This window comes from Rhodococcus sp. MEB032, assembly GCF_030208925.1.
Taxonomy (GTDB): domain Bacteria; phylum Actinomycetota; class Actinomycetes; order Mycobacteriales; family Mycobacteriaceae; genus Rhodococcus_F; species Rhodococcus_F qingshengii.
On sequence record NZ_JARVSY010000016.1, the window covers coordinates 55,646 to 113,316 of the forward strand.

The 57,671-nt window shown below is 63.7% G+C and carries 53 protein-coding genes and 1 riboswitch (2 of these 54 running past the window's edge); of the genes, 35 read left to right on the top strand and 18 right to left on the bottom strand.

Annotation, left to right across the window (positions count from 1 at the left end; all coding sequences use genetic code 11):
* From QRN54_RS18070 to QRN54_RS18080, 3 genes are all read left to right on the top strand, one after another.
* Nucleotides 1-667: the 3' portion of a glycerate kinase family protein gene (locus QRN54_RS18070; RefSeq protein WP_285182729.1), read on the top strand. It extends 401 nt beyond the left edge of the window; only the last 667 of its 1,068 coding nucleotides appear in the window; the start codon falls outside the window, past its left edge; it ends in the stop codon at nt 665-667.
* Nucleotides 668-817: 150 nt separating this feature from the next.
* Complete coding sequence (locus tag QRN54_RS18075; RefSeq protein WP_007730053.1) at nt 818-1,168, top strand: HesB/IscA family protein; 351 nt, start codon at nt 818-820, stop codon at nt 1,166-1,168.
* 196 nt (nt 1,169-1,364) lie between these two features.
* Complete coding sequence (locus tag QRN54_RS18080) at nt 1,365-2,342, top strand: carbohydrate kinase family protein (protein WP_003941700.1); 978 nt, start codon at nt 1,365-1,367, stop codon at nt 2,340-2,342.
* A 63-nt stretch (nt 2,343-2,405) separates the two neighbouring features.
* Here QRN54_RS18080 and asnB read toward each other — a convergent pair whose 3' ends face one another.
* Complete coding sequence (asnB, locus tag QRN54_RS18085; protein WP_003941790.1) at nt 2,406-4,331, bottom strand: asparagine synthase (glutamine-hydrolyzing); 1,926 nt, start codon at nt 4,329-4,331, stop codon at nt 2,406-2,408.
* Between the two features lie 319 nt (nt 4,332-4,650).
* Between asnB and ctaC the strand changes: the two genes are divergently transcribed.
* Together ctaC and QRN54_RS18095 are read left to right on the top strand one after the other, a co-directional pair.
* Nucleotides 4,651-5,715 carry an aa3-type cytochrome oxidase subunit II gene (gene ctaC, locus QRN54_RS18090; RefSeq protein ID WP_030537048.1) on the top strand — a complete coding sequence of 355 codons (1,065 nt, stop codon included), beginning with the start codon at nt 4,651-4,653 and terminating at the stop codon, nt 5,713-5,715.
* Nucleotides 5,716-5,754: 39 nt separating this feature from the next.
* Nucleotides 5,755-6,171, top strand: coding sequence for a cytochrome c oxidase subunit 4 (locus QRN54_RS18095; RefSeq protein ID WP_003941723.1), 417 nt, complete (start codon nt 5,755-5,757; stop codon nt 6,169-6,171).
* Nucleotides 6,172-6,280: 109 nt separating this feature from the next.
* Here QRN54_RS18095 and QRN54_RS18100 read toward each other — a convergent pair whose 3' ends face one another.
* Nucleotides 6,281-6,670, bottom strand: coding sequence for a DUF3224 domain-containing protein (locus QRN54_RS18100; RefSeq protein ID WP_030537047.1), 390 nt, complete (start codon nt 6,668-6,670; stop codon nt 6,281-6,283).
* 66 nt (nt 6,671-6,736) lie between these two features.
* Between QRN54_RS18100 and QRN54_RS18105 the strand changes: the two genes are divergently transcribed.
* Nucleotides 6,737-7,033 carry an antibiotic biosynthesis monooxygenase family protein gene (locus tag QRN54_RS18105; protein WP_285182730.1) on the top strand — a complete coding sequence of 99 codons (297 nt, stop codon included), beginning with the start codon at nt 6,737-6,739 and terminating at the stop codon, nt 7,031-7,033.
* A 150-nt stretch (nt 7,034-7,183) separates the two neighbouring features.
* On the opposite strand, the gene qcrB is transcribed toward QRN54_RS18105, so the two are convergent.
* From qcrB to ctaE, 4 genes are all read right to left on the bottom strand, one after another.
* Nucleotides 7,184-8,788 carry a cytochrome bc1 complex cytochrome b subunit gene (gene qcrB, locus QRN54_RS18110; RefSeq protein ID WP_007730057.1) on the bottom strand — a complete coding sequence of 535 codons (1,605 nt, stop codon included), beginning with the start codon at nt 8,786-8,788 and terminating at the stop codon, nt 7,184-7,186.
* Nucleotides 8,789-8,847: 59 nt separating this feature from the next.
* On the bottom strand, nt 8,848-9,990 hold the full coding sequence (gene qcrA / locus QRN54_RS18115) for a cytochrome bc1 complex Rieske iron-sulfur subunit (protein WP_007730058.1): 1,143 nt from the start codon (nt 9,988-9,990) through the stop codon (nt 8,848-8,850).
* A complete protein-coding gene (qcrC, locus tag QRN54_RS18120) occupies nt 9,987-10,838 on the bottom strand; it encodes a cytochrome bc1 complex diheme cytochrome c subunit (protein ID WP_003941682.1) in 852 nt (283 codons plus the stop codon). The genes qcrA and qcrC overlap by 4 nt, the downstream gene beginning before the upstream one ends.
* Before the next feature lie 64 nt (nt 10,839-10,902).
* Nucleotides 10,903-11,514 (bottom strand): aa3-type cytochrome oxidase subunit III, encoded by a 612-nt coding sequence (ctaE, locus tag QRN54_RS18125; protein ID WP_007730060.1) that lies wholly within the window; start codon nt 11,512-11,514, stop codon nt 10,903-10,905.
* A 127-nt stretch (nt 11,515-11,641) separates the two neighbouring features.
* Between ctaE and QRN54_RS18130 the strand changes: the two genes are divergently transcribed.
* Complete coding sequence (locus QRN54_RS18130) at nt 11,642-12,130, top strand: hypothetical protein (protein ID WP_064689205.1); 489 nt, start codon at nt 11,642-11,644, stop codon at nt 12,128-12,130.
* Nucleotides 12,131-12,269: 139 nt separating this feature from the next.
* Nucleotides 12,270-13,361, top strand: a complete 1,092-nt coding sequence (gene trpD / locus QRN54_RS18135; protein ID WP_003941751.1) for an anthranilate phosphoribosyltransferase — start codon at nt 12,270-12,272, stop codon at nt 13,359-13,361.
* 8 nt (nt 13,362-13,369) lie between these two features.
* Here trpD and QRN54_RS18140 read toward each other — a convergent pair whose 3' ends face one another.
* Nucleotides 13,370-13,645 (bottom strand): Lrp/AsnC family transcriptional regulator, encoded by a 276-nt coding sequence (locus QRN54_RS18140; RefSeq protein ID WP_003941677.1) that lies wholly within the window; start codon nt 13,643-13,645, stop codon nt 13,370-13,372.
* 78 nt (nt 13,646-13,723) lie between these two features.
* Nucleotides 13,724-15,484 carry a DEDD exonuclease domain-containing protein gene (locus QRN54_RS18145; protein ID WP_167349886.1) on the bottom strand — a complete coding sequence of 587 codons (1,761 nt, stop codon included), beginning with the start codon at nt 15,482-15,484 and terminating at the stop codon, nt 13,724-13,726.
* Between the two features lie 522 nt (nt 15,485-16,006).
* A riboswitch (cyclic di-AMP (ydaO/yuaA leader) is annotated at nt 16,007-16,185 on the top strand.
* A gap of 14 nt (nt 16,186-16,199) precedes the next feature.
* Between QRN54_RS18145 and QRN54_RS18150 the strand changes: the two genes are divergently transcribed.
* The 4 genes from QRN54_RS18150 (at nt 16,200) to QRN54_RS18165 (ending at nt 20,773) form a co-directional block, all read left to right on the top strand.
* Entirely contained in the window at nt 16,200-16,757 is a 558-nt protein-coding gene (locus tag QRN54_RS18150) for a C40 family peptidase (protein WP_003941754.1), read from the top strand.
* A 324-nt stretch (nt 16,758-17,081) separates the two neighbouring features.
* Nucleotides 17,082-18,134: a C40 family peptidase gene (locus tag QRN54_RS18155; RefSeq protein WP_003941704.1), complete on the top strand. Its 1,053-nt coding sequence runs from the start codon at nt 17,082-17,084 to the stop codon at nt 18,132-18,134.
* A gap of 74 nt (nt 18,135-18,208) precedes the next feature.
* Nucleotides 18,209-19,567, top strand: coding sequence for a peptidase MA family metallohydrolase (locus QRN54_RS18160; protein ID WP_285182731.1), 1,359 nt, complete (start codon nt 18,209-18,211; stop codon nt 19,565-19,567).
* 78 nt (nt 19,568-19,645) lie between these two features.
* A complete protein-coding gene (locus tag QRN54_RS18165; RefSeq protein WP_285182732.1) occupies nt 19,646-20,773 on the top strand; it encodes a glycosyltransferase family 4 protein in 1,128 nt (375 codons plus the stop codon).
* Between the two features lie 96 nt (nt 20,774-20,869).
* Here QRN54_RS18165 and QRN54_RS18170 read toward each other — a convergent pair whose 3' ends face one another.
* Nucleotides 20,870-22,681, bottom strand: a complete 1,812-nt coding sequence (locus tag QRN54_RS18170; RefSeq protein ID WP_047887999.1) for an AMP-dependent synthetase/ligase — start codon at nt 22,679-22,681, stop codon at nt 20,870-20,872.
* Between the two features lie 159 nt (nt 22,682-22,840).
* Here QRN54_RS18170 and QRN54_RS18175 point away from each other — a divergent pair, with 159 nt between their 5' ends.
* The 8 genes from QRN54_RS18175 to QRN54_RS18210 all read left to right on the top strand — a co-directional run bounded on the left by QRN54_RS18175 (nt 22,841) and on the right by QRN54_RS18210 (nt 29,471).
* Nucleotides 22,841-23,227 carry an SRPBCC family protein gene (locus tag QRN54_RS18175; protein WP_003941776.1) on the top strand — a complete coding sequence of 129 codons (387 nt, stop codon included), beginning with the start codon at nt 22,841-22,843 and terminating at the stop codon, nt 23,225-23,227.
* A gap of 63 nt (nt 23,228-23,290) precedes the next feature.
* Nucleotides 23,291-23,728, top strand: coding sequence for an SRPBCC family protein (locus QRN54_RS18180; RefSeq protein WP_003941701.1), 438 nt, complete (start codon nt 23,291-23,293; stop codon nt 23,726-23,728).
* Nucleotides 23,729-24,979, top strand: coding sequence for an ArsA family ATPase (locus tag QRN54_RS18185; protein ID WP_285182733.1), 1,251 nt, complete (start codon nt 23,729-23,731; stop codon nt 24,977-24,979).
* Nucleotides 24,976-25,371 carry a hypothetical protein gene (locus tag QRN54_RS18190; RefSeq protein ID WP_007730069.1) on the top strand — a complete coding sequence of 132 codons (396 nt, stop codon included), beginning with the start codon at nt 24,976-24,978 and terminating at the stop codon, nt 25,369-25,371. Before QRN54_RS18185 ends, QRN54_RS18190 begins: the two co-directional genes overlap by 4 nt.
* Before the next feature lie 124 nt (nt 25,372-25,495).
* Nucleotides 25,496-26,536: an ROK family protein gene (locus QRN54_RS18195; protein WP_020969875.1), complete on the top strand. Its 1,041-nt coding sequence runs from the start codon at nt 25,496-25,498 to the stop codon at nt 26,534-26,536.
* A 94-nt stretch (nt 26,537-26,630) separates the two neighbouring features.
* Complete coding sequence (locus tag QRN54_RS18200) at nt 26,631-27,437, top strand: lysophospholipid acyltransferase family protein (protein WP_047270098.1); 807 nt, start codon at nt 26,631-26,633, stop codon at nt 27,435-27,437.
* A 66-nt stretch (nt 27,438-27,503) separates the two neighbouring features.
* Nucleotides 27,504-27,995 carry a polyadenylate-specific 3'-exoribonuclease AS gene (locus tag QRN54_RS18205; RefSeq protein WP_003941683.1) on the top strand — a complete coding sequence of 164 codons (492 nt, stop codon included), beginning with the start codon at nt 27,504-27,506 and terminating at the stop codon, nt 27,993-27,995.
* 90 nt (nt 27,996-28,085) lie between these two features.
* Nucleotides 28,086-29,471, top strand: coding sequence for a class II 3-deoxy-7-phosphoheptulonate synthase (locus tag QRN54_RS18210; protein WP_007730070.1), 1,386 nt, complete (start codon nt 28,086-28,088; stop codon nt 29,469-29,471).
* A gap of 83 nt (nt 29,472-29,554) precedes the next feature.
* Here the strand turns inward: QRN54_RS18210 and QRN54_RS18215 are convergent, their stop codons facing one another.
* Together QRN54_RS18215 and pknB are read right to left on the bottom strand one after the other, a co-directional pair.
* Nucleotides 29,555-29,983: a protein-tyrosine phosphatase family protein gene (locus QRN54_RS18215; RefSeq protein WP_003941706.1), complete on the bottom strand. Its 429-nt coding sequence runs from the start codon at nt 29,981-29,983 to the stop codon at nt 29,555-29,557.
* Between the two features lie 27 nt (nt 29,984-30,010).
* Nucleotides 30,011-32,074, bottom strand: a complete 2,064-nt coding sequence (pknB, locus tag QRN54_RS18220; RefSeq protein ID WP_285182734.1) for a Stk1 family PASTA domain-containing Ser/Thr kinase — start codon at nt 32,072-32,074, stop codon at nt 30,011-30,013.
* Between the two features lie 334 nt (nt 32,075-32,408).
* Here pknB and QRN54_RS18225 point away from each other — a divergent pair, with 334 nt between their 5' ends.
* Nucleotides 32,409-32,777 (top strand): Rv2175c family DNA-binding protein, encoded by a 369-nt coding sequence (locus tag QRN54_RS18225; protein ID WP_020969869.1) that lies wholly within the window; start codon nt 32,409-32,411, stop codon nt 32,775-32,777.
* Nucleotides 32,778-32,797: 20 nt separating this feature from the next.
* On the opposite strand, the gene QRN54_RS18230 is transcribed toward QRN54_RS18225, so the two are convergent.
* From QRN54_RS18230 to QRN54_RS18245, 4 genes are all read right to left on the bottom strand, one after another.
* On the bottom strand, nt 32,798-33,742 hold the full coding sequence (locus QRN54_RS18230; RefSeq protein WP_285182735.1) for a phytoene/squalene synthase family protein: 945 nt from the start codon (nt 33,740-33,742) through the stop codon (nt 32,798-32,800).
* Between the two features lie 10 nt (nt 33,743-33,752).
* Nucleotides 33,753-35,330 (bottom strand): alpha-(1->6)-mannopyranosyltransferase A, encoded by a 1,578-nt coding sequence (locus tag QRN54_RS18235; protein ID WP_285182736.1) that lies wholly within the window; start codon nt 35,328-35,330, stop codon nt 33,753-33,755.
* 98 nt (nt 35,331-35,428) lie between these two features.
* On the bottom strand, nt 35,429-37,021 hold the full coding sequence (gene crtI / locus QRN54_RS18240; protein ID WP_285182737.1) for a phytoene desaturase family protein: 1,593 nt from the start codon (nt 37,019-37,021) through the stop codon (nt 35,429-35,431).
* Between the two features lie 2 nt (nt 37,022-37,023).
* The gene (locus QRN54_RS18245; RefSeq protein ID WP_285182738.1) at nt 37,024-38,163 is read right to left on the bottom strand and encodes a polyprenyl synthetase family protein; all 1,140 of its coding nucleotides are present in this window, start codon (nt 38,161-38,163) and stop codon (nt 37,024-37,026) included.
* A gap of 170 nt (nt 38,164-38,333) precedes the next feature.
* On the opposite strand from QRN54_RS18245, the gene QRN54_RS18250 reads away from it, so the two are divergent.
* A complete protein-coding gene (locus QRN54_RS18250; RefSeq protein ID WP_003941803.1) occupies nt 38,334-39,323 on the top strand; it encodes a methylenetetrahydrofolate reductase in 990 nt (329 codons plus the stop codon).
* A 49-nt stretch (nt 39,324-39,372) separates the two neighbouring features.
* Here QRN54_RS18250 and QRN54_RS18255 read toward each other — a convergent pair whose 3' ends face one another.
* The 3 genes from QRN54_RS18255 to QRN54_RS18265 all read right to left on the bottom strand — a co-directional run bounded on the left by QRN54_RS18255 (nt 39,373) and on the right by QRN54_RS18265 (nt 42,423).
* Nucleotides 39,373-40,152 carry an LppM family (lipo)protein gene (locus tag QRN54_RS18255; protein ID WP_285182739.1) on the bottom strand — a complete coding sequence of 260 codons (780 nt, stop codon included), beginning with the start codon at nt 40,150-40,152 and terminating at the stop codon, nt 39,373-39,375.
* Between the two features lie 70 nt (nt 40,153-40,222).
* On the bottom strand, nt 40,223-41,821 hold the full coding sequence (locus QRN54_RS18260) for a phytoene desaturase family protein (RefSeq protein ID WP_042452826.1): 1,599 nt from the start codon (nt 41,819-41,821) through the stop codon (nt 40,223-40,225).
* Entirely contained in the window at nt 41,818-42,423 is a 606-nt protein-coding gene (locus QRN54_RS18265; protein WP_003941672.1) for a GNAT family N-acetyltransferase, read from the bottom strand. The genes QRN54_RS18260 and QRN54_RS18265 overlap by 4 nt, the downstream gene beginning before the upstream one ends.
* 147 nt (nt 42,424-42,570) lie before the next feature.
* On the opposite strand from QRN54_RS18265, the gene QRN54_RS18270 reads away from it, so the two are divergent.
* The 13 genes from QRN54_RS18270 to murC form a co-directional block, all read left to right on the top strand.
* Nucleotides 42,571-43,122 carry an SAV_6107 family HEPN domain-containing protein gene (locus QRN54_RS18270; protein ID WP_228401065.1) on the top strand — a complete coding sequence of 184 codons (552 nt, stop codon included), beginning with the start codon at nt 42,571-42,573 and terminating at the stop codon, nt 43,120-43,122.
* A 237-nt stretch (nt 43,123-43,359) separates the two neighbouring features.
* The gene (locus QRN54_RS18275) at nt 43,360-43,806 is read left to right on the top strand and encodes an SCO2097 family morphological protein (RefSeq protein ID WP_003941660.1); all 447 of its coding nucleotides are present in this window, start codon (nt 43,360-43,362) and stop codon (nt 43,804-43,806) included.
* Between the two features lie 594 nt (nt 43,807-44,400).
* A complete protein-coding gene (mraZ, locus tag QRN54_RS18280; RefSeq protein ID WP_003941779.1) occupies nt 44,401-44,832 on the top strand; it encodes a division/cell wall cluster transcriptional repressor MraZ in 432 nt (143 codons plus the stop codon).
* Nucleotides 44,833-45,022: 190 nt separating this feature from the next.
* Nucleotides 45,023-46,036 (top strand): 16S rRNA (cytosine(1402)-N(4))-methyltransferase RsmH, encoded by a 1,014-nt coding sequence (rsmH, locus tag QRN54_RS18285; RefSeq protein ID WP_285182740.1) that lies wholly within the window; start codon nt 45,023-45,025, stop codon nt 46,034-46,036.
* Nucleotides 46,033-46,677: a cell division protein FtsL gene (gene ftsL, locus QRN54_RS18290; RefSeq protein ID WP_003941715.1), complete on the top strand. Its 645-nt coding sequence runs from the start codon at nt 46,033-46,035 to the stop codon at nt 46,675-46,677. The genes rsmH and ftsL overlap by 4 nt, the downstream gene beginning before the upstream one ends.
* Nucleotides 46,674-48,548 (top strand): peptidoglycan D,D-transpeptidase FtsI family protein, encoded by a 1,875-nt coding sequence (locus QRN54_RS18295; protein ID WP_003941764.1) that lies wholly within the window; start codon nt 46,674-46,676, stop codon nt 48,546-48,548. The genes ftsL and QRN54_RS18295 overlap by 4 nt, the downstream gene beginning before the upstream one ends.
* A 183-nt stretch (nt 48,549-48,731) precedes the next feature.
* On the top strand, nt 48,732-50,366 hold the full coding sequence (locus QRN54_RS18300) for a UDP-N-acetylmuramoyl-L-alanyl-D-glutamate--2,6-diaminopimelate ligase (protein ID WP_058039514.1): 1,635 nt from the start codon (nt 48,732-48,734) through the stop codon (nt 50,364-50,366).
* Nucleotides 50,363-51,922: a UDP-N-acetylmuramoyl-tripeptide--D-alanyl-D-alanine ligase gene (locus tag QRN54_RS18305; protein ID WP_285182741.1), complete on the top strand. Its 1,560-nt coding sequence runs from the start codon at nt 50,363-50,365 to the stop codon at nt 51,920-51,922. The genes QRN54_RS18300 and QRN54_RS18305 overlap by 4 nt, the downstream gene beginning before the upstream one ends.
* A complete protein-coding gene (mraY, locus tag QRN54_RS18310; protein ID WP_003941699.1) occupies nt 51,919-53,001 on the top strand; it encodes a phospho-N-acetylmuramoyl-pentapeptide-transferase in 1,083 nt (360 codons plus the stop codon). The genes QRN54_RS18305 and mraY overlap by 4 nt, the downstream gene beginning before the upstream one ends.
* A gap of 5 nt (nt 53,002-53,006) precedes the next feature.
* Entirely contained in the window at nt 53,007-54,530 is a 1,524-nt protein-coding gene (gene murD, locus QRN54_RS18315) for a UDP-N-acetylmuramoyl-L-alanine--D-glutamate ligase (protein ID WP_047270101.1), read from the top strand.
* Nucleotides 54,527-56,005, top strand: a complete 1,479-nt coding sequence (ftsW, locus tag QRN54_RS18320; protein WP_064075437.1) for a putative lipid II flippase FtsW — start codon at nt 54,527-54,529, stop codon at nt 56,003-56,005. Before murD ends, ftsW begins: the two co-directional genes overlap by 4 nt.
* Complete coding sequence (gene murG / locus QRN54_RS18325; protein WP_003941767.1) at nt 56,002-57,171, top strand: undecaprenyldiphospho-muramoylpentapeptide beta-N-acetylglucosaminyltransferase; 1,170 nt, start codon at nt 56,002-56,004, stop codon at nt 57,169-57,171. The genes ftsW and murG overlap by 4 nt, the downstream gene beginning before the upstream one ends.
* Nucleotides 57,168-57,671, top strand: partial view of a UDP-N-acetylmuramate--L-alanine ligase gene (gene murC, locus QRN54_RS18330; RefSeq protein WP_030537033.1) — the 5' portion only. It continues 1,005 nt past the right edge of the window; the window shows 504 of its 1,509 coding nt (coding positions 1-504); the start codon lies at nt 57,168-57,170; its stop codon lies off the right edge, out of view. Before murG ends, murC begins: the two co-directional genes overlap by 4 nt.

Below are 57,671 nucleotides of genomic sequence, written 5' to 3' on the forward strand. Positions count from 1 at the left end.
GAGTTGCTGCACCGACGGGGGACGTGGACTGGTGGAGGCGCTGGGCGGCCTGGAGGTTGCAGCGGCGGCTACGGCAGGCACTCAGTTGTTCGCCGCCACCGACGTCGAACACGTACTTCTCGGCGAGCACGGTGCGGCAGCGGTGTTCGGCCCGCAAAAGGGCGCCGACGCCGAAGCCGTCGCAGTCCTCGAAGCGAGCAACGCGAGATGGGCCGAACAGTTGGAGTCCGTCACCGGAAAACGAGTGTCGAATTTTCCGGGTGCCGGCGCCGCGGGTGGTATCGGTGCCGCGCTCTTTGCGCTCGGTGCACAGCGGCGATCCGGGGCCGACGTCGTCGCGGATCGCACCGGACAGGCCGCGCTACTGGCTTCCGCTGACCTGGTGATCACAGGCGAAGGCAAGTTCGACCACCAATCTCTGCGCGGCAAACTCGTCACAACGCTCGCTTCGGCGGGGGCAGCGCACGGCGTTCCGACGCTCGTCTTTGCCGGCCAGGTGACGCTCGACGAGGCGGACTATGCGTCGACCTCGATAGTCGCGGCGAAGTCGGTGACGGATTTCGCCGGGTCGGTGGAACGTGCGATGGAGGAAGCGTCGGCGTGTCTCGAGGGACTCGCCGAACACACGGCACGCGAGTGGAACATCTGGCGCGGCGTCCGGAGCTGAGGATCCACAAGCGTCGACGCGCCGTTGCCGTGTCGGGAAGACCGGATAGGATGAAGACGAATCGCACCCGGTAAAGGACTGGCGGGAATAAGTCGGCAGCGGCGTACCGTTGAAGCGTTCACGGGTTGGTACGAACATTAGGGAGAGCCCATGACTGTGCAGAACGAGACCGCCACCCACGGCGTCAAGATGACCGAGGCCGCGTCCGCCAAGGCGAAGGCACTCTTCGATCAGGAGGGTCGCGACGACCTCGCGCTGCGTATTGCAGTGCAGCCCGGCGGCTGTGCCGGACTGAAGTACCAGCTGTTCTTCGACGACCGCACGCTCGACGGTGACCTCACTGTCGACTTCAACGGCGTCAATCTGGTTGTCGACCGGATGAGCGCGCCGTACGTCGAAGGTGCGTCCATCGACTTCCTCGACACCATCGAGCAGCAGGGCTTCTCGATCGACAACCCCAATGCAACAGGCTCCTGCGCCTGCGGTGACTCGTTCAACTGAGTCTGTCGATCACAACTCAATTCACGAACAACTGACGCGGAACCGACATTCGGTTTCGCGTCAGTTGTTTGTGGTGACTCGTACGTAGACCGTTCCGATCCGACAGCTCGGACGCCGATGACGGCGCTACGGGCGGTAACGTGAACTTTTGCTCCTCTTTCATTCTTGTACTCACTTCGCTGAAAGGCCACGATCCGTGACTATTGCGGTAACCGGTTCCATCGCCACCGACCACTTGATGCGCTTCCCCGGCCGCTTCGCCGATCAGCTCCTCGCCGATCAGCTCGCCCACGTTTCGCTGAGTTTCCTGGTCGACGATCTCGTGATTCGCCGCGGTGGTGTCGGCGGCAACATCGCTTACGCCATGGGCGTGCTCGGTGGGTCCCCGCTACTCGTCGGCGCAGTCGGTGCCGACTTCGCCGAGTACCGCACGTGGCTCGAGGACAACGGCGTCGACTGCAGCGCGGTCCGTATCTCGGACAAGGCACATACGGCGCGTTTCGTGTGCACCACCGACGAGGACATGGCGCAGATCGCGTCGTTCTACCCCGGTGCGATGAGCGAGGCTCGCGAGATCGAACTCGCGGCAGTGGCCAAGACTGCAGGCGCAGTCGAGTTGGTGCTGATCGGCGCCAACGACCCCGAGGCCATGGTTCGCCATACCGACGAATGCCGTCTGCTCGGGATTCCGTTCGCAGCGGATCCGTCGCAGCAGCTTGCCCGCCTGTCCGGTGACGAGGCCAAGGCGCTCATTCACGGCGCGAAGTACTTGTTCACCAACGAGTACGAGTGGGGTCTTCTTCAGCAGAAGACTGGTCTGAGCGAGGAAGAGATCCGCGCGCAGGTCGGCATCCGTGTCACCACCCTCGGCTCCAAGGGTGTGGAAATTGTTGACGCCGAAGGCAATTGGGTGCGCGTCGACGTAGTGCCCGAGACCGGCAAGGTGGATCCGACGGGCGTTGGTGACGGCTTCCGCGCCGGGTTCCTGCTCGCACACGGCGCCGGTCTGAGCTTCGAGCGTGCTGCACAGTTGGGATCTTTGGTCGCTGTGTTGATTCTCGAGACCGTGGGAACGCAGGAGTGGGTGTTCAATCGCGACGAGGCACTCAAGCGCCTTACCGACGCATACGGCAGCGCGGCAGCGGACGAGATCGCGACGATCCTGCCGAAGTAGGGCTCCGCCCCGTGAGTGGTTGAGGAGTTCGGAGACTCCCTAACCGCTCACGGGGCCGAAGGCCTAGATATTGACCGGGTACACCGGTTCCTGGATCTGCGGCACGATGCGCTTCTCCACGAAGATTCCGTGCCAGACCATGAAGGTCAGGACGGTCCACAGGCGTCGGCTGTGGTCGGACACGCCCTCGCGGTGATCGTTGAGCATCTTCACGACGGCCTGCTTGTCGAAGATGTGGTCGGTTCCCGACTCTTCGATCTGCAGATGTGCCCAGTCGAAGAGTTCGGTGCCGCGCAGCCAGTGGCGCAGGGGAACCGGGAATCCGAGCTTCGCGCGGTGCAGAACATGGTGCGGCACAATGCCTTCCAGGGCCTGGCGCAGTGCGTACTTGGTCGTGTCCTTCGTGATCTTCTGATCGAGCGGTACGCGTGACGCGACGTCGAAGACCTCGGGATCGAGGAACGGCACACGCAGTTCCAGCGAGTTGGCCATCGTCATCTTGTCTGCCTTGACGAGGATGTCGCCGCGCAGCCAGGTGAACAGGTCGAGATGCTGCATCCGCGCAACCGGATCCCAGTCCCGTGACTGCGCGTAGATCGGCGCAGTGACGTCCTGGTGAGTCCACTCGGGGCGGAAATCGCGCAGGACGGCGCGGAGCTGAGCGTCGTTGAAGCTACGAGCATTTCCGTAGTAGCGCTCCTCGAGCGTCAAGGAACCGCGGTTGAGCAGACTCTTGCCGCGAGTGCCGTCCGGGATGCGTTCGGACAACTTGCCGGCAGCCCGACGCAGTCCCTTGGGGAGGTACTCGAAAGGCTTGAGCGACAACGGCTCACGGTAGATCGTGTAGCCGCCGAACAGCTCGTCGGCACCCTCGCCGGACAGCACGACCTTGACGTGCTTGCGCGCTTCCTTCGCGATGAACCACAGCGGAATCAATGCCGGATCGGCTACCGGGTCGTCGAGGTACCAGACGATCTCGGGAATGGCAGCGGCGAACTCGGCGGGGGAGACCACCTTGACGACGTGCTTCGCGCCGATCGCTGCGGCAGATTCTGCAGCGACGTCGACCTCGGAATAGCCCTCACGTTCGAAACCGGTCGTGAAGGTGATCAGGTTGGGGTTGTGGCGCATCGCCAGCGCCGCGATCGCCGTGGAGTCGATACCACCGGACAAGAACGAACCGACGGTGACGTCGGCGCGCATGTGCTTGGCGACCGAATCCTCGAGTGCCTCGGCGATTTCCTGGTAGCGCGCCTTCTCGGTGCCAGGTGCAAAAGGCTTGGCCGGGAACTTCGGCGTGAAATACCGCGTGAACGTGGGCTCCTCGCCCGGACGCACCCGGGCGAAGCTGCCCGACTCCAGGCGTCGGATCTGCTTGTGCAGTGTTTCCGGCTCCGGTACGTACTGCAGAACGGTGTAGTGCTCGATGGCACGCGGATCCAGCTCGGTACCGATGCCGATCAGATCGGTGAGTTCGAGCAGGCTCTTCTTCTCGCTGCCGAACGCGGTGCCGCCGGCGCCGGTCGCGATGAACAGCGGCTTGATCCCGAACGGATCGCGCGCGATGAACAGCTCGCGTGTGTCGGTGTCCCAGATCGCGAACGCGAACATTCCGCGCAGGCGCCGGACCGCGTCCTCACCCCAGTAGTGGAATGCAGCGACGATGGCCTCGGAGTCGCCCTCGGTGAAGAACTTGGCGTCGTGGTCCTTGACCAGTTCGGCGCGGATCTCCAAGTAGTTGTAGATCTCGCCGTTGAACGTGAGCGCATAACGCTCCGGGTTCTCCGGTGGGCCCCAACGCAGCGGCTGGTGGGAATGAGCGATGTCGATGATCGCCAGGCGGTTGAACCCGAAGACGAGGTGATCGTCGTTCCACGTCCCGTGTTCGTCCGGCCCGCGGTGACGAAGGCAATGCATCGCCTGGTCGACCCGCGAGACGGCGTCCTCGCTGGTTCCGCCAGATGTCAGTAGCCCGAGCAGTCCACACACAGCGTCCGGTTCCTCGATTCAGAATTTTTGTACAGAAGGCTCCCGGACACGAGTGTCGGGGAGAGGTCAACGAACTCTTGACGAAAGTATGCCGCAGATCGACGTCCCTGCCGATCGCAGCGGAACGAATCGACGTGATGTGCGTCGCCGAAACGACCTGAGCCGTTCCTGAGCAGCACCTGAGAGAGCTGTGTGACGTCCGCCGCGACACGGGCGAGGACCCGAGGATGGATAGCGCCCGGCTTTGGTCTACGCTGCGTAGTAATTGGGCCTTCCCTCCGGGCATGCCCTAGTTGAATTTTGTGGCGATCAGGAAGGCGTGAACGTGGCGCAAGGTCGGATCCTTCGGCGAGCGGGGCTGGCAGTATCTCTGGGCATTGCTGCCTTGCTGCTGTCGGGTTGCTCCATCGACAACGAAGTGCTTCGTTTCGGGTGGCCTTCGGGCATCACCCCGGAGGCGACGCGCATGCGTGAGCTGTGGACGTGGTCGGTTGTAGCCGCCCTCGTCATGGGTGTGCTGGTGTGGGGGCTGGTCTTCTGGGCCGTCATCTTCCACCGCAAGAAGAAGGACTCGCCGGAATTCCCGCGTCAGACGGCATACAACGTGCCGCTCGAACTCGGTTACACGGCAGTTCCCTTCGTCATCATCGCGGTTCTCTTCTACTTCACCGTCATCGTTCAGAACCATGTTCTGGACAAGACGGACAATCCTGACGTCGTCGTAGACGTCACGGCCTTCCAGTGGAACTGGAAGTTCGGCTACCGCTCCATCGAGTTCGGTGACGGCTCCGCCAAGTACAACGGAATCGACGTCGAGGCCGAAGAGGCTGCAAAGACCGAGGGTTCCACCGTGAACGAACACGGGGAAGAAGTCCCCGGCCCGATCCACGGCAACAGCACCGAGGACCTGAGCTACCTGCACTACGACAAGATCGAGACCGTCGGCTCCAGCCAGGAGATCCCGATCCTCGTTCTGCCCACCGGCAAGCGGATCCAGTTCGAACTTGCTTCCTCGGACGTCATCCACGCTTTCTGGGTGCCTGAGTTCCTGTTCAAGCGCGACGTTCTCCCGAACCCCAAGGAGAACCACTCGGACAACATCTTCCAGATCAGTGAGATCGAGAAGGAAGGCGCGTTCGTCGGGCGTTGTGCAGAAATGTGTGGCACGTTCCACGCGATGATGAACTTCGAGGTTCGTGCGGTTTCGCCCGAGGACTTCGCCAAGTACATCGAACTGCGCAAGGGTGACGCGGAGGGCAAGGGTGGTCTGACGACCGCTGAGGCTCTGCAGGCAATCGGTCAGTCGCCGGTGGCTACGTCGACCACGCCGTTCAACACCGACCGCGAGTACCGTCAGGCAACCGTCGCCACTGCAGGCAACTGAGCCGGCCAGCCTCTTCACTGAACAAGGACAAGTGCTGATATGAAGATCGAAGCCAAGCTCTTCGAGATCCTGACGATGTTCTTCATTCTCGTCGCGATCATCTACGGAGTGTTCACCGCTCTGTCACGCACAGGTATCGAGTGGGCCGGACTGACGGCCATCGTCCTGTCTGCAGGTCTGACGCTCATCGTGGGTACCTACTTCCGCTTCGTCGCCCGTCGTCTGGACACCCGTCCCGAGGACTACGACGACGCTGAAATCTCGGATGGTGCAGGAGAACTGGGCTTCTTCAGCCCGGGTAGCTTCTGGCCGATCCTGCTTGCCGCTGCTGCTGCACTCGCGGCAGTGTCGCTGGCGTACTTCCAGCCGTGGCTCATCGCAGTCGCAGTTGTCTGTGTGCTCGCCGCAGCCGCAGGCCTGGTGTTCGAGTACTACACCGGACCTGAGAAGCACTAGTTTCACCCGCACTCGAACAGAGGCGCCGCACCCACCCGGGTACGGCGCCTCTGTTGTCGTTTATGTACGTTTCGGTGGTAGGAGGGTGCCTGTCAACAACCGCTCTCTGTCAATCGTGGAGCGAGTATTCGAGGTCGTAGCGGTGCAGACCGTCGACGACCTCCAGCTCGAGAGTGCCTGCGATGCCCTTCAACTCGCCGGTTCCGGACCCCGGCACGATCTCGTACAGAAGCTTCTGCGTTCCGTCGATCATCTGACCGAACTGCTGCAGGGCGAACGATCCCACAGCTTCGTCGACCTGCCCCGTGACAAACTCCAAAGCGACGTAGCCCGCTGCACCGGCTGTCGGATCGCCCGCGGACAGCATCAGTCCGGACGACGTGCCTTCGACGCCGCCGATGAACGTCTTGTCGAACTCGAAGCGTCCGACGCGTCCGGAGAGCTCAGGATCGGCGGGGCGAAGATCGATCTCGAAGGTGCCGCGTGCATGGGATGTCATGGTCCGAGTATCTCACCAGGCGACAACGCCTCGAGGGGACTCCCGAGAACGTGCAACACTCCGTAGATGATTCTCGAACATGCCGTCCTGCAGGTCGATCCGTCGCAGTCAGCGCGTTTCGAGGCCGCATTCGACGTGGCCCGAACCATCATCTCCGAGGTTCCCGGATTCATCAGGCTGCGGCTCTCGCACTGCCTGGAATCACCGGAGCGATATCTCCTGCTGGTCGAGTGGGAAGACGTGGAGTCACACACCATCGGGTTCCGTCAGTCCACGGGATACGAGAAGTGGCGAGAACTTCTCCATCACTTCTACGAGCCGTTCCCGACGGTGGAGCACTATTCGAATGTGCTCGAGGTCTAGCAAAGCGTAGTGCCTGCTGTTGTCGACGCTCAGACGACGAACCGGGGGAGCGGTGCCCCACTTGGAGGTTGTCCATACTGAATCGCTCAGAGAACGAGTGAGGCCCCGAACCGGAATCCGGTTCGGGGCCTCACTGGTCAGCTGACGTTCTTAGTGGAGTTCTCCACTGGAACCATCGGACTTGCCGTTGGTTCGGTTCTGGTAGTCCAGAAGGATCTGAAGCTGCTCGTGCTCAGCTTCGTGATGAGCGGCTTCGAGAGCCTCGCTCTCCTCGACTGGGTCAGCGGTGATCAGGCTACCGCTACCGGGCTTGCCGGCGAGGCCGAGCTTGTTCATCTTCTTCGGGACAGCAGCACCCTGGTACTCGAGCGGGATCGGGTGTCCGTGCTCGTCGACGGGGCCGAGCGGCTGGTGGATCTCGATGTACTGGCCGTTCGGCATCCGCTTGATGATGCCGGTCTCGATGCCGTGTTCGAGGACTGCACGGTCACTGCGCTGCAGGCCGATGCAGAACCGGTACGTCACGAAGTACGCGATGGGCGGAAGGATGACCATGCCGATACGGCCGATCCACGTCATTGCGTTCAGCGAGATGTGCAGGTGGTACGCGATGATGTCGTTGATGCAGGAGATCGTGAGCACCAGGTAGAACGCGATGGACATCGCACCGATAGCGGTACGGACCGGCACGTCGCGCGGGCGCTGCAGGATGTTGTGGTGAGCGTCGTCTCCGGTGAGACGCTTCTCGATCCACGGGTACGCGATCAACAGTGCGAAGACGAGCCCCATGATCAGGGCGACGGCGAACACTGCAGGGATCGTGTACCGGTTGAACAGGTAGATCTCCCACGCCGGCCACAGTCGAGCAAGGCCGTCCGTCCACATCATGTAGATATCGGGCTGGGAACCTGCCGAGACCTGTGACGGGTTGTACGGACCGATGTTCCACACGGGGTTGATCTGGAACAGACCACCGAGCAGTGCGAGCACGCCGAAGGTCATGGCGAAGAACGCGCCACCCTTCATCGCGAAGACCGGGAGGATGCGGACGCCGACGACGTTCTGTTCCGTACGGCCGGGGCCGGGGAACTGCGTGTGCTTCTGGTACCAGACCAACGCGAGGTGGCCGGCGATCAGAGCCAGGATGATGCCCGGGAACAGCAGCACGTGAGCGACGTAGAGACGCGGGATGATGAGGTCGCCGGGGAAGTCGCCGTCGAAGATCAGCCAGTGCATCCAGGTACCGACGATCGGGATACTCATCGTGATACCACCGAAGGCGGCGCGGAGGCCGGTGCCCGAGAGCAGGTCGTCGGGGATGGTGTAACCGAAGAAGCCTTCGAACATCGCCAGGATGAGCAGCAGGCAGCCGATGACCCAGTTCGCTTCACGCGGGCGACGGAAGGCGCCGGTGAAGAAGATGCGAGCGAGGTGAACGATGATCGACGCCGCGAACATCAGTGCAGCCCAGTGGTGAATCTGGCGAACGAAGAGACCGCCGCGCACCTCGAAGGAGATGTTCAGGGTCGTCTCGTAGGCGCGAGACATCGTGACACCACGAAGCGGCTGGTATGCGCCCTGGTAGACGACGTGTGCCATCGACGGATCGAAGAACAGCGTCAGGAACACACCGGAGATCAGCAGGATCACGAAGCTGTAGAGCGCGATCTCGCCGAGCATGAAGGACCAGTGCGTCGGGAAGACCTTGTTGATCTGCCGGCGCATGCCTGCGGCGAGGTGGTAGCGGGAGTCCATAGCCTCCGCTTGTCCAGCCGCTGCCGCGCTGATCTTGGACGGTTTGGTTGTTGTTGTGGTCACGGTCGACGCTCCCAAAATGCCGGGCCGAGTGCTTCGATGAAGTCACCGTCGGCGACCAGGAAGCCCTCTTCGTTCACTGTAATAGGCAACTGCGGAAGTGCGCGAGCAGCGGGACCGAAGATCGGCTTGCCGTAGGTCAGTGCGTCGAACTGCGACTGGTGGCAGGGGCACAGAATACGGTTGCTCTGCTGTTCGTAGAGCGAGGTGGGGCAACCCAGGTGGGTGCAGATCTTCGAGTAGGCGAAGTAATCGCCGTAGTTGAAGCTTTCCTGGCCCTTACGCTTGGTGACACGCGCGGTGTCTTCCGTGCGAAGGCGGATGAGCATCACCGAGTTACGAATGCCGCGCAGTGCTGCGAGCAGAGCGTGCTCGTCGCCACGGTCGGACTCGCGGAACGGGAAGACCGTTTCCATCGAACCGGCATCGAGATCTTCCGGGCGAACGAGGACGATGTCCTCGGGACGGCCGGTGTCACGACGCAGGTAGATGGTCTCGCCCGGGTAGTTCGGGGTCCAGCCGGACACCCACAGAGGTGAGTCGTCGCCCTTGGCCCACGGGTTCTTGATGAGTCCGCCGAGGGGCATGACCATCATGACGCCGAGTGCGCCGCCGCCGAACATCAAGCTGCGCTTGATGGCCTTGCGGCGGGGGAGGGTGGACGTCTCGAGGGTGTCGCCGAGCTCGGCGACGATCGTGCGACGATCGACCTCGGTGGAACCACCGTCGTGGCGGTCCTGGATCGAGACCTCTTCGGGGATGAACTTCTTGGTGAACTGAACGGCACCGATGCCGACGCCGAGGATCGCCAGACCCATGGTCAACCCGATCAGCGGGGTGTACAGGCTGTACTTGCCGTAGTTCTCGTCACCGGCGCCTGCGTACTCCCAGGGCCAGAACAGGTAGATCGCGATGAACGCGATCGCCGAAACGCCGGCGAGGCCGAACCAGAAGGCGACGTTGCGCTCGGCGCGCTTTTCCGCCCTGGTGCCCTTTACCGACCAACGATCACGGCGGTAGACGACATCGACGCCATCGAGATTGGTACCCAGCTTGACCAGGTCGTCGCGTGACATCGCGTCGAGCTCTTCATCTGTGTACTTCTTAGGCGTATCGCCGCCATGCTGGCCAGCGTCGCTCATGACCTTGCTCCGATCCACAATGCTGCACCGACGACAGCGATGATTCCGACGGCCCACATGGCGAGACCCTCAGAGGCCGGACCGAGGCCACCGAGCCCGTACCCACCGGGGTCCTTCGACTCGCCCGACGACTTGACGTAGGCGATGATGTCCTTCTTCTCCTCGATCGTCAGCTGACGATCCGAGAACTTCGGCATGTTCTGGGGACCGGTAACCATGGCAGCGTAGATCTGCTGCTCGCTGGCCGGATCCAGGACCGGGGCGTACTTGCCCGAGGACAGTGCGCCACCGCGGCCGGTGAAGTTGTGGCACGACGCGCAGTTGAGCCGGAAGAGCTCACTGCCGCGTCCGACGTCGCCACCGCGCAGCGAGGACTGGGCGATTTCGCCGTTCTCGTCGCGGATGAGCGTCGGGCCGCCGCCGTTGGCCTGGATGAAAGCGCCGAGGGCGTCGGTCTGCGCAGCATCGAACTTGGGGTCCTTGCGTGCAGCCTGGGCCTCGTTGCGAGCTGCCGGCATACGACCAGAAGAGACCTGGAAGTACACGGCTGCTTCGCCGACGCCGATGAGGCTGGGACCGCGGTCCTGCACGCCCTGCAAGTTCGCGCCGTGGCACGTGATGCATGACGTGTCGTACAGCTGCTTGCCTTCACGAATCAGGGCTGCTGAATCGTCACTGGCGGTCGCAACCTGCGGAGCTGGTGTCAACGCCGAAGCGAGGAAACCTGCGCTGATCAATCCCATCATCAATACGAGCGCGCCAGTGACGCGCCGGCGGATTTTCCGCTGGCGACGCGACTTCGCGGCATTCGCTGAGTTATCGGATGCGGGAGGGGGGGATGAACTCATCTGTATCCCTTTGGTATGTCGGGACGGAACTGGACGTCAGGGGCTGCCTGGGGCGTACAGCTGATTAACGGATGAAATAAATCGTGGCAAACAGCGCGATCCACACGATGTCGACAAAGTGCCAGTAGTACGAAACAACGATCGCGGCGGTGGCCTGGGCGGGCGTGAACTTGCTGACCCGGGTACGTGCGATCAAGAAGACGAAGGCGATGAGACCGCCGATGACGTGCAGACCGTGGAAGCCGGTGGTCATGTAGAACACCGAGCCGTACACGCTGCTCGAAATCGTGGTGCCCTCGTGCACGAGGTGGTAGTACTCGTAACCCTGGCCGGCGACGAAGAACGCCCCCATGACCAAGGTGATGGTGTACCAGCGACGAAGTCCGAAGACGTCGCCACGCTCAGCCGCGAAGACACCCATCTGGCAGGTGAACGAAGATGCGATAAGCACCAAGGTCACCGGCACGGCCAGATAAAGGTTCAATTCGGTTGGCTCCGGCGGCCAATTTCCGTTCGCCTGAGCTCGTGCCACGAAGTACATGGCAAAGAGCCCTGCGAAGAACATGAGCTCACTTGACAACCACACGATGGTGCCAACGCTGACCATATTCGGCCGGTTCAGCGAGTGCACGCGTTGGGTGATTGCCGATCCTGAAGTCCCTACTGCGCTCGTCACAGACAGAAGTATGACGCTTCGTCGTAAGAGACGACCACTCGGGTCCACCATCGGCGCGTCGCTCGGCTCGAGTTCGCGGGATCGGGCGGCGAACGCGCTGGTGGCGTGGTCGGAATATGCTGGCGCGATGGCAGCTACACACAAGAGTAGACCGTGGTTCCTGAGAATTTTCGGCACGAAGATTCCGACACCGCTCGATGCAGGGCGGTCGGATCTGGTCGTCGTTGCCGAAGGCTTCGACGACGCCGAGGCGAGCTCGACGGCTCTCGAACGTGCCGCCTCCACCGAGCCGGAGTTCAGGGCGGAGTCCGAAGTGGTTCTGCGGCATCATCTCGACCTCCCGGAGGGCTCGGTAGCCGATGCCGAGAGCATCGTCGCCCAGGACGGATATGTGCGAGGCTCGAGTCGGCCCGAGGACGTGACTCCGACGGTCGAGAATTCGGTTCGCGTCGTCTTCGAGCGTGTCCAGGTGCTTGACGCACTGCATTGCTCCCAGGAGCGGTCACGAATGGCCGGTCTGGCGCAGCGACTCGGTGGTTCGGTCGCCGGGTGGGACGCGCTCCAGCCCCCGATACTTGCGGAGGCGCCGCCCAAACGCGGTCGCAGAAAGTCCTGAGCGGCCCTATTCGGTTTCCTCGTTACCTCACTGACTAGGCTGCGAGGGTCATCGGCAGCACAAAATGGCAGCGCGAAACGACAGCTCGAAACGACAGCTCGAAATCCAGCCCACTTGAACGACAGGGGACCAAGGCACTATGGCCGGCACCGACGCATCCAACGCCGTGAACGTCGATTCGAGTGCAGTGGTGCGGTCCTGGCCGATGATTCTCGGTTTGCTCACGGACGGCAGTGACTTGTCGGAAGCCGACAGTCGGTGGGCTATGGGCGAGATCATGTCGGACAACGCCACCTCCGCTCAGATCGCTGCTTTCGGGGTCGGTCTGAAGATGAAGGGAGAAACCCCCGCGGAGTTGGAAGGGCTCGCCGCCGCGATGCTCGAACACTCCAGGCGCGTGCCGGTCGATTCCGACGTCGTCGACATCGTCGGCACGGGTGGTGACCGCTCCAACACGGTGAACATCTCGACGATGGCCTCGATCGTGGTTGCCGCGTCCGGTGTGCGAGTTGTCAAGCACGGCAACCGCGCTGCTTCGTCCAAGAGCGGTGGCGCCGACGTGCTCGAGGCGCTCGGCGTTCGCATCAACCTCGGGCCGGAGCAGGTTGCGAGGTGCGTCGAAGAGGTCGGCATCGGCTTTTGTTTCGCGCCGGTCTTCCATCCCGCACTGCGCTTTGCGGCGGTCCCTCGCAAGGAAATCGGCATTCCGACGGCATTCAACGTGCTCGGTCCACTGACCAATCCGGCTCGTCCGCGTGCCGGGCTGATCGGGTGCGCATTTCCGAAACTGATCTCGGTCGTCGCGGGAGTCCTTGCGCAGCGCGGCAATTCGGCGTTGGTGGTACGGGGAGACGACGGACTGGACGAACTGACCACATCGACGACGTCGACGGTTCACATCGTCGGGGGTGGAAGTGTGCGAACTGTCACGCTGGATCCGCGTGACCTCGGAATCGACCGCGTTCCTCTCGAAGAGTTGCGTGGAGGCGACGCCGAAATCAACGCCACCGTCGCCAGAACGCTGCTTTCCGGGCAGAAGGGGCCGGTCCGGGACGCGGTCCTGCTGAACGCGGGAGCAGCCATCGCGGCATTCAACGGTGTCGGCGACGATCTCGAGAGTGCGATCTCTGCCGGGATGACTGCAGCCGCTGCCGCGATCGACAGCGGCGCGGGCGCTGAACTGCTTCACAAGTGGGCGGCGCTCACCGCCGAGCTGGCCGACCAAGCCTGATCGAGGGGCTATTCACCCAGCGAGAAACCGGCCTCGACGTCTGCGCTGGAGAATGACTGGAACGCAATGTGTGTGGCGGTTCGGAGAACGCCGGGCACCTTGTTGATTCCTCCGGTGACCACGTCGGCGATCTGGGCGTGGTCACGCACTTTCACGATGGCGATCAAATCGACGTCACCTGCGCACGAGTAGACCTCGGTCACTCCGGACAGGTCGGCGACGGCCTGCGCGGTTTCCGGGATCCGAGCGGACTCGGCGTGAATCATGACGATGGCGTTGATCATTTCTCTCCTCGATTTCCCTGCGGGTTGTGATGACCCGGCGGTTTCGATCGAGCTTAGGGGTGCCGCCCCGCCGTTACGTCATCGATGTTCGGATTCGGTTCCGGCTCGGGCGAGTCGGCACCAGGCTTCCCACTTGCCGGCGCCGCTCACAGGTTCGACGTATCCGGATGTCGCCGACACGATTCGGACACCGTCCGACGAGAGCCACCTTGCGATCAGTCCCAGTTCTTCGGGTGACGCGCCGCGGAACGGGGCGTCGTCCGGTAGGACGGTTTCGGCCGCCGCGGTGATGGCGTCGACGACGGGCATCGGGTGAGTCCCACGTCTGGCGAGCCCGGCGGACGCGAGACGCCCGGACCGGATCACCGACAGCTCCCAGCCGCCGTCTCCGGTGGGGCGGGCGAGAACGAGTTGTTCGATCGCCGCGACTGCGGCGAGTCGCTGAGTGCGCCGCACTGCGGTGGCGACTGCGACCGTTCGGTCACGCAGACGCGCAGCATTCTCGAACAACGCGTGTGCGGACAGCTCGTCGATCCGGGCCTGCATCTGTTGGAGGGGAGCGTCGTTGGTTCCTCGGAAGAATCCACGCACGGCCTCAGGGGCGGCCGCGTAGTCCTCTGCGTTGATTTCCGGGGTCCAGGAGGCTGGACACGCCCCCAGTTCGCGAGCGGGGCAGTCAGGGCCGTGAACGGCGCCGCGTCCGAGACGCTTGGTACACGTGCGCAGACGACTGAACTCTGCGACGGTGTCGGCGACGTCGACTGCGTCGGCGCGAGAGGTGAACGGGCCGATCGAATCGGCCGTGGGCGTGCGAACCACGGACAGTCTCGGAAACGCCTCGTCGGTGAGGGTGATCCACCAACCTCGCTTGGGAAACTTGGAGCGACGGTTGTACGGCGGCGCATGCGCGCTCAGCAGTCGTAGTTCACGCACCCCGGCCTCGAGAGCGTGCGCGCACTCGACATGGTCCACACGGGTGGCCAGCGCGACCATTTCCTTCATCCGGCCGCGGGTCTCCGAACCGGTGAAGTAGTTGCGGACGCGGCGTCGAAGGTCGGTAGCAGTTCCTATGTAGAGGGCTTCGTCGGAAGGACCGCGGAAAAGGTAGACACCGGGGCTTCGCGGCAGGTTTGCGGCGAAGGACCGTTTGGCCCGTTGATGCGAGGAAATGTTGGGCAGGTAGTCGACTAGTTCGCTGTAACTGTGGACACCCTGGTTTCCGACCCTGTCGATCAGTCCGTGGAGGACGTCGACGGTCGCACGCGCGTCGTCGAGAGCCCGGTGCGTCGGCTGGGTGGTCACTTGGAAGAGATGGGCGAGTGCGGAGAGCTTCACCGAAGGTGCTTCGTCGCGTGTGAGTACGCGCCGGGCGAGTTTGACGGTGCACAGGACACGGAACGCAGGCCACGGGCGCGCGCTGCGTGACGCCGCTGCTTTGAGGAAACCGATGTCGAACGGCGCGTTGTGTGCCACCAGCACCGCGCCCTCGGCGAACTCGAGAAAAGCAGGCAGGACACGTTCGATGGGAGGTGCACCGATCAGCATGGCTGTGGTGATTCCGGTCAGTTCGACTATGTACGGCGGAATCGACCGGCCGGGGTCGACGAGTGTTGCCATTTCGCCCAGTACCTCGCCGCCGCGGATCTTGACGGCGCCGATCTCGGTGATGGAGTCCTGGTCGGCGCTGCCCCCTGTGGTCTCGAGGTCGACGACGACAAATGTTGTCTCGCTCAGCGGTGTGTCCAGTTCGTCGAAGCTCAGTTGCCGCCCGACGTCGAACTTCTCCCCGTCGGAGAACGGGGGCGGAGACGGAAATTCTCGGGCCGAGGCGGGACTCACACCGCAGACAGTAGAAGTACCCCCCGACACGAATTCGAGAGTGCAGACACGGAATCCGACCCGCACGGACTTCCGTTGCGAAATCGGTCGATGAACGCCCGACAAAAGTAGGAGAGACGAGGATCACACTTGCGGTGGGAACTCGCGAATGTGGACGCGCGCCTACTTGTGAGTAGGGCGAGTCGAGGGGGTCTTCGGTGCGTCTGTCGACGGCTGAAACCGCGTCCGTGACCGGAACAAGTTCTAGTTTCAAGTAATCATCGTTGAACTGCATGGAAGATCGGATTGTCGGGTTTGGTGAGCCTTGGCAGTGGGTAGCGGGCGCGGGTTTGACGGCCTGGAGTGGGTCGCCGAACCGACCTGTTGTTATCTCCCCGTGACCCGCCGGGCGTATCGCGGGCGCGGCACCACGATTTCCGGCGAATCGGGCACGATTGTCACGAAGCGGTCGACATCGTCGCGATCATTTCGTAACCTTCCTGAGACCTAACGAAGTCTTGCCGGACCAAACAGGACCGGCATCGTCAGGAACCGCCTAATCGGGATCTCCGCGAGGAACCCGAACCGGGAACCCAAGTTTCCACTGGGGTGAATCCCGCCTGGGGTGCAGCACGCAGGATCGCTGCAGACCACGCGGGTAGGGCTGATCTTCCCAGCCCGAACCCGTCAGCTAACTCGGTCGGCGGATGAATGGAAGAAATGGAGCACCCCTTAAGTGGCGTCACAGAGTTTCAAGCGTTCAGCGCAGTTGGCAGTAGCCGGCGCGCTCGCAGTCGGAGCATTCGCTGCAACCGCTGCACCTGCCTCGGCAGACCCCATCACCATCCCCGGCGTCGGCACGTTCGAGGTTCCGGGCGTTTCTATTCCTCAGTTGCCGGTCATTCCGGGCATCACCGACATCGCACCGGCTGCACCGGCCGCTCCCATCTCCAGTGTTGGTGAGCAGGCAGTTCGCGCCGCAGAGAGCAAGCTGGGCTCCCCGTACGTGTACGGCGCAGCCGGCCCGGACGCATTCGACTGCTCCGGTCTCGTTCAGTGGGCATACAAGCAGGCCGGTCTCAACCTGCCTCGCACGAGCTACGACCAGGCTGCAGCCGGCGTTGCCGTCGCACAGTCCGATCTTCAGGTCGGCGACGTGATCTCCTTCTACGGCGGATCGCATTCGGGCATCTACGCCGGTAACGGCAATGTCATCCACGCGTCGACCGCTGGTCAGCCCGTGAAGCTCGCTCCGGTGTCCTCGATGCCGTACGACGGCGCTCGCCGTTACTGATTTCTGAACACGCTCGACGGCTGTCTCCGGTAGGCAGTCGGAACGATCCGCCGCTGTGATGCGGCGGAGCTCGGGGGAGCTCCGGATCTTCGAATGTGGGCCTCGAATCTTCGATTCGGGGCCCACATTTTCGTTTCGCGACAATTCGCCCGGTACTTCACCCCGACACGCCTACCGGCGAGTAGACACAAACGTATGCCGTTCCGTAACCTTATCGAGACATTGCGCGGCCGAGACAGGTACTGTGGATAGTTGACAGCCAGCTAACAGATCGTCGACCGGCCCCGGTCGGCGTCGCTTCACCGAGACGGAGAGTTGCATTCCGTGGTTTCATCGAAAAACAACAGTCGAGTACGGGCCGCGTTGACAGTGGGAGTGCTGGCGTTCGGACTCGTTGCAGGGCCTTCGATGCAGGCCGGTGCCGACCCCGTCATCACCAACCCCACCGAGGCGCTCGACAAGCTCGGTGAACTCTCCCGGGTTTCCGAGCAGACCAACGAAGCGCTGCACAACGCGCAGATCGACCTCGACGCGAAGCTGGCAGTCGCGAATGATGCGGACGTGCGATCGGCAGCCGATCAGGGTCTTCTCGACGCGGCTTCGGCGCGCGTCGCCGAGTTCGCTCCGGCGGTAAACCGTATTGCCACAGCGAATTACCAGGGTGCGCGAACCAATCGCCTCTTTGCGTTGATGGTGAGCGACTCGCCGCAGCAGTTGCTCGACCAGATGTCTGCGCTCGACGTGATTTCCAACGACGCGGCAGTACAGGTCTCTCAGTTCAACCAAGCCACTGCCGATGCGCGTGCCGCCTCGGAAGCGTCGAAGCGATCGGCCGAAGAAGCGCGAACCGCCGCCGATCAAGCCCGCGCGCTCAGTGACGATTTGCAGCGCAAGCAGAGTGAACTGCAGACGCAGATCGCCGACGTGACCAAAGCCTTCCAGAATCTCACCGACGACGAACGTAACCAACTGAGCGGTACGCCTTTCCCGCCGGACGTCGATCTCAGCAAAATTCTGGCTAACTTGACCCCTGGCTCGGGTGCTGCTGCTCTGCAGGCAGGCCTCACGCGGATCGGTGACCCGTACGTCTGGGGCGCGACCGGCCCGAACGAGTTCGACTGCTCAGGTCTGGTGGTGTGGGCCTACAAGCAGATCGGAAAGACTCTGCCGCGATCGAGCCAAGCGCAGGCGCAGGGCGGTGTACCGGTGTCGAGGGACCAACTACAGCCCGGCGACGTCGTGACGTTCTACAGCGACAACTCGCATGTCGGCATCTACGCCGGCGACGGAAACATTCTGCATGCGTCGACGTTCGGCGTACCGGTGAAGGTCCAGTCGATGGCAGGCATGGAGTTCTCCACTGCGCGTCGTTACTGACGGCTTGCTGCGCCCGAGCGGCGTGTGGCCAGCCGCCGTGAAGCGTCGAGTCGAGTTCTCCTACACTCGGCACCGTGCCGACTGAACCGATGACGACGCCCGACGTCGGCGCAGATCGACCACGCCGTTGGGAGTATCCGGCCCTCGTGGCGCTCGGTGTAGCCGTGGTGCTCGTTCTGGGCCTGACGATCTTCCTGACGAACAGGTCCGATTCCGACGAAAATGCCGCCGCCGAACAGGACGCGGAACGCAGCGCTCAAGTCCAGAGCTTTCTCGATGCATGGGCCGCGGCTCAGATGTCCGACGATCCGTCGGGGCTGGCGAAGTTCGTCGACAGTGCCGCCGCACCCGGTGCGCTCGAGGCGGAAGTTCGACGAGCCACTGCAGCGGGAGCGCTCGAATTCTCCGACTGGGGATACGAGATTCCCAGCGGCGGCCTGACTCCGGCGCCGCGAACCGGTGCACCGGGCGGAGACGTCGAAGTATGGAATGCGCAAGTTCTGTTGCGGTACGCCCTCGACGGCGTCGACGCATTGCCCACGCGCAAGGCAGTGTCCATGACGCTCGCGAAACGCGGCGATCAGTGGTCGGTTCTTGCGGACGGGTCGATCGTCGGACTGGACGGCGCCCGAACGGCGGGCGAATCCTGGAACGGCCCCTGGGACTTCGGCCCGCTTGCCGTCGCCGAGAATTCTGCGGGTAACGCGCTGGTGATCGGCCACCCGGGTCAGCAGGCGTTCGTCGACGCTTTGGCTGCCGATGTGGACTCAGCCATCGAGAACACGACGCAGTTGTGGGGGCCGTGGTGGTCCGAGCGCGCGGTGCTCATGGTGGCGGGGTCCGCTGAGGAATTCACCGCACTGGTCGGCTCCCATCACGACGGCGCTTCGATTGCCGCAGTGTCGGTCGCGGATGCGACGGCGGACGGGTCATCCGACGTGAGTGGCCAGCGAGTGGTCTTCTCGCCTGCCGCGGCTTCGAGGTTGACCGACATCACCAGGCGAACGGTGTTGCGCCACGAACTGATGCACATAGCCGCCCGATCGAAAACCCGTGACGGGTCGCCGATGTGGGTATTGGAAGGGTTTGCCGAATACGCGGGAAACCGTGGATCCTCGCGGGCCTGGGGTGAGATCGCGCCGACTCTGGCGGCAGCGGTACGCTCCGGCGATACTCCGACCGAGTTTCCGGACGACACGCAGTTCAGCGGTGTACCGGTCGTGAGTTCACTGGCGTACGAATCGGCGTGGTCGATCAACGCGTATATCGCCGATCGATTCGGAGAAGCAAAGCTGACCGACCTCTTTCGCGCTCTCGCCTCCGGAAAGATGACGGCCGAAGACCTCGATTCGCGGATCCGAGCGGTCGTTGGCGTCGGAACCGAGGAACTGCGAGCCGGATGGGTCGACTGGACCAACAGCCATCTGGGCTGAGTAGTTCGCGGCTGGGTCGATTGCAGCGGCGAGGTGCCCTTCGCACGTTTGAAGCACCGAGTGCCCTACGGTGGACGGATGCGCCGGACCCTCTTGGTGACCAACGATTTTCCTCCTCGCCCCGGAGGTATCCAGTCTTATCTCCACACGTTCGCCGGGCATCTGCCGCCGGACAAGTTGGTGGTGTACGCACCGCGGTGGCGGGGCGACTCGCACAAGAAGTTCGATGCGGCACAGCCTTTCGAGGTCGTTCGGCACCCGACGACGCTGATGCTGCCGTCGCCTTTTGTCGCTCGTCGAGCCGCGAAGTTGGTCAAGAAGCACGACTGCGAGTCGGTCTGGTTCGGTGCGGCAGCACCGTTGGCGTTGTTGGCACCGGTTGTTCGACGCGCCGGAGCGAGCCGAGTGATCGCGAGTACTCACGGCCACGAGGTCGGATGGTCGATGATTGCCGGTGCGCGGCAGTCGTTGCGTGTGATCGGTGACCACACCGATGCGGTGACGTTCGTCAGCAAATACACCCGTGGGCGGTTCTCGGCGGCCTTCGGCCCGCAAGCGGCGCTCGAGCACCTTCCTTCCGGAGTGGACACGTCAGTGTTCCACCCGGACTCGGTCGCCCGCGCGGAACTGCGTAAGCGATACGGGCTGGGCGAGCGGCCCACGATCCTGTGCCTGTCGCGGCTCGTGCCACGCAAGGGGCAGGACATGCTCATCAAGGCGCTGCCGACCGTACGCAAGAGCATTGACGGGGCGGTACTGGTGATCGTCGGAGGTGGGCCGTACGAGGACCATCTCCGCCAATTGGCGCGTAAGACCGGGATGGACGATCACGTCGTCTTCACTGGCACGGTGCCCGCCGCAGAGTTGGCAGCGCACCACACGATCGCCGACGTGTTCGCCATGCCGTGCCGTACCCGAGGCGCCGGATTGGACGTCGAAGGACTGGGAATCGTCTACCTCGAGGCCTCGGCTACCGGTGTGCCGGTCATCGCCGGGCGCAGTGGTGGCGCTCCGGAAACGGTGCAGCAGAACAAGACCGGGCTCGTGGTCGACGGCACCTCTGTTCGCGACGTCGCCGAATCCGTGATCGAGGTGCTGTCCGATCGTGATCGCGCGGCCGCGATGGGAGCAGCCGGCCGGGCATGGGTTGCCGAAGACTGGAAGTGGGACACGCTCGCTTCGAAGCTGCGTAATCTCCTCGGCTGAGCTACCGGGACTCGAACGCGAACGGCCCGCACCGAATTCGGTGCGGGCCGTTCATGTCGGCACGTTCGTGTCGGCAGAGGACTGATCGGCGAAAGACTACTTGGCGTAGATCTTTTCGATGTCGGCGGCAAAGCTCTCGTGCACGACGTTGCGCTTGAGCTTCATCGTGGGCGTGAGTTCGCCTGTGTCCTCGGAGAAGTCGACCGGAAGAATGCGGAACTTCTTGATCGCCTCGGCGTGTGAGACGAGCTTGTTGGCCTCGTCGATGGCGTCCTGGATTTCGCCGACCAGTTCGCCGTCCGAAACCAGGTCGGCCGCTGTGGTTCCTGCGGCCTTGTTGTTGCGCTCGTTCCAGGCGGGGAGAGCTTCGGCGTCGATGGTGATGAGGGCGCCGATGAAAGGCTTCTGGTCGCCGACCACGATGGCCTGGCTGATCAGCGGGTGCGCGCGAAGGGAATCTTCGAGCTGAGCGGGGGAGACGTTCTTGCCGCCTGCCGTGACGATGATTTCCTTCTTGCGGCCGGTGATGGTGATGTAGCCGTCCTTGTCGACGGTGCCGAGGTCGCCGGTGTGGAACCAGCCGTTCTCGATCGACTCGGCGGTGGCCTTCTCGTTGCGCCAGTAGCCGGTGAAGACCACCGGTCCCGAGAGGAGGATTTCGCCGTCTTCTGCGATACGAACGGAGTTGCCGGCCAACGGCTTTCCGACAGAACCGACCTTCTGTGCGCCGATGGTGTTGACGGCGAAGGCCGCGGTGGTTTCGGTCAGTCCGTAGCCCTCGTAGATCGTGACGCCGATACCGCGGAAGAAGTGGCCGAGTCGAGCGCCCAGAGGTGCACCACCGGAAATGGCCAGCTGGCACTGCCCGCCGAGCGCTGCGCGCAGCTTCGAGTACACGAGCTTGTCGAAGAGAGCGTGCTTGGCCTTGAGAACGATGCCGGCGCCGCCCTTGTCCTGCGCCTCGCTCCACGCGACGGCGGTGTCTGCGGCCGCGTCGAAGATCTTTCCCTTGCCGTCGCCGTGCGCCTTGGCGCGTGCGCTGTTGTAGACCTTCTCGAACACGCGCGGCACCGAGAGGATGAAGTCGGGCTTGAACTCGCCGAACGTCGGAACGAGGTTCGGGATGTCACTCGTGTGCCCCAGCGCTGCACCGGCGTCGAACGACGCGATGCTGACTGCGCGAGCGAGAACGTGCGCGAGCGGCAAGAACATCAGCGTGCGGACGCCAGGAGTCTTGAGCAGCGTGCCGAGGTTGGAGTCGAGGATGCCCTTCGACTCGGCAATCAGGTTGGAGTGCGTCAGCTGGCAGCCCTTGGGTCGGCCCGTGGTGCCCGACGTGTAGATCAGGGTCGCGGGATCGGATGCCTTCAGTGCCGCGACGCGGGCGTGGACGTCCTCGTCGGAGATGTCGGCGCCCAGTGCGGTCAATTCCTCGACGACACCCTTACCGCCCGCCGCGGCATCGATCTGGTAGACCGTGCGCAGCGCGGGTGCGGCTGCAGCGACGTCCTTCACGGTCGCGGCGTGAGTGTCGTTCTCGACGATGAGGTCGATTGCTTCGGAGTCCTCGAGAATCCAACGAACCTGCTCGGCTGCGGAGGTTTCGTAGATCGGAACCGTCACGCCACCGGCTGCCCAGATGGCGTAGTCGACGAGCGGCCATTCGAAACGCGTCGCCGACATGAGGCCGACGCGGTCGCCCTGCTTGACGCCGATCGCGATGAGGCCCTTGGCGACGGCAGTCACCTGAGCGGCGAAATCGCCTGCAGTGACATCGACCCATGCATTTCCGACTTTGCGCTTGTAGACAACCGCCGCCGGCTTCGTCTTCGCGAAGGCGAAGACCGAGTCGACCGCGGAGGCATCCTCGGGAATGGTGAACGTCTGGGGTGCGCTGAACTCAGGCACGAAATACCTCCGACACTGCGAAATACTGACGAGTAGGGTTTTCGTCTCCTACTGTAGTCGCATGTCCGACGCAGTTGTGGCCAGGCTTACAGTCTGTCCGGTATGTAGTGTTGCGACACCCCTCGACGCTTCGCGGACGCGATATGTGAAGCTACTTCGGTGAGCAGCATTCAGGTCGCAGACCAGACTTTCATCGCCGCCCCGCCCGAGCGGGTCGCCGAACTGTTGTCCTCGCGCGCGCAGTGGCGTCGCTGGTTCAGTGATCTTGAGCTCGAAGTCCGGGAAGATCGCGGTCCCGCAGGATTCCGTTGGGGAGTGTCAGGTCAGCTGGTCGGCACCATGGAGGTGTGGCTCGAACCGGTCATGGACGGGACGATCGCGCACTACTTCCTGCACTGTGAGCCGGTCGGCGTATCGCCGTCCGATCTGGCGACCCTCGACCTCGCCGGGATGAACCGCAAGCGTCGGGTCGATGGCAAGGTCATGTCGTTCCAGCTCAAACGCGAACTCGAAGCGGGACGTGCCGCCGGAGTAGCACCGGACTGATAATCGAAGCACTGCACGTTGTGCAGGTTCTGGACTTTTGACGAAGGAAGGTAGCGCAGTCGTATGGCCGAGAAGACCAAGGGGTTGATCAGCATCGACGCTCCTGCCGACGCCGTGATGGACGTCATCGCCGATTTCGAGCGGTACCCCGAGTGGGTGGCCGCGGCGAAGTCCGTCGAGGTGACGGCGCCGGGACAGGGCGGCCGCGCGGACCGAGTACGTTTCGTCCTCGACGCGGGGATGGTGAAGGACACCTACGAACTGCAGTATTCGTGGGCACCGGACGGTATGGCGGTGAGTTGGGAGCTGATCTCGGGCGAGATTCAGAAGTCCCAATTCGGTTCGTACACACTCGAGCCCGGCCCGAACGGCACCACGTCGGTCACCTACGAGTTGACGGTCGACCTGACGATTCCGATGATCGGACTGTTCAAGCGCAAGGCCGAGAAGATCATCACCGACACAGCTCTGAAGGAACTGAAGAAGCGAGTCGAGGGCTGAGTGCCGGAGCAACGATCGCGCGTCCAACTGTTCGTCGGTAAAGGCGGAGTAGGCACGACGACGCTTGCCGCAGCGACTGCTGTGTCGGCTGCGACCGATGGGGCGAGAGTGCTGCTCGTGTCGATCGATCAGGCAGGTTCTCTTGCAGACGTCCTGGGCGTGCCGAATCCGCGAACGACCACATCTCTCACCGAGCGTCTCGACGTCCGGCAACTCGACACGTCAGCGCTCCTCGAGGACAAGTTCCGAGGATTGTCGGGGTTGATCGACGCTGCAGGAACTTTCGGAGCGGGAGATCACGAACACGGTTCGTCGTTCGAGGGCTTGGAACCGGAAGAGTTGACGGGATCCCTGGGCATCCAAGACATGCTCGGGCTCGCCGAGATCGTCGACTTCTCGGACAGCGGCGACTACGACGTCGTGATCGTGGACTGTCCGGCCGCAGCCGAAGCGCTGCGGATACTCGGCTCGCCGTCGATGGTGTCGGAGTATCTCGAGCGATTGTGGCCGCGGCACAGGCGGATGGTCGCTGTGACAGGTACGGACATGCGGCTGCTCCTGCTCGTGTCCGTCGTCGAACGCGTGCTCGCGTCGGTGGATCGGATCGCGGTTCACCTCTCGGATCGGGAGAACACCGGCGTGCGTGTGGTGACGTCGGCCGACGGCGTGTCGGTCGCGGCGACTCGTCGGACGTTGTCCGGGCTGGCTCTGGCCGGGTTGCGAGTTGACGGGATTGTGGTCAACAACCTTGTCCCGCAGTTCAACTCGTCCGCCGGAAAGGGTGTCGACGATTCACCGGCGGCGCAGTGGCTCGCGTCGATCCGGGCGGCTCAGGCACTCGTCGTGGACGAACTGCGTGGATCAACCGATGGAATGTCCGTCACAACGGTCGAACGCGCTTGCGCCGAACCGGTAGGGTTGGCCGCTCTGGGCGAGATCGCGGCCACGTTCGAGGGTGGAACGGGCACGGATTCGGGCACCGTCGGTACCGCGGACAACATCGTGGTGTCGTTGGAGTCCGGGACCGGAGTCGATTCGGTGTACGTGATGCGGATGTACCTTCCGCTCGTGGATCCGTCGTCGTTGTCGTTGGGCCGGGTGGAGGACGATGTGCTGGTGGGAGCAGACGGCGTACGACGCAGAGTTCGTTTGGCGTCGGTGCTGCGTCGTTGTGTCGTGAACGGGGCGGAGTTGGACGGCAGTTACCTGATCATCCGGTTCAGCCCGGATCCCGCGGTGTGGCCGGTATGAGCGAAGAGCACGAGCGCCTCGTCGCGGAGTTTCGCGCGCTGGCGGAAACCGTTCTGACGCGCCTGGAACCGGTGCTGCAGAAGGCCGCAGCAGCGACGGCCGACGTTGCGAGTGACTCGGCGTCCACGGACACGCAGCCGGTGTTCACCGGCTGCAGCTGGTGTCCGGTGTGCGCCCTCGCCGCACTGGTTCGCGGTGAGCACCACGAACTGTTGGCATTCCTCGCGGGTCAAGCAGCAGCATTCCTTGCGTTGCTTCGTGAGATTCTCGACGAGTTTCTCGGGGGGCCGTCAGGCCCCGATCGTGGACCCGAAGGCGGTCCGACGACGCCAGGTGCGGAGCGAACTCGCACGGCGGCATTTGTCCCGATCAACGTGACGGTCAAGGACTGACTCAGTACCCCGGGTAGAGCGAACGGCCCGAGATGAGCACAATCGACACAATGGTCACCGACGCACGAGGCACCGATTCAGGGTGCGCACTCCAGCGGACGCCGCTCGCGCGGGAATCGTCGCGATGAGCGCGCGCCGCTTGAAAGCGGTCTCCGACTCCACCATGGACGACATCTTGACGGTCGGCATCGACGTCGGCGGGACGAGTATCAGGGCCTCCGTCGTGGACGTCGACGGACAAGTGCTCGAGATGATTCAAGCCCCGACCCCGCAGTCGGCCAGGGCACTCGAAGACGGTCTCGATCGCGTCGTGCGCGAATTGGTCACCAGGCACGAGGTATCGGCCGTGGGGTTGGCGGTCGCCGGCTTCATCACCTCCGATCGAAGCTCGGTTCGGTTCGCTCCGCACTTGCCGTGGGTGGACGCGCCGGTCGGAAGTGACTTGAGCAAGCGGCTCGGCTTGCCGGTCGTTCTCGAACACGACGCCAATGCGGCGGCGTTCGCGGAGCACCGATTCGGCGCGGCCGCAGGTGGCCGCAATGTCGTGATGGTGGCGATCGGGACCGGAATCGGTGGAGCGCTGCTGATCAACGGTGAGCTGTACCGGGGGAGTCACGGAGTCGCTCCCGAACTGGGCCACATCCAGGTCGTTCCGGGCGGGCGTCAGTGCGCGTGTGGCAAACGTGGGTGTTGGGAGCGCTATTGCAGCGGAACGGCGCTCGTCGACACGGCAATCGAACTGCTTGCCGCCGACCCGGCCGCGTCGACGGTCCTGGCGCGTGAGGTAGCGGTGGATCCTGGTTCGCTCACCGGTCGCCGGATCGCCAACGCCGCGCAGGACGGTGACCCACTCGCGCTGGCAACGATCGCCGAGTTCACCCGTTGGCTGGCCGTGGGTCTGGCCATGGTCGGTGACGTCTACGATCCCGATCTGGTCGTGATCGCCGGCGGCGTCGCGAGTTCTGCCCCACTGTTTCTCGACGACGCCCGCGAGCAATACGCGACATTGTTGACCGGGGCGAAGCACCGCCCACTGGCCCGCATCCGTTCCGCTCAGCTGGGCGAAGCTGCGGGCATGGTCGGCGCCGCCGCTTTGGCCCGATCGGTAGTGCCTCAGGATCTCGGTGGGGTCGACGGCGCTGGAACCACGTCTGCCGGACTGTGATCGGGTCGATCCTGCAGGGGCGTGTGTAGCGGGGGTTACCGGTCGGCAGTAAGGTCGTACTCAGCGAAATTCAGCTGTGAATGGGAGGGACGCCGTGTGGTATTGGCTCTTCAAGTATGTGTTGCTGGGGCCGATTCTCTGGCTGCTCGGGCGTCCGACGGTCAAGGGTCACGAGAACATTCCGACTGACGGGGCGGCCATTCTGGCCAGCAATCACCAGGCGGTTCTGGACTCGTTCTACCTTCCGCTTCGCGTCAACCGCCGCATCACGTTCCTTGCCAAGAGTGAGTACTTCACCGGTTCCGGTCTGAAGGGCGCTTTCCAGAAGTGGTTCTTCACCGCGGTCGGTCAGGTCCCCATCGACCGAACCGGTGCAGACGCGGCGCAGGATGCACTCAACGCCGGTCTCAAGGTCCTCGGTTCGGGCAGCCTGCTGGGTATCTACCCCGAGGGGACGCGCTCGCCTGACGGTCGCCTCTACAAAGGCAAGACCGGAATGGCGCGCCTCGCACTTGAATCGGGCGTCAAGGTGATCCCGGTAGCGATGGTCGGCACCGACAAGATGAATCCGATCGGCTCACGGATGTGGCGTCCCGCCAAGGTCACCGTGATCGTCGGCGAACCCATCGATTTCTCCCGCTTCGAAGGCATGGGCGGAAACCGCTTCGTCGAGCGCGCTGTGACCGACGAGGTGATGTACAAGTTGATGAAACTCTCCGGCCAGGAGTACGTGGACATCTACGCGGCGAGCCTCAAGAACCAGGCGCCCACGAAACCCGAAGCTGCCGTCGACGTTCCGGCGGAAGGCAGCGAGTCGGTTGTCGATCTCGTGGCCTCGGCCGAGTCGAAGGAATCCGCGAAGACCGACAAGGATTCGCTCCCGGACGCACAAGCCAGCTAGAGATTTCCCACACCGGCCGCACGCGCATTGGCTCCAGAGCCTGCGCGTGCGGCATAGTTTTCGGACGTGCGCTACTTCTACGACTGTGAATTCATCGAAGACGGTCGAACCATCGATCTCGTGTCCATCGGCGTTGTCTGTGAGGACGGCCGAGAGTACTACGCGGTTTCGACGGAGTTCGATCCCGCCCGTGCAGGTAGTTGGGTGCGCAAGAACGTGCTGCCGAAGTTGCCGCAGCCTTCGTCGCCGCTGTGGAAATCACGCGAGAAGATCCGCGACGATCTTCTGAAATTCTTCGTTCCGCGGCCGATGGTGGTTCCGGAGCTCTGGGCGTGGGTCGCCGCCTACGACCACGTCGCGCTGTGCCAGTTGTGGGGCGACATGACGGAACTACCGCAGTCGATGCCGCGGTACACCCGCGAACTCCGACAGTTCTGGGAAGACAACGGCAGTCCTGCCCTCCCGTCGGCGCCCGCCGACGCACACGACGCACTTGCCGACGCCAGGCACAACCTCGTGAAGTTCGACGCCATTTCGGCTGCACGGTCACTTCGCTGACCCAGGTTTCGGTGCGCGGGAAGTGTTCCGATTGGGCTGCGATCGAGAGCCTGTGTGACGCGTCGACGAGCGAGCGAATATCCTGTAGAGGTGAACTGGACTGTCGACGTGCCGATCGACCGCTTGCCCGAACTCCCGCCGCTGCCTGCCGGACTGCGTAAGCAGCTCGACGAGGCGCTCGCGAAGCCCGCTGCTCAGCAGCCCTCGTGGCCCGCTGACCAGGCGGCCGCCATGCGGACTGTGCTCGAGAGCGTGCCTCCCATCACGGTGGCCAGCGAAGTCGAGGCGCTGCAAGAGCGTCTCGCGCAGGTCGCGCGTGGTGAGGCATTTCTGCTCCAGGGCGGTGACTGCGCCGAGACCTTCGCGGACAACACCGAGCCGCACATCAAGGGAAACATCCGCACGTTGCTGCAGATGGCCGTCGTGCTCACCTACGGTTCCTCGATGCCGGTCGTCAAGGTCGCTCGCATCGCCGGCCAGTACGCAAAACCGCGCTCGGCCGACATCGACTCGTTGGGTCTGAAGTCCTACCGCGGCGACATGATCAACTCGCTCGTCGCCGACGAGGCAGTCCGCGCCCACGATCCTTCGCGACTGGTGCGTGCATACGCCAACGCCAGCGCCGCGATGAACCTGGTTCGCGCACTCACCGGCGCCGGCATGGCCGACCTGCACAAGGTGCACGATTGGAACCGCGAATTCGTCGCAGCGTCGCCCGCGGGCGCACGCTACGAGCAACTGGCAGCCGAGATCGACCGCGGCCTGCAGTTCATGAACGCGTGTGGCGTCACCGATCCGAGCCTGCACCAGGCACAGATCTTTGCCAGCCACGAGGCCCTGGTTCTCGACTACGAGCGCGCGATGCTGCGTCTCGACAACGACAGCGATCACCCCAAGCTCTACGACCTGTCGGCTCACTTCCTCTGGATCGGTGACCGCACTCGTCAGCTCGACGGCGCGCACATCGCCTTCGCCGAGTTGGTGTCCAACCCGATCGGCCTCAAGATCGGCCCGAGCACGACGCCGGAAATGGCGGTGGAATACGTCGAGCGTCTCGACCCCACCAACAAGCCAGGTCGTCTGACTCTGATCTCGCGCATGGGCAACGGCAAGGTCCGCGACCTGCTGCCGGCGATCATCGAGAAGGTCCAAGCCACCGGTCACCAGGTCATCTGGCAGTGCGATCCGATGCACGGCAACACCCACGAAGCCTCCACCGGGTACAAGACGCGCCACTTCGACCGCATCGTCGACGAGGTCCAGGGATTCTTCGAGGTCCACAACGGTCTCGGCACGCATCCGGGTGGCATCCACGTCGAGCTGACCGGTGAGAACGTCACCGAGTGCCTCGGCGGCGCGCAGGACATCTCCGACCTCGATCTCGGCGGTCGCTACGAGACGGCGTGCGACCCCCGATTGAACACCCAACAGTCGTTGGAGCTCGCGTTCCTCGTGGCCGAGATGCTGCGAGGCTGAAACCCTGCTTCGCCGAAGCTGATTCGCGCCGGCATAGATTTTCGGCAAACGCCCTCACCCGCTCGCGCAGGTGGGGGCGTTCGCTATTGCGTGAATCGTGTGACGAATCGGCGCTGCCAGGGCATTTCGACGGCGCGAGGTGAGTAACGTGCGCGAACGTACGCGGTGGCGTCCTTACTGGGCACTCCGTCCATGACGGCAAGAGCGGCCAACGCTGTTCCGGTGCGGCCGTATCCACCACCGCACGCGATCTCGACTCTTTCGGTTTCCGAGCGCACCCACACTTCGTGCAAGGCCCTGCGCAGCGCATCGGGATCGCTCGGCAACCAGAAATCTCGCCAGCGGACCCACTCCGACTCCCACTCGGTGTCGGGAGGTTCTTTACCGGTCAGATAGACGCCGAAGGTGGGGAGAGGTCCGGAAGGAAGTGGATTGCGGAGTCCTCGACCCCGAATCGATCTCCCCGACGGCAAGTCGAGTATCCCAATGCTCTCGGGTTCCCACGTGGCCATGAATTCAGATTAGGCCGAAGCGGACTGTCAGGGAATTGCGACGACGCTGATGTCGGTGCCCTTGGCAACGAGGTCGTTCTTGACGCTCTGGCTGATGATGACCGAGCTGTCGTTCTGGGTGAGCTGACGCACGGTGATCTCGAGGCCGAGGCGGCCGAGTTCTTCGCGTGCTGAAGAGACGGAGCGGCCGATCAGCGAGGGAACCTTGACGGAGTCGGAGATGAGCAGAACCACGGAGGTGCCGGCGTTGACGGAGGACCCGACTGCGGGATCGGTGCCGATCACGCCTCCGCCCTCGACGGCGTCGTCGAACGTTGTTCTGGTGGTGCTGACTGAGATGCCTACCTTGTCGAGGGCGGCGCGCGCAGCGTTCTCGGACATGCCCTTCACATCGGGAATGTCCACGGGCGGTGACCCTTTGGATGTGATGACCTTGACCGAGGAGCCCACGGCAACTTCGGTTCCCGGTGCCGGGTCGAGCGCGGCCACGCCGCCGATCGGGATCTTGGAGCTGAATGTGTCCCCGCCGTCGACCGCGACGAGAGTGCGGTCGGCGAGTTGTGCGCCCAGGGCCGAGACGTCGCCGCCGGCCGGAATGGGCGGGACAGTCGGACGCCCGAGCGAAGTCAGTAACGCCACGGTCGAGCCTTTGGTGACCCTCGAGCCGGAGGCCGGGTCTGTCCCGATCACCGTGTCGATGGGTTGGGCGTCGGAGTACTGACCCTGGACGTCGGGGGAGAGCCCGGCGTCCTGCAGAGCGGTGACCGCAGTGTCCTTGGTCAGCCCGTCGATCGAGGGAACAGCTGTATAGCGGCCCGAGCCCATCCACCATCCGCCGAAGCCCAACGTGAGCGCGAGGACCGCGATGACGAGCAGCCAGATCAGGGTGGCTCGTCGCGATTTGCGTCGTGCCTCGACAAAATGAGCATGCGGATCGTCGTGCCCCGGGTGGTCGTCGCCGAAATCGGAACCGTCGTCGAAATCCGAGTCGCCGTCGACCGTCGCCGGACGAGCAGTTTGTGTGGTGACCGCGCGAGTGTGCTGGATACCGCCAGGGGGAGGAGAGCCCGTGCCGAGCGCCGTGGTGGCTGCCACAGCCGGGGCCACGCCGGATGCCAATACCGTCGTGGCAGCGGGGTTCGGTCGCGCAGCAGAGTTCGGATGTACCTCCGTGGGAGGCGCAGGCGCCGGTTGTGGCCGGGCCGGGGCAACTTGCGCGCTCTGGTGCTGGGCGCTTCGACGCGGAGCGGGAACGCGGTATGACGGAAGTTCCAGTTGCTCGCTCACACTGCGAAGTGCAGCTGCCATCTCACCGGCGTCGGCGAAACGATGTGCGGGCTCGCGGTGAGTGGCTTCGGCGACCAGACGATCGAACTGCGCCGGTACACCGGGGATACGTGAACCTGGGCGCGGGACATCGTGGTGGATGCGTTGGTAGGCGATGGAGAGTGACGTATCGCCGGTGAACGGTGTTGTACCGGTGAGAAGTTCGAACATCAACACGCCGGTCGAGTAGACGTCGCTTCGAGTGTCGGCAATTCCTGACGTCACCTGTTCCGGCGACAGATAGGCCGCGGTGCCGAGGATCACGCTGTTGGAGGTGGTGGTTGCTGCCGCAGCTGCACGCACCAATCCGAAGTCGGCGATCTTCACTTCGCCGGTGTCCGAGATCAAGATGTTCTCGGGTTTGACGTCACGGTGAACCAGTCCCGCTCGATGCGCCACCGCCAACGCGTCCAGGACAGGTGCCACGACTGCAGCGACTGCGTGTGGCGGCATCGGTCCGCGCTCACGAAGGAGTTCACGCAAGGTTCCACCGTCGACGAGTTCCATCACGAGGAACACGTGATTGCGATCGCTGCCTTGGTCGTAGACGGCCACAAGGGCCGGATGCTTGAGTCGGGCCACGGCCCGGGCCTCGAACTCGAAACGAGTCAGGAACGCTGGATCGCCGGCGAATTGCGGGTCCATCACCTTGATCGCGACAGGTCGATCCAACCGTGTATCGAGGCCTCGATACACGGTCGACATACCGCCGCGCGCGATCGGTGCGTCCACTCGATAGCGGCGCTCGAGCATTTCGCCGATCAACCCTCGACCTCCGTAATGACTGTTCCTCCGTGCTTGCGATCTGCGTGCTTGTGATCTGCGTGCTTGTGATCTGTCTGCTTGCGGTCTGGGTGGTAGCTGTCAGCAATGTGGGTGGTTGTATACCGCGTACCGGTTCCCGCAGTGAGGGCACCCATTTACATCCACCGCGAAATCCCGGTTACTGATACGCCGCATCCCGTCCATCGTAGCCAGCGATACCGACGCGGAAGTCTCGAGAACGTCACAGAGCGCTGTGACCTGAGCGGAGCGGCAGTTTCGAGCACTGCACCGGGCGGTACACAGCGGGCTCGCCGGACCGGATAAACTTCTCGCGGTGAGCGCGATTCCTTATTGTGATGATGTCCTGGATTCTTCGGTTTCCCTGTTCCAGCTGGTGGATGTGGCGAAGAACGTCGGGTTGCCGGTGAGCAAGGTTCACCAGTTGCTTCGCGATCACAAGATCATCGCAGTCAAGCGGCATGGCGTTCTCGGTGTCCCCGAAGTGTTCTTCGGCGAGGACGGCCAGATCGTCAAGTGGCTGCCCGGTCTGCTGGCGGTGCTGCACGACGGCGGTTACACCGACATCGAAATCCTCCGCTGGTTGTTCCTGGCCGACGATTCCCTGCCGGGGCGCCCGGTGGACGCACTGCATGGTGATCTCGCGCGTGAGGTCATCCGCCGCGCGCAGGCCATGGCTTTCTGAGCTGCCGGCCTTCTGACAACTCACCGCATGCGGTTTTTCGCCGCGTAGGTTGCCGACCGGACCAGACCCGGCGCAGCGACTCGAAGTCGCGTGCGTCCTGGAACGGACACACGTCGATGCAGTATCCGGAAGTCGGCGCGCTCGACCTGGTCGAGAATTGCTCCGTACAACACGAAAGCCGTGCGGATCGACGGCTGGACCCGCCGATCGAGCATCGGGATGCCAGATTCGGCAGACCGATACCGCCCCCGCGTCACGGCAATGAAGTGTGCCAGCGCGCGCTTGACCCGAACGTCCACCGTTCCGGTTCTGCGCCCGTGCTCGAGCATCTCGATGTCGACCCCGAATGCGGCGAACTCGCCCGCCGGTAGATACAGACGTCCCCGGTCGAGGTCTTCACCGACGTCGCGGATGAAGTTGGTCAGCTGAAACGCCTCACCGAGATTCGACGCGGGCACTACAGCTTCCTGCTGCGGAACGCTCACTCCGAGAATCGGGAGCATCTGCAAACCGATGACGACGGCGGAGCCGTACATGTACTCGCTGAGTTCGTCCATCGTGTTGTAAACGGGTCGAAACTTCGCCGTGTCGGGGGCGTCCATCCGCATGGACTCGAAGAAGGCGTCGAAATATGCGCGCGGGATGTCGAACGTCTTCACAGCATCCGCGAAGGCCGGGAGTACGCGTGTCAGGTCGAGGGGAACCGTCGACGGGAAGCCACCTGTCGCAGTGGGGTTGTCGAGTGCGTTGACGGCTGCACGTTCGACGTCGGCGAGCACCGTGCCTCGTTCATGCGGACCCGAGGGTTCGTCCACGATGTCGTCGACGACGCGAGCAAATGCGTAGAGCGCGTGAACTGCGCGGCGTCGAGGTACGGGCAACAACCGGGTGGCCAGAAAGTACGTTCGGCCGTGTTCCCTCGTCACGCCCTCGCAGAATTCATAGGACGCAGACAGTGCGTTCATGACACGCGGATCACGCAGATCCTGACGTCGAGGGCGCCGAGGCGGCTGACGTCATTTCGATCGGTTTCTCGTGTTTGCGTCCACGAAGTCGCAGTGGGTCTTCCGTCTGCAAGGACATCGCCGCGATCACGGCAGCGACGATGGCCAGAGCCACGTGCGGGAAGGTGTACAGGCCGATCGATCCGTCCGGCTGGAACACCAGCATCAGCCAGGTGGACAGCCCGGTCAGTACGGCGAGAGTCGTCGGCGACATTGCGAAACCGGCAGCTACTGCCAGTGGCCAGGAGTAGTACCAGGGGAGTGCTGCGGGGGACAGAACGACGATGGCGACCATCACGATCACGATGCCCATGACGGCGTCGCGCTCGGTCTTGCGGTAGCGCCACCACACGACGGCGATGATCGCGATCAACACAACCGCCGAGATGGTCCGGGAGACTTCGAGGATGTCGTTGAAATGGTCGCCGGCGAACCAGGAGGTTGCCATGGTTCCGATGTGCGCCACGATCGTGGGCAGCGAGAGCCAGTTGATGATCTTTGCCGAACCGGAGAGTGCCGTCGTCCAGCCGAGGCCGACTCCGGCGATCAGTGAGGTGGATCCGAGTACCGCCACGAACACCGCGAAACCTGCGCCGGCCGTTTTGACGAACGATCGGATCGGTGACGCCGGTTCTCGCCCGGCCGCTGCGGCGTCCTCCCGCTCGTGGATCATCCAGATCCAGACTATGAAGGGAAGTGCGACGCCTGCGGTTGCCTTGATCGCGACGGCGAGCGCGATCAGCCCGATGCCGAAGAGGTGCTTGCGTTCGAGAGCGAGCGCAATGCCTGCGGCCATGAGGCCGACCATGAGCATCTCGTTGTGAACGCCGCCGATCAGGTGGATCAGGACGAGGGGATTGAGTACTGCGAGCCACAGGGCGATCGAGGTGTTTCCGCCGAGCTTCGTCGCGAGATGGGGAACGGCCCACATCATCAGGGCGAGTCCGGGGAGCATCGTGATCCGCAACAGCATCGTGCCGGCGATGACGTTCTCACCGGTCAGCCGAACGATGGCGTCGGCAAGGAGAAGGTGAACCGGACCGTACGGGGTAGTTGTCGTCGTCCACACGTTGGAGACGTTGTCGAGCAGGATTCCCGGATTGACGACGGGGCCGACGGCATACGGGTCGAAGCCGTTGCGCAACAACGCGCCTTGCGCCAGGTAGGAGTAGGCGTCACGGCTGAACATGGGCACCGCGAACAGCAGCGGAAACGTCCAGACCGGGACGACGTAGCGCAATCCGCGCAACGAGACGTCACCGCGCAGAGTCGAGCGGCCCAGTCGAACCCAGGCGGCGATCATGCACAGGACACCGATCCAGACGATGGCCGCCGACAGAATCGATCCGTGGCCGAAACGGAGCCAGGACAGATACATCGACTCGAGCAGCGGATCTTGGCGCCGGACGCTACCGGCACCGAATCCGCCGAAAGTGATCATGACTGCGCCGAAGAAACCGAGCAGTGCACTGTGACCTTCGGGAGTCCGAAGGAAATTGGCGGCCCTTAGGTGCCACGGTCTTTCAGTGGCTGCGGCAGAGGACGTCATCGGTGCAGGTTCCTCCCCCGAGGAGATCGGTGTCGATCGGCGCGTGCAGCGCCCGAGTCGGTGAATCGTGGATGAATGGTCGGTTACGAGGGGCCAGTTTAGTTGCTCGCACGAGTGCCCACCGCGCTGGCTCGCTCGCGTGTACCGGTAATACGTTCGGCGGCGAGCCGTCCGGACAGCAGAACGGTCGGTACTCCCACCCCCGGAACGGTGCCCGATCCGGCGAGAACGACGTTGTCGAAGCCGCGGGCGAGGTTCTTGCGTCGGAACGGCCCCGTCTGGGTGAAGGTGTGTGCCGCTGCGAACGGGCTACCCGCGGCCATGCCCTTCTCGAGCCAGGTCTGCGGGGTGTCGACGTGATCGACCTCGAACCCTTCGACCAGTCCCGTGTAGCCACGTTCTTGCAGCGTGAGGATGATTTCGCGCACGTAGGGCGGGCCGAGAGTCGACCAGTCGAGACTTGCACTGTCCAGATTCGGACACGGCGCGAGGACTGACAGCGGTTCACGGATTCGGCCGTCTCGCGAGAAGGCCAGGCTCGGATCGGTCTGTGCCGGTCGGGTGACGAGCAGTGACGGATCGCTCATCAGTCGCCCGCGGCCGCGGCGTGCCGTGATCTCGGCGAAGGTACGCTTCCACGCCTCGCCGAAGTCGATCATGTGGTGTCGCTGCGCGGGCCATTCGTCGGCGACCGCGGAGGAAACAGTGCCGTGAATCACGACAGCGGACGGCGATGTACGCACCGGGCGCGGACGCAATCGCGTATGCGGGCGCAAGAGCGAGTCCGTGACGGCCATGTCGGGAGTGAGGACGGCGGCGTCACAGTCGAAGCGCTCGCCGTCGCGTGAGTGAACGGTGTGCACGCGCCGTCCGCTCACCTCGAGGCGTTCGACAGTGCGGCCGAGATGCAGAATTCCGCCGGCCTCGGTGAAGGCGTCGGCCATCGACTCGGCGATCGTGCGCATTCCGCCCTCGGGGAAGTAGACGCCGAGTGAGGTGTCCATGTGAGCGATCGCCCCGTACACCGCGAGGGCCCGAGACGGAGCAACGCCCGCATACAGCGCTTGGAAGGTGAAGATCCGCCGGAGGCGAGGGTCGCGGATCTTGCGATCCACCTGCCCGCCCAGTTTCCCGAATCCTCCCAGTGCGACGAGCCGGCTCAGATCTTTGACTGCGTCACGCGAATTGACCAGTCCGAGGGGAGAATCGAAGTCGGCGTCCATGAAGCGGTCGAATTCCGCGTCGAAGATCCGGTTCAGCCATCGCCGCAACGCACGGTATCGCTGCGCTTCTTCCGGCCCGCAGACACGGGATACCTCGGCAGCCATGTCTTCTGGATCGGCGTGGACATCGAGAGCGGTGCCGTCTGCGAATCGCGCGTGGTACGTCGGATCGAGCTTGTGCACAACGAATTTGGGGTTTGTCGAGGCTGGGTCGGCACCGACGGCGGCAAGCGCGTCTTCGACGAGTTCGGGCATCGTGAGCACCGTTGCGCCGTTGTCGATGCTGTAGTCATTGCCCTGGTAGACACCGACTCGCCCACCGACCGAGCTGTTGCTCTCGAGAATCGTGACGTCGCGGCCGGCGCCACGCAGATACAACCCCGCAGACAGTCCGGCAAGTCCCGCGCCGACGATCACGACTCGATCGGTCGGCGAGCTGACGGTTCGAGTGCGGTGCACGTGTGCCACGGTCAGTAGCTTCGCTTCGTGGCCGCGATCGCCATGTCGGTCAGGCGAGCCTTGGACTCTGCCGTTGCCGTGCTCGAGTCGAGGGCGTTCGCAGCTGCCTCGACGAGGGTGTCGATCTGCGTTTCGACGTCGGTGACGGCGCCCAGATCGGTGATCACCTGGCGCAGAGTGTCGACCTCGGTGTCGGTCAGCTGCGTGCCGATTCCGTTGCGGAGCAGTTCTGCTGCCGCCGGATCTGCGGCGTCGGCGCGGGCAAGCGCCATCGCGAACAGGACAGTTCGCTTACCGGCGATGAGATCGTCGCCCGACGGTTTGCCCGTGACGGACGGATCTCCGAAGACACCGAGCAGGTCGTCGCGAAGTTGGAAGGCGATACCGATGTCCGTGCCGAAGGACCGGTAGCCATCGACCAACTCGGCGTCCGCACCGAACAGCGCGGCGCCGAGGTGCAGTGGGCGTTCGATCGTGTACGCGGCGGTCTTGTAGCGGTTGACCCGCATGGCTGCCTCGACGGTCTCGTCGCCTCGGGCTTCGTTGCTGATGTCGAGGAATTGGCCACCGAGCACCTCGGTGCGCATTGCCGACCAGACCGGGCTGACACGTGCGGCCGCCTCGGGGCTGATCCCGGATTCTCGGATCATGTCGTCCGCCCAGGCCAAGGCCAGGTCGCCGAGAAGAATGGCGACGGCCTCGCCGAAGTGCGCGGAGTCGCCGCTCCACTCCTCGTCTCGGTGCTGGTCCTCGAATTCGACGTGAACGGTCGGGAAGCCGCGCCTGGTCGTGGATGCGTCGATGATGTCGTCGTGGACGAGCGCGCAGGCCTGCACCAGTTCGAGGGCGGCGCACGCACGAATCACCGCGTCTGCGTCCTTCCCGTTCGGGTCGCCTCCGGCGCCGAGCCATCCCGTCCAGGCGAACGACGGTCGGACGCGCTTTCCTCCGCGCAAGACGAAGGCCTCGAGGGTGCTGACGGCCTTCTCGTATCCACCGCCGATGTTCGTGACGAGTTCGCGGCGTGAAGCGAAGAAGTCGCGGAGCGCTGCTTCGAACAAACCTGGCAGTTCGAGTGAGGTCGGATGCGGTGCGGTGTTGGTCGAACTCTGTCCAACGCGCGCGGTTCCTGCGGACAGGGTGGCCTCCAAGATCGGTATGTTCTCGCGCCGGATGGTTACACGGAAGCGAGCTTGGGGCCCAGCTTAGTAGGGGCTGGAATCAACGGCGGGTCGGGCCGTGAACTGCGCGATCCTGACATTCGGGATACGCAGTACTGGGCGATGAGCTTGTTTGCAGCTGGAAAACATATGCTTGACCGGTGACATTCGATCCAGTCAGGGGCCGCTCCAGCGAGGGGTGGGCCACCCGAACACCGTCGATCGTCGATCGGATCGCTTCCTCGACAGGTAGCCGTATTCCGTTCTCGGTCGAGTTTTCGCCGCCGCGTGACGCGGACGCCGAAGCGCGCCTGTGGCGTGCGGTGCGTACCTTCGAGCGGCTCGGACCGGCGTTCGTCTCGATGACCTACGGCGCAGGTGGCTCGACGCGCGATCGTACGGTGCGTGTCACCGGCGAACTTGCCGAAGAGACGACCCTGCTGCCGGTTGCTCACCTGACTGCTGTCTCACACAGCACCGAAGAGCTTCGCGCCATGGTCGGTGCCTACGCCGATCGTGGGATCAGCAACATCCTCGTATTGCGCGGCGATCCGCCCGGCGATCCGCTCGGCGAGTGGAAGAAGCATCCCGAAGGCGTCGAGTACGCCGAGGAACTCGTGCGGATGGTCCGTGACCTGGGCGACTTCCACGTCGGCGTCGCATCGTTCCCCGAGGGGCACTACCGCGCTCCGGACTTGGCATACGACACGAAGTACCTGGTGTCGAAGTTGCGTGCCGGCGCAGAGTACTCGATCACACAGATGTTCTTCGACGTGGAGGACTACCTGCGTCTTCGTGACCGGGTGAGTGCGTACGACGCAGAACAGGGCGCCAAGCCGATCATCCCGGAGATCATGCCGGTGACGTCGCTGCGCTCGGTGCGGCGCATGCTCGAGCTCTCGGGCTCGTCGTTGCCCCCCGCTCTCGAGCGTCGATTCGACGCCGCGGCCGGAAGCGGTCCGGACGAGAACCGTGCAGCGGTCCGCGAACTCGGCATCGATCTGGCCACCGAGATGGGTGAGCGGTTGATCGCCGAAGGCGCTCCGTGCCTGCACTTCATCACGTTGAACTTTGCGCGCGCCACCAGTGAGGTCCTCGAGCGACTCGGTCTCACTCCCGACACTTCGGTCGGGACAGCACAAGCCGTCTGATCTCCGGTTGCCCCGCTCGACACCAATCGAGGGGGGCAATCGTCAGGCGCTATTTCGTGGTGTTTTTCGGATTCTTGTTGTCTGCTTGCTTCGTGACAGGCGTCTTCATGACCGGTGCTTTCGCGGCCGGCGCGCGCTTGATCGGTGCTCGATTGCGCGCCATCCAGGCCATCGCACCGACGACAATCGCGACACCGAGCGCCAGCCCGGCCATGATTCCTGCCCACCCGGCGAAGCTTCGGGTGCTTGGGTCCGCGTAGTTGACCTCGGCGCGCATCGTGGACACCTCGCCGGCGGGCAAGGTCCACGACACCCGGGAATCGCCGTCTCGTGTTCCGTTGGTCGTGCCGACCCGTGCCGGGAAGGCGATGCTGACCTGGACGTCGGCGCCCTGAGTTGGAACCGTCTTCAGGTCTGCCTTGCCGTCGAGCGTGACGGTGTCCCCGGATCGCTTGAGGGTGATCTGGAACGACCCGGACCCCTCGGCGTACATGGAGCCCAGTTGGGCGACGTCACCGAAGGACAAGTCGCTGAAGAACGCCTGGCTGCCGACGTACCCGTCCTTCTTGTACTCCTGAACCCGTATCTTGTCCTCCAGCGACGAAGGTGGGGTCAGCTGCGGACCCTTGTCCGCCTCGTTCGCCGGAATAGCGGCAGCTACCACCTGTCCGGTCACACGATCGTTCGCGGACACTCCCATCGACACCTGCACGCGGATGCACCCGGCAAGCAAGGGAACAAGCATGAGGGCGAGCGCGGCAACCGTCAGGAAACGTTTCCGACTGGTCGGCTTGGCGGCGGGATCGGTGGACTGTTGCACAGTGGTCATCGTGCCAGCCGTGGCGTAGCCAGTCATCGAGGCGGGGGCGTGTCGGCGGGTGAAGTTCGGCGGGTGACCTTCACGACCTGCTCGAACGACGCATCCAACGACGAGTCGCGCCCCGGCGGCTGTCCGACAGTGCGATTCGAGCCGCACTGCGACCGCTGGCTCCGGACACACCGCCACCGGGATGAGTCGATGCTCCGGTCAGATACAACCCGTCTGCTCCCGGAACACGATGGCCGGACAGTTCCGGAAGCGGTCGCCACAACATCATCTGATCGAGTGACATCTCGACGTGCATGACATTTCCGCCGATCATCCCCAATTCCGACTCGATGTCCCGGGGAGTCTGAATGAACCGGTCGAGGACGGAATCGGCGAACCCGGGTGCGAAAGCCTCCATCTCGCCGACGATCCGGTCGGCCTCCGCCTCGGCGACCGATGCCCAATCGCGATGTCCGCTGAGGCGATACGGTTGCCACTGCGACCACAGTGTCACCTGATGCCGACCGGCCGGGGCGATCGTGGGATCGATTCCGCTGAAACTCATTCCGAGAACCGCAGGGCGAGGAGGAAGTTCCCCCGCCAGTGCTGCGCCGTGTGCAGTGCGCAAGTGTGCGCGATCGGAGACGAGTAATTGCAATCCCGAGGTACTTTCCCGTGTCGTGGCGTCGCCGCGGTACGACGGAAGCGCGGATGTCGCCAGTCGAAGTACCGCGCCGATGCCGGGGCCGACCCTGATTTTCCGCCGCCAGTGATCGAGCGTGGTTCGGTCGAAGCCCCCTCGGCCCAGGAGGTCGAGCGTGGTCAGGATGTGGCACCCGGCGATTACCTTGCGAGCGTGAACTTCTCGACCGCTCTCGGTTGTGGCGGTCCAGTGACTCGAGTTTCGACGGATCGACGTCACGCCGTCACCGAGCGCGACCGTGGCGCCGTCGACAGCCATCCGGGAGGCCAACGCAGCACTCAGTGCGCCGCTTCCACCGACTGCTCGCCCTGGCGGCAAGACGTGCATGAGGGCCGCGAAGCCGACCATCGGAGCGGTTCCCGGTTCCGACATCGCAGGCCCGGACTGGGCGCCGAACCACGCAAGCGCTGCTTTGAGTGCCTCACTGTCGAAATACTCGTCGAGCAGTGCGTCGCCAGGCGCGAGGAACTGCCGAGACAGTTCGCTGTTGCCGCGTGCGGTGGCGAGACCTCCGAACGCACCGATCAGGTTCGATCCGGTGGGCGGTGCGGAAAACGCTTTCATGACATGTCGACTGCGCTCCGACCAGACCGCGACGAATCGCCGGTAGGAGTCGGCGTCCTTTGTCCCGCATGCTCGTTCGATGGACCAGCAGGTTGCGTCGAGGTCGCGGTGAAACACGATGCCCGGCCCGTCGGTGCCCGGGGCGGGCGGCGCGAACGCCCACGGGTCACAGTCGATGTAGCGCAGTCCGTGCGCGCCGAGTCCGAGTTCCTCGATGATGCCGCTGTGTCGGATCATGAGGTGTGCCGACGACCCCCGGTCCACCTTGTATCCGGGAAATCGCTCGACGGTCGAGACGGCGCCGCCGAGAACCGTGTCCTTCTCCAGAACCTCGACCGACCAACCCTCGCGTGCGAGGTAGGCGGCCGATACGAGCGCGTTGTGTCCGGAGCCGACGACGACGGCGTCGAGAAGCGCGCTCACAGCGGCAGTCCACGGCCGAGGACTGCGAACGGCCGGTTGTCGCCGGCAAAACGAAATCTGCGGAGCACGTCACGAAAGCCGAGGCGACGGTACAGCCGCCAGGCTCGGTTGTCCTCGTCGTACACCTCGGGTGTCGACAACAGCACACTACGTTCGGGTCGATCGACGAGGAGGTGACGCAAGAGCGATTCGCCCAACCGGTGACCTTGTCCGTTCGGATGCACGTGGAGTTCGGTGAGTTCGAAGTAGTCGCTCAGAATCGCGTCGATCTCGCTCTGGGGACGACCCGAGCGCCGAAGCCCGTGCAGTACCTGTTGATGCCACCACTGGTCCGGGCTCCCGCGATACCCGTAAGCGATCCCCACCAGCGGCAGATTTTCGTGTGACGGTTGCTGAGGAACCGCCAATGCGCCGACGGCCTTCCAGCCAGGCCGGTTCGCGTGCTCCTGCCACATCGGTGCGCGATGGAACTCGGTTCCTCGCGGATAGTCCATCGCGGTGACGTACACGGCCAGTGCCTCGTGGAGTCGACTCGCGAATTCTGCGCGATCGAGGTCGACCGTATGTGGTGTCCAGGCGATCTGCGGGTCGACCGGTCTCACCTCTTCTCTTGACGGCGTGTCGGTGGGTGCAGTTATATTGAATAGGTCGAACAGATGTTCGATGTGGGTGATCCGGAGATGCCCGAAGGGAAGCGGGCATCTCCGGCCCACCTGGTCTTGGATCCTCACGGTGCAGGAGGTGCCCCGATGTCCGAGCGTGTGAAGCCTGAACGTGTGAAGTGCCAACGAACTCTTCCTGCCGAGTTGTCGAGTCCGTCGGATGCCGCAATTTCTCGATTGCCGATGTCGGCGAGGCGGTCCTTCGGCGCGACGGACGCCAGCCACCGCACTGCTCGAGTGGGAAAGTCCGGTGTGGCGTGGGGGCTGCTCCGGAAGGCGGATGCGCTTTTAGAGGAAGCGATTGGGGCGGGCGATCCTGCCGACCGGTTCCGGTGTGCCTACCTGGCGGCCCTACGTGGTGCCGGGGCAGTGTTGGCCGCAGCTCCTGCCGGTGCCGGCTCGAAGCGCAAGCGAAGCGGAAACGCGTGGGTTCTGATGGACGCCGCAGCGCCCGCGTTCGGAGCGTGGTCGAAGTTCTTCGCAGGGTGGTCCTCTACGCGTGCGGCCGTGGAAACCGGCGTGTCGATCGTGATCACGGACTCCGATTCCGACGCATTCTTCGCCGAGGTCGGCCGTTTTCTCACGGCGGTCGAAGATTTCATCGGTCAGGACGCGTCCGAGCATTTGCGAGCGTCGTGAACAAATGGTCCGTGTCGGCAGTTGTTTCCGGGGAATTTCCTGGTCCGCACAGGCAAATGGAGCCGAATCGGGGCCCTTCGGCACGAATACGTACGCTTGTGGCGGAACTCGTACCCGGAGTTGGTGGTCCGAGACCTAAACTGCTCGTATTATGAAAACAGGTAATCGTCCAACTTGATTACCCGCCGCCTCACACCGTGGGGTGGTTGCCAAACTTCCAGTGCCGGGGGAGGTACCGTGCCACTCTCCGAGCACGAGCAGCGCATGCTCGATCAGATCGAGAGCGCTCTCTATGCCGAAGACCCCAAGTTCGCCTCCAATGTGAGGGGCGGCCGTATGCGGGCGCCGTCGAGTAGACGGCGGTTCCAAGCAGCGGCTCTATTCGTGCTGGGTCTGGTCCTGCTGATCGCGGGGGTTGCACTCCCGCTCAAGCCGGGCGGTTTTCCGATCATCAGCCTGTTCGGTTTCTTGTTCATGTTCGGCGCAGGGGTGTTGTTCCTCTGGGGTGGTGGACGTAAGTCTGCGCCGGCCGCCGACTCCGCTTCCGAAGGTGGCAATCATCCCTCCGGTCCGCCGGGTAGGGGTAGTGCCGGCGGATCCGGGCGGGGACGCGGCCGGAAGTCCGGCGGCGGATTCTCGTCGCGGATGGAAGATCGATTCAAACGCAGGTTCGAGCAGGACTAGCTCTCCCGCCCTTCTTCGGGCGTACTTCGAGAGTGATGCAGTTCGGACGTGACGCCCTCTTCAGGGCACGGACGACCACACGTGTGGCGGTCGGCAACCAAGGTTGCCGACCGCCACACGCCGTTGCTGTGGGTGTTGTACGTGTGCGCCGGCAATCCATCGAGTGAATCAGTGACGTGCGAGCGAATCACTCGCCACTCCTGCTGCCTCAGGGCATGTCCGCGGGCTTCCTCCACTTCGCTCCACTCGGCCCTCCACTTTCCTCCACCCTGGTCGAACTGCAACGCACGACCAGACCTCGTCCCGCTCACGTCTATTCGAAAACCGCGCTTGTACTGCGATTTTGTGTGGGGGAGCAACAGATCGTGGCGTAAAGGGTCGATCTGACGGCGGTGTGGGCCGGGACACGGTTACAAATTTCCCCCACGTCTCCCCACCTGCGCTGACCTGCTATTTATCAGCAAATGATGCTGAATAGGGACCATGTGCTCCTTGTTTGTGGGGGAAAGTGGGGTACTGTGGGTTCGGGCGGAGAGCTGAAGCACGATCCGCTCGATAGGGAGGGTTTCAGCGCAAGCTCGCAGGAGGTGTCGAGTGTTCCTCGGTACCTTCACGCCGAAGCTCGACGACAAAGGTCGGCTCACGTTGCCGGCAAAGTTCCGAGACGAACTGGCAGGAGGATTGATGATCACCAAGAGTCAGGATCACAGCCTCGCCATCTACCCCCGGGACGAGTTCGTCAAGCTTGCTCGAAAGGCAGCGGCAGCTCCACGCAATGATCCGGCAGCTCGGGCGTATGTCCGTGCCCTGGCCGCCGGCACAGATGAACAGCACGCCGATGCCCAGGGGCGAATCACCCTCTCGGCTGATCATCGGCGTTACGCAAACCTGTCCAAGGAATGCGTAGTGACCGGCTCCGTCGATTACCTCGAGATCTGGGATCTAGCAGCCTGGGAGAGGTATCTCGGAGACAACGAAGAGGACTATTCGCAGGCAACAGGCGAATCTCTCAGCGAGATCGTCTAGGCGAAGAGCCCCCGGCGAATGCCGCGAGGCCTCTGCCCGGAAAGACCCTGACGCACTTCCCCAGCGCCAGGTTCTCCTTCGGGCAGGGACCTCGAAGCATTCGCCTTCTCGAACAGTCATCGCCTTCTCGGAAAGTCAGCACCTTTTCGAAAAGTCATCGGAAATCATGAAAGTAGGAGCCGGAGCAATCATGGTGGATCACGAGGTGAACGAACCCTCGGATGCCGATGGCTTCGCGCACGTCCCTGTACTTCTGCACCGCGCCGACGATCTTCTCGGCCCTGCCATCACCGCCGTCGGTGACGGTGGAGCGGGCGCATACATGATCGATGCGACGTTGGGGCTCGGTGGCCACTCCGAATTCTTCCTGGGCAAGTACCCGGGCCTTCACCTCATCGGTCTCGATCGCGACACCAACGCACTCCGGATCGCTTCCGAGCGTCTGGCGCCATTCGCGGACCGAACGACGTTCGTGCACACCACGTATGACGGGATCGAGGACGCGCTCGAACAGGCAGGTCTGCCGTCGACGGAGTCGGTTCACGCGATCCTTTTCGATCTGGGTGTGTCGTCGATGCAGTTGGACGAAGCCGACCGAGGTTTTGCGTACTCGATCGACGCTCCTCTCGACATGCGGATGGATCAGACGGTCGGGCTGACCGCGGCAGAGGTCCTGAACACCTACAGTCACGGCGACCTTGCTCGCATTCTGAGCACGTACGGCGAAGAACGGTTCGCGGGAAAGATTGCGTCCGAGATCCTTCGGCAGCGTCAGCGTGAACCCTTCACCACCAGTGCAGCTCTGGTCGAATTGCTGTACCGAACAATCCCGGCAGCCACGCGGCGTACGGGGGGACACCCGGCCAAGCGCACCTTCCAAGCGCTGCGGATCGAAGTCAATGCCGAGTTGGATTCGCTTCGTGCAGCCGTTCCTGCCGGGCTCGACGCACTGGCAGTCGGTGGGCGAGTGGTGTTCATGTCCTACCAGTCGCTCGAGGATCGAGTTGTGAAGGCGGAGTTGGTTCCCCGCTCGAAGTCCACCAGTCCTGAAGGACTACCGGTCGAGTTGCCGGGTATGGGACCGGAGTTCCGCATTCTCACCCGTGGCGCAGAACGTGCGTCAGAGCAGGAAATCGAAGAGAACCCACGATCAGCTCCGGTGCGTTTGCGTGCCGCAGAACGCATTTCCAGGAGGCGGGCATGAGTCGTCAGGGCAAATCCGGTGCAGCGCAACGTGCATACGACAAGCGCACCGCACGGGCGGCAGGCCGGACCGGAACTGTCGCTGCTGCCGGCCCGTCTATCTCTCCTCGGGCGATGCTCAAGGGGAGAGTGCCGTTCGTCGCCTCCGTCATCGGACTTCTGTCCATCGGTCTCGCGGTGACTCTGCTGCTGACCACTCGCGCTGCCGAGGATTCGTACCAACTCAGTGATGCACGTGCATACAACCAGTCTTTGGTCGAGCAGAAAGCAGCGCTCGAACGTGACTTCCAGTCGCGTAACTCGGCTCCGGAGTTGGCAAATCAGGCAAGCGCTCTCGGCATGGTCCCCGCCAAGGACCCTGCACGACTGGTAGTTCATCCGGACGGTTCGGTCGAGGTCGTCGGAACGCCGACTCCCGCGACTGCCGGAGCTATGCCTCCGCTCGATGCGCCCACATCGGTGCCCGCACCGACTGCGACACCCCCGCGCACCACAACGCCGGTTGCTCCCGGAGCCACGCCGAGCGTTCCGAATAACACGCGAAACCTCGCGCAGAGTGAACAATTGGTTCCTGTGATCCCCACGACGACAGCACCCGCCACCACGACGGCGGTGCCTGCTCCGCCTGAGGAACGTCGGTGAGTCAGAACTCCCGTAACAACCCCGGTCGGCGTCCGCGCCGCTCGGCCACCGCCTCATTTCCGTTTCGTCAGCGAGTCGGTCGTATCACCATGTGTGGTGCGCTCGCCGTTGCGGCATTGCAGCTCTTGTGGATTCAGGGAATCGACGCGCCGAGTCTGGCTGCGGAATCTGCCAATCAACGAACCACGACCCAGGTCGATCCGGCTGTACGTGGCTCGATAACCGATCGCAACGGAAACCCCCTCGCCTTCACCATGGAAGCCAAGGCGCTGACTTTCCAGCCGGTGCGGGTACGCAAGGAACTCGAGGAAGCGCGCGCCAAGAGCATCGAGCAGGGCGCCGAGGGTGACAAGCAGGCGCCGGAAGTGAGCGATCGCCTCGCCGAGATCGCCGCCGGAATCCACGCCAAGCTCGGCGATACCGTTCCGGAAAAAGATCTGCTTCAGAAGATGAACAGCAACGAGACTTTCACGTACCTCGCGCGCAGCGTGGATCCGGCGGTTGCTGCCGAGATCTCGGACAAGTTCCGGGAGGTCGGCCTCGAGCGTCAGGACATCCGCGAGTACCCCGGTGGCTCTCTGGCCGCGAATCTCGTCGGCGCGACCGGCTGGGACGGGCACGGTTTGCTCGGTCTCGAAGATTCGATGGACTCCACGCTCGCCGGAACCGATGGATCCGAAACGTACGACCGCGGTTCCGACGGCGCTGTGATCCCCGGTAGCTGGCGTGACAAGCAACCGGCAGTCAACGGTTCGGGTGTCGAGCTGACCATCGATTCGGACCTCCAGTTCTACGTTCAGCAGCAGGTCCAGATCGCCAAGGACAAGTCGGGCGCAAAGAACGCTTCGGTTGTGGTCATGGACTCCAAGACGGGACAGGTGTTGGCCATGTCCAACGACAGCACCTTCAACCCCGCAATCGGCATCGACAAGAACGCGCCGACAGCCGAAATGGGCAATCCGTCGGTCAGTACGCCGTTCGAGCCCGGATCGGTGAACAAGATCGTCACCGCAGCAGCGGCCATCGAGGACGGTAAGACAACTCCGGACGAAGTTCTGCAGGTCCCGGGCAGCATCACGATGTCCGGTGCCACAGTCAAGGACGCGTGGGATCACGGTGTGGCCCCGTACACCTCTACCGGTGTGTTCGGAAAGTCCTCGAACGTCGGCACCTTGATGCTCGCTCAGCGAGTGGGCGAGGATCGCTACGCAGACATGCTGAACAGGTTCGGCCTCGGACAACGCACCGACGTCGGACTTCCCGGCGAGAGCGCGGGCAGCGTTCCGAGTCGCGACCAGTGGTCGGGCGGAACCTTCGCGAACCTGCCGATCGGGCAGGGTCTTTCGATGACAACCCTGCAGATGACCGGGATGTACCAGGCCATTGCCAACGACGGCGTGCGAATTCCTCCGCGGATCGTGAAGTCGACTGTCGATTCTTCCGGCACGCGGACCGAGACGCCGCAACCCGAGGGCGTCGAGGTGGTCAGCGCCCAGACAGCGGCGACCGTTCGGGACATGTTCCGGTCGGTCACTCAGGAAGACACCGGCAACCAACGAGGAACCGGTGTTGCCGCGGGCGTCGAGGGATACCAGGTCAGTGGAAAGACCGGGACCGCGCAGCAGGTGGATCCCGCGTGCAAGTGCTACTCCAACTCCAACTACTGGATCACCTTCGCGGGAATCGCGCCTGCGGACAATCCTCGATTCGTGATCGGAATCATGCTCGACGCACCGGTTCGCGGCGTGGACGGCGGCGGCGGTCAGTCGGCGGCACCGTTGTTCCACAACATCGCGTCGTGGATGCTCCAGCGTGACAGTGTCCCGATGTCGCCGGACCCCGGTCGCAAGTTGGTGTTGCAGGCGGACTGATTGCGGTGTGTCGGTTTCGACACGGTCTTCGGGTGAATCCCGGACACGGTAATCTCAAACGTCGCAGTAACCTCATTCATCGCAGTGCGCCGAACTTTGCTTGCGTTGCGACCGCCATAGACAACGACCGCCATAGACAACGACCGCGATAGAACAACGACAATTGCCAGGAGTCGAGTGACAGTGCCGAATCGTTTGCAATCGTCGAACTCGGACGGCGCTCCCGGGACGCGTCCGACACAACCGGTTGCTACCGCGATCACGGCGCTCTCCGAACTGTCCGGGGCTCGCCTCGAATGGGTGGGGCAACCGGGATCACAGTCCTCGGAGGTCGTCGTCAAGGGCGTCGACCTGCGTGCGCAGGGAATCGTGACCGATGACCTCTTCGCCGCTCTGCCCGGTGCACGGACCCATGGCGCTCAGTTCGCCGTCGACGCTCTGGGGCGCGGTGCGACCGCGATCTTGACCGACGAGGCCGGCCTCGAACTGATCGAGGCCGCGGACAAGGCGCCTGACCGGTCCGTCCCAGTTCTCGTTCATCCGAACCCGCGGGATGTGCTCGGTGAGATCTCCGCGGAAATCTACGGCCGGCCCTCGGAGAAGATGCAGGTCGTCGGCATTACCGGTACATCGGGCAAGACCACGACGTCGTACTTGCTCGAAGCTGCGATTGCCGGAGCCGGCCGCAAGCCCGGCCTGGTCGGGACCATCGAGACTCGAATCGACGGCCGCCGGGTGCCCAGCGCTCTGACCACGCCGGAAGCTCCGCAACTGCATGCTCTGTTCGCCGTGATGGCAGAGCAGGGGATCGATACCGTCGTCATGGAGGTCTCCAGTCACGCTCTTGCTCTCGGACGCGTCGACGGCATCCGCTTCGACATCGGCGCGTTCACCAATCTTTCGCAGGACCACCTGGATTTCCATCGGGACTTCGAGGAGTACTTCCAGGCCAAGGCTCGGTTGTTCGATCCTGAGTCGACGGTGCGAGCCGAGCATGCCGTCGTCTGCGTCGACGACGTGTGGGGTCGACGGATGGCCGAGTTGGCCGCGACCGACGAGAGCGACGCGGTGACCACGGTCTCGACCTCGACGGCCGAGGCCGAGTGGACGGTCGGCGCAGTCGAGGTTGCCGAGGACGGCTCGCAGACCTTCGAGTTGGTCGGGCCGGATGGACAGTCGTGGCCAGTCTCACTTCGTCTCCCCGGGCGATACAACGTGGCCAACGCTGCGCTGGCGTTGACCGTCAGTTTTGCTGCGGGACTCGACCCGGACGCGGCTGTTCGAGCGCTCGGGACCGTGGACGTCCCGGGGCGAGTTCAGCGGATCGACCGGGGGCAGAGCTTTCTCGCCGTGGTCGACTACGCCCACAAGCCGGCAGCGCTCGAAGCCGTGATCGCCACGCTGCGCAACCAGGTTCCCGGCCGAGTGGCCGTGGTGGTCGGTGCGGGCGGTGACCGCGACGCCGGCAAACGGGCACTCATGGGTGAAGCGGGTGCGCGAGGCGCAGACCTGCTGATCGTCACCGACGACAACCCACGCACCGAGGATCCGGCGAAGATTCGCGCTTCGGTGATGCAAGGCGCCATGGACGTGCTCGAATCCGAACGCGGCGAGGTTCGCGAAGTGGGGGACCGGGCCGCCGCGATCGAGCAAGCAGTCCGGTGGGCACAGCCAGGAGATGTCGTCCTGGTGGCAGGCAAAGGCCACGAAGTAGGTCAAGAAATCGACGGGGTCAAACACCCGTTCGACGACCGCGAGGTGTTGGGCGAAATGATCGGCCGATTCGCGATCAACACAGCACATGGAGGCAAGCAATGATCCCGATGACGCTCTCTCGGATCGCCGAGATCGTCGGAGGAACCCTGCACGACGTCGACGATTCGTCGACGCAGGTGACTGGAACCGTCGAATTCGATTCGCGCAAAGTAGCTCCAGGTGGGCTCTTCCTCGCCCTACCCGGAGCGCGTGTCGACGGTCATGATCACGCGGAAGCGGCGGTGGCAGCGGGCGCTGTGGCGGTGCTCGCGGCGCGGCCGGTCGGAGTTCCGGCAATCGTCGTTCCATCGGTGCCGAACGACGGTCCCAGTGCAGTGATGCTGCTCGAACACGACACCGACGGGTCCGGAGCCGCGGTCCTGCATGCCCTCGGCCTTCTGGCCCGAGCCGTCGTCGACGAACTGGCAACTGACGGCGCACCGACCGATGGTGGACTGACGCTTGTCGGTGTCACCGGTTCTGCCGGCAAGACCTCGACCAAGGATCTGATAGCAGCGCTGCTGCGCGAGTGCGGCGAGGTGGTTGCGCCCCCCGGGTCGTTCAACAACGAATTAGGTCTGCCGTGGACAGTGCTCCGCGCCGACGAGAGGACCCGCTTCCTCGTTCTCGAGATGTCGGCCCGTGGGGTCGGTCATGTCGGCGAACTGACGAAGATCGCGCCGCCGAAGATCGGCGTAGTTCTCAATGTGGGCACTGCCCATCTCGGTGAGTTCGGTTCGCGTGAAGCGATCGCGGTCGCCAAAGGTGAACTGGTGGAAGCACTCCCGTCGGCAGCCGACGGTGGAGTCGCGGTCCTCAACGCCGACGACCGCATGGTCGCCGCAATGGCGAGTCGAACCAAGGCCCGGATCGTATTCGTCGGTCAGTCCGAAGACTGCGACGTTCGGGCGACCGACGTGGTTGTCGACGACCAGGCCAGGGCTTCCTTCACACTGAACTGTTCACAGGGTTCTGCACGTATTCGCCTGGCCGTTCACGGCGAACACCACGTGAGCAACGCCCTGGCCGCGGCGGCCGTCGCACTCGAGAACGGCCTCGCGGTTGCAGACATCGCGCGTGTCCTCGAGGGCACGAAGGCAGCGTCCGCGAGGCGGATGGAAGTCACCGAGCGCGCCGACGGCGTCACCGTCGTCAACGACAGTTACAACGCCAATCCCGATTCCATGCGCGCTGCGCTCAAAGCGTTGGTGTCCATGGCGCGATCGGATCGGCACTTCGGTCGCCGTAGCTGGGCTGTGCTAGGAGAGATGGGTGAGCTCGGACCGGAATCAGTTGTCGAGCACGACGCGATCGGTCGCCTGGCCGTCAGACTCGATGTCAGCAAGTTGATCGTCGTCGGGACGGGCCGCACCTCGCGTGCGATGCATCAAGGAGCAGTGATGGAGGGGTCGTGGGGTGACGAGTCCGTCGTCGTGCCCGACGCAGCTGCGGCAATCGCCATTCTCGAAGCGGAACTCGAACCGGGCGATCTCGTCCTGGTGAAGGCGTCCAAGTCGGTTGAACTGTGGACGGTCGCCGAAGCGATTCTGGCCGCAACGCCCAGCGACAACACCGGTGACGCGAACACCGATGGCGAGAACGGCGGGGATTCGCAGTGATCCAGATTCTTCTCGCCGCAGGCATCGCGCTGGCGGTCTCCATCATGCTCACGCCGATTCTGATCAAGGCGTTCTCGAAACAAGGTTTCGGGCAGGAGATCCGAACCGAAGGTCCAGCCAGTCACCAGGCCAAGCGCGGCACGCCGACAATGGGCGGCGTCGCGATCCTGACCGGAATCTGGGCCGGCTATCTCGGCTCACACCTCATCGGTCTCGGCATGGACAACGCGGAGGGGCCATCGGCGTCCGGCCTACTCGTTCTCGGTCTGACCACCGCGCTCGGTGGAGTCGGTTTCCTCGACGACTTCATCAAGATCCGCAAGCAGCGCAATCTGGGACTGAACAAGACAGCGAAGCTGGTCGGACAGTTCGTCGCTGCCATTGCCTTCGGAATTTTGGCCCTTCAGTTCCGCGGTGACGACGGGCTGACTCCGGGCAGTGTTCATCTGTCGTACGTGCGCGACATCGCCACCGTCTCACTCGGGTCCGTGGTCTTCATCGCCTTCTGCTACCTACTGGTCAGCGCCTGGTCCAATGCCGTCAACCTGACCGACGGCCTCGACGGATTGGCCGCCGGTGCGATGAGTTTCGTTCTCGGCGCCTACGTCATCATCACGTTCTGGCAGTTCCGCTACTCGTGCGAGACGAATCCCGGTAAGGGTTGCTACGACGTCCGAGACCCGCTCGACCTCGCGGTGCTCTGCGCGGCCGGCGCGGGCGCGTGCATCGGTTTCCTCTGGTGGAATGCCGCACCCGCCAAGATCTTCATGGGCGACACCGGTTCTCTTGCCCTCGGCGGCATGCTCGCCGGATTGTCGATCACCACCAGCACGGAACTGTTGATGGTTGTCATCGGTGCACTGTTCGTCGCGGAGGCCGCGTCGGTGGTGATCCAGGTAGCGGTGTTCCGGTCCAGCCGACGGCGGGTGTTCCGAATGGCGCCGTTCCATCACCACTTCGAACTCGCCGGGTGGGCTGAAACCACGGTCATCATCAGATTCTGGTTGCTGGCGGCTATTGCGTCGGCTATCGGATTGGCACTCTTCTACAGCGAATACCTCGCAGCGCTCGGAGGCTGAAAACCATGACCAGCTCAGCGGATTCCGAGAACGACCTGTCCTGGCTTCGCGGTACGCGAGTGCTGGTCGCCGGTGGGCGGGTGTCCGGTCAAGCGACTATCGAGCCTCTCGTCGCCCTCGGTGCTGTCGTGACGGTTGCCGATTCGACCTTGGACTTCGCGGAGCGCTGCGCGGAGCTCGGCGCGGACATGGTGACCACCACCTCGATCGAGGATGCCCCGGATTCGATCACCGAGTACGGGCTCGTCGTCACCAGTCCGGGCTTTCGGCCGGATGCACCGATCCTTGCAGCCGCCGCCGGTCACGGGATTCCCATCTGGGGAGACGTCGAGTTCTCCTGGCGCGTCGACCACAGCGGGCACTTCGGCACACCCCGTAAATGGCTCGTCGTGACGGGGACGAACGGAAAGACCACGACGACGTCGATGCTGGCCTCGATTCTCGACGCCGCCGGAGTTGTCGGCCGAGCCTGCGGAAACATCGGGCTGCCGATACTCGACGCACTCGCCGAGACGTCGCCGCGCGTGGAGTACCTCGCTGTCGAACTGTCGTCCTTCCAATTGCACTGGGCGCCTTCGGTGCGTCCGGATGCCGGCGTGGTCCTCAACGTCGCCGAGGATCACCTCGACTGGCACGGCGGAATGAGCGCGTACGCCGAGGCCAAGTCGCGGGCGCTGAGCGGAAAGGTCGCGGTGGTCGGCCTCGATGACGCGATCGCTTCCGAGCTGGGAACTCGCGCAACTGCAGACATTGTCACCGGGTTCAGATTGGGTGAACCGGGCGAAGGGGAACTGGGTGTCGAAGCGGGACACCTCGTGGACAACGCATTCGGCGATCACGTCCGCTTGGCCGAAGCAGCGTCGATAGATCCCGCCGGCCCGGCAGGCGTCATGGACGCGCTGGCCGCCGCCGCCTTGGCGCGGGCACTCGGGTTCGAGGCAGACGTCGTCGAACGCGGTCTGGCCGCACACAAGGTCGGCCCACACCGAGGGGCGCTGGTCGGCCGTGTCGGGTCCGTTGTGTACATCGACGACTCCAAGGCCACCAATCCGCACGCAGCCAGACCGTCGATACTCGCGCACGATCGCGTCGTCTGGGTTGCAGGCGGTCTGCTCAAGGGAGCCAGCGTCGACCAATTGGTGAGCGAAGTCGGCCCTCGACTCTCCGGCGCTGTCCTTCTCGGGCGTGACGCTGGTGTGATCGAGGACGCGCTCGCGCGACACGCACCCGATGTTCCCGTGGTGCACGTGATGTCGGGGGACGATGCAGTGGTGAGCGAAAACAGCAGCAACTCGACTCTCACCATCCGGCTGCCGTCGGGTGCCGACGCGGATGCCGTCATGGCCGCAGTGGTAGTCGAAGCTGCCGAGTTGGCGTCCCCCGGTGATGCAGTTGTACTCGCCCCGGCCGCCGCGTCCTTGGACATGTTCGCCAGCTACGGACATCGTGGTGACAGCTTCGCCGCCGCCGTAGCCGCATTACCCGATCCGTTCACGGATTCGCCTGGCCAAGCCGGGAACTTGCTATGACCAAGGGTCCCAAGACCCGAATCGGTGCCTGGTTGGCGCGGCCGTTGGCGTCGTTCCACCTGGTGGTGACGATTGCCACGATGTTGACTGTCTTGGGGCTCGTGATGGTTCTGTCGGCGTCGAGCGTCGAGCAGTACGTGTCCGGTGGCTCGGCGTATTCGTTGTTCACCCAGCAGTTGATCTTCGCGATTCTCGGAGCTGTGCTCTTCTACGTCGCGCTGCGGATCCCGGCGAGAGTGCTCCGGCAGTATTCGTTTCCGCTGTTCGTCGTCGTGCTGATCATGCTGGTACTCGTCCTGATTCCGGGAATCGGCACAGAAGCGCAGGGCGCGCGTCGCTGGTTCAACGTCGGCGGGTTCTCGGTGCAGCCCTCGGAAATCATGAAGGTCGCGTTGGCGATCTGGGGCGCCCATCTGTTGGCTTCGAGGCGGCCGGACGACCGATCCGTGAAGTCGATCCTGATTCCGCTCGTGCCCGCAGCAATGCTGGTCTTCGCGCTGGTCGTCGCGCAACCGAACCTCAGTACGACCATCGCATTGGGAATCATCGTCGGGGCCCTGCTGTGGTTCGGTGGGCTGCCACTGAAGCTCTTCGGCTCGATCGCGGTGACGGGCGTCGTCGTGGCGGGCGTGCTGGCGATGACGGCCGGTTATCGTTCCGATCGAGTTCAAGCCTTCTTCAACAAGAGCGACGACCTGCAGGGCAACAACTATCAGGCCAAGCAGGCTTTGTATTCGCTCGCCGACGGGGGCTTTTTCGGACGCGGACTCGGTCAGAGCGTCGCCAAGTGGAACTACCTACCCAACGCGCACAACGACTTCATCTTCGCGATCATCGGCGAAGAGTTGGGATTTGTCGGCTGCGCAGTGGTGATCGGTTTGTTCGCTGTATTCGTCTACACGGGATTGCGGATCGCAGCCCGCAGCATCGATCCGTTCTGGCGGCTCCTGTCGGCCACTGCAACTACCTGGATCGTCGGCCAGGCAATGATCAACATCGGTTACGTCATCGGACTGCTGCCGGTGACCGGACTCCAGTTGCCCTTGGTCTCCGCCGGCGGTTCGTCCTTGGCGATCACATTGTTCATGTTCGGTGTCATCGCCAATGCAGCGCGCCACGAGCCCGAAGCAGTTGCCGCTCTGAACTCCGGGCAGGACGGCAAGATCTCGAAGTTGCTCAGACTGCCGAAGCCCGTGCTGTACCACCCGCCGTCAGGGGGCCGGCCGATCCGTCGACCGAAGCCCGCACGGCAGATCGAACCGGCACGCGGACGCGACGGCCGGCGCGCGATCGAGACGGGCGATCGACGCAAGCGGGCAGATCAAGGTGCTCGCCCTTCCTCGGATTCCAACCGAGGTGCGGCCGCTGGGTCACGGAAGCGCACCGCGGGAGGGCAGAATGGTCAGCGTCGGCAGGCGCCGACACGTAGGGCACAAGATCCACGAGAAGTTCGAGAGCGAGGAATTCGTAGGTGAGCGGCAACAAATCGGCTCTGTCGGTAGTGGTGGCAGGGGGAGGCACGGCTGGTCACATCGAACCCGCACTTGCTGTCGCGGACGCGGTCAAGGCCGCTGCGCCCGACACCAGAATCACTGCGCTCGGGACGGCGCGTGGTCTCGAAACCACCTTGGTGCCGGCTCGCGGGTACACGCTCGAGCTCATTCCCCCGGTTCCGCTTCCTCGTAAGCCCACGATGGATCTCGTCAAACTGCCGACACGCATCCTCGCCTCGGTGCGCAAGACCCGTGAGGTACTCGATTCCGTCGACGCCGACGTGATCGTCGGTTTCGGTGGTTACGTCGCGCTTCCGGCGTATCTTGCCGCACGTGGCGGTGTTCTTCGGCGCCGCCGCAAGATTCCGATCGTCATCCACGAGGCGAACGCCAGTGCCGGCATCGCGAACAAGATCGGTGCTCGCCTGGCGACGCGGGTGCTTGCTGCTGTTCCGGGTTCCGGAGTGAAGAACCGCGGCGATCAGGACGCCGAGATCGTCGGCATCCCGGTTCGCGCGTCGATCGCCAATTTCGATCGAGCGGGACTCCGCTCGCAAGCTCGCGAGTACTTCGGACTGCCTCAGGACGGTCCCGTTCTGCTCGTCTTCGGCGGATCGCAAGGCGCGAAGTCGCTCAACGACGCGGTGTCCGGAGCAGCGGAAGAACTGGCGAAGGCCGGGATCTCGGTCCTTCACGCACACGGACCCAAGAACTCCCTCGAGGTCACGCAGTACTCGGAGACGGCACCGTATGTGGCTGTTCCTTATCTTTCGCGGATGGATCTCGCGTATGCCGCAGCCGACGCGACTATCTGTCGTTCGGGCGCGATGACGGTCGCCGAGGTCTCGGCGGTCGGGCTTCCGGCCGTCTACGTTCCGTTGCCGCACGGCAATGGTGAGCAGGAACTCAACGCGAAACCCGTTGTCGCAGCGGGCGGTGCGATCATCGTCTCCGACAACGAGCTCACGCCGACGTTCGTCGCCGGTACCGTCGTCCCGATGCTGAGCGACAGCGCGCGCCTCGACAAGATGAGCAGTGGTGCTGCCAACGTCGGGCACCGCACCGCGGCAACCGAGATCGCACGGATCGTGCTCGACATCGCGGCAAAGGAAAACGCCGTCCAGGAAAACGCAAGGGGAAACCGATGACCGCGCTGCCCGCCCACCTCGAGCGAGTACACATGGTCGGAATCGGCGGTGCCGGTATGTCCGGCATCGCTCGAATTCTGCTTTCCCGCGGGGGCCTCGTCTCGGGTTCGGACGCCAAGGAGAGCCGAGGAGTCCTGGCGCTTCGTGCACGCGGGGCACAGGTCCGGATCGGCCACGACGCCGATGCTCTCGACCTGCTGCCGGGTGGTCCGACCGTCGTCGTCACGACGCACGCGGCTATCCCGAAGGACAACCCGGAACTCGTCGAGGCCGCTCGCCGCGGAATCCCGGTGATTCTTCGTCCGGCTGTCCTTGCATCACTGATGCAGGGCAATCGCACGTTCCTGGTTTCGGGTACACACGGCAAGACGTCGACAACGTCGATGCTCGTGGTCGCCCTGCAGCACTGTGGTTTCGACCCTTCGTTCGCCGTTGGCGGCGAACTCAACGAAGCGGGAACGAATGCCCATCACGGCAGCGGTGACGTCTTTGTCGCGGAG

Coding starts and splice junctions, on each gene's coding strand:
- QRN54_RS18215 (WP_003941706.1), bottom strand. CDS start 29,983: ATGGCCACGTGGGAACCCGAGAGCATTGGGATACTCGACTTGCCGTCG.
- trpD (WP_003941751.1), top strand. CDS start 12,270: ATGGCCGGCACCGACGCATCCAACGCCGTGAACGTCGATTCGAGTGCA.
- qcrA (WP_007730058.1), bottom strand. CDS start 9,990: ATGAGCGACGCTGGCCAGCATGGCGGCGATACGCCTAAGAAGTACACA.
- QRN54_RS18095 (WP_003941723.1), top strand. CDS start 5,755: ATGAAGATCGAAGCCAAGCTCTTCGAGATCCTGACGATGTTCTTCATT.
- QRN54_RS18230 (WP_285182735.1), bottom strand. CDS start 33,742: ATGAACGCACTGTCTGCGTCCTATGAATTCTGCGAGGGCGTGACGAGG.
- QRN54_RS18180 (WP_003941701.1), top strand. CDS start 23,291: ATGGCCGAGAAGACCAAGGGGTTGATCAGCATCGACGCTCCTGCCGAC.
- QRN54_RS18100 (WP_030537047.1), bottom strand. CDS start 6,670: ATGACATCCCATGCACGCGGCACCTTCGAGATCGATCTTCGCCCCGCC.
- QRN54_RS18075 (WP_007730053.1), top strand. CDS start 818: ATGACTGTGCAGAACGAGACCGCCACCCACGGCGTCAAGATGACCGAG.
- QRN54_RS18255 (WP_285182739.1), bottom strand. CDS start 40,152: ATGACCACTGTGCAACAGTCCACCGATCCCGCCGCCAAGCCGACCAGT.
- QRN54_RS18270 (WP_228401065.1), top strand. CDS start 42,571: ATGTCCGAGCGTGTGAAGCCTGAACGTGTGAAGTGCCAACGAACTCTT.
- QRN54_RS18140 (WP_003941677.1), bottom strand. CDS start 13,645: ATGATCAACGCCATCGTCATGATTCACGCCGAGTCCGCTCGGATCCCG.
- ftsL (WP_003941715.1), top strand. CDS start 46,033: ATGAGTCGTCAGGGCAAATCCGGTGCAGCGCAACGTGCATACGACAAG.
- rsmH (WP_285182740.1), top strand. CDS start 45,023: ATGGTGGATCACGAGGTGAACGAACCCTCGGATGCCGATGGCTTCGCG.
- murD (WP_047270101.1), top strand. CDS start 53,007: ATGACCAGCTCAGCGGATTCCGAGAACGACCTGTCCTGGCTTCGCGGT.
- qcrC (WP_003941682.1), bottom strand. CDS start 10,838: ATGAGTTCATCCCCCCCTCCCGCATCCGATAACTCAGCGAATGCCGCG.
- QRN54_RS18190 (WP_007730069.1), top strand. CDS start 24,976: ATGAGCGAAGAGCACGAGCGCCTCGTCGCGGAGTTTCGCGCGCTGGCG.
- QRN54_RS18305 (WP_285182741.1), top strand. CDS start 50,363: ATGATCCCGATGACGCTCTCTCGGATCGCCGAGATCGTCGGAGGAACC.
- QRN54_RS18130 (WP_064689205.1), top strand. CDS start 11,642: ATGGCAGCTACACACAAGAGTAGACCGTGGTTCCTGAGAATTTTCGGC.
- QRN54_RS18165 (WP_285182732.1), top strand. CDS start 19,646: ATGCGCCGGACCCTCTTGGTGACCAACGATTTTCCTCCTCGCCCCGGA.
- QRN54_RS18235 (WP_285182736.1), bottom strand. CDS start 35,330: ATGACGTCCTCTGCCGCAGCCACTGAAAGACCGTGGCACCTAAGGGCC.
- QRN54_RS18105 (WP_285182730.1), top strand. CDS start 6,737: ATGATTCTCGAACATGCCGTCCTGCAGGTCGATCCGTCGCAGTCAGCG.
- ftsW (WP_064075437.1), top strand. CDS start 54,527: ATGACCAAGGGTCCCAAGACCCGAATCGGTGCCTGGTTGGCGCGGCCG.
- QRN54_RS18195 (WP_020969875.1), top strand. CDS start 25,496: ATGAGCGCGCGCCGCTTGAAAGCGGTCTCCGACTCCACCATGGACGAC.
- qcrB (WP_007730057.1), bottom strand. CDS start 8,788: ATGGACTCCCGCTACCACCTCGCCGCAGGCATGCGCCGGCAGATCAAC.